Origin of the sequence: Kitasatospora sp. NPDC090308 (assembly GCF_044769485.1) — a bacterium.
In the GTDB taxonomy this organism is placed as follows: domain Bacteria; phylum Actinomycetota; class Actinomycetes; order Streptomycetales; family Streptomycetaceae; genus Kitasatospora; species Kitasatospora fiedleri.
The window spans coordinates 57,672-113,718 of record NZ_JBIVXY010000013.1 but is presented as its reverse complement, the minus strand read 5'-3'; the positions used below and the strand labels follow the sequence as shown (position 1 = coordinate 113,718).

Sequence of the window (56,047 nt, the reverse complement as noted above, 5' to 3'; positions counted from 1 at the left end):
GCTGGCCTGCCTGCTGTGCTGCATCGGCGCGGCCAACACCCTGGCCAACCCCAAGCGCGCCCTGCGCGTCCTGCCGGGCGCGCTGTACGAACTGGGCGTCGCCGTCACCGTCGCGCTCAGCGTCGCGCCCCAGCTGGTGCAGAGCGTGCAGCGCGTGGTGCGGGCCCGGCGGCTGCGGGCCGGGCGGAGCAAGGGAGTTCGCGCCCTGCGCGGCATCGTCGTCCCGGTGCTGGAGGACGCGCTGGAGCGCTCGCTGCGGCTGGCCGCCGCGATGGACTCGCGCGGCTACGGCCGTTCCGGCACCGCCACCAGGGCGTCCCGCCGCCTCACCGGGGCGCTGATGCTGCTCGGCATGGGCGGCCTGTGCACCGGCATGTACGGGCTGCTGGACGGGACGGCCCCGGCCTGGCTGGGCCTGCCCGCGCTGGCGGCCGGGTCGGCGCTCTGCGTGGCGGGCCTGGCGCTGGGCGGTCGCCGGGTGCGGCGCACCACCTACCGGCCGGACCCGTGGCGGGGTGCCGAGTGGGGCGTGGCCGGTTGCGGGGTGGCTGCTGCCGTCCTGCTGTGCGTCACGGTCGGCTACGACGCCACCGACCTCAACCCCTCGCTCTACCCGCTGAGTTGGCCCACCCTGCCGGCCGTTCCCGTGCTGGCCCTGCTGATCGCCGCCGCGGCCGGGGTGCTCTCCCCGCCGCCCGGTCGGCGTCCGGCCCCCGCCGCCCCGTCCGGGCCGCGCAGCGCCGATCCCTCCACCGACATCGACCGCACGCACCCCGAGGTGGCCAAGTGATCAGCTTCGACCGGGTCTCCGTGGTGTACCACGGCGCGTCCGAGCCGGTCCTGCGGGACGTCGAACTGACCATCCCGGAAGGCGAGTTGTGCCTGGTGGTGGGCCGGACGGGCGCCGGAAAGTCGACGCTGCTGGGCGCGGTGAACGGCCTGGTGCCGCACTTCACCGGCGGCACCCTGCACGGCCGGGTGACGGTCGGCGGCCGGGACACCGCGCACCACCCGCCGCGCGAACTCGCCGACGTGGTCGGCGTGGTGGGCCAGGACCCGCCGGCCGGGTTCACCACCGACACGGTGGAGGAGGAACTCGCCTACGCGATGGAGCAGTTGGCCGTCCCGCCGGAGGTGATGCGCAAGCGCGTCGAGGAGACGCTCGACCTGCTCGGCCTGGCCGAGCTGCGGCACCGGGCGCTGCACGAACTCTCCGGCGGCCAGCAGCAGCGGGTCGCGATCGGCGCGGTGCTCACCGCGCACCCGCGCGTCCTGGTGCTGGACGAGCCGACCTCGGCGCTCGACCCGACCGCCGCCGAGGAGGTGCTGGCCGCCGTCACCCGGCTGGTGCACGACCTCGGCGTCACCGTGCTGCTGGCCGAGCACCGGCTGGAGCGGGTCGTCCAGTACGCGGACCGGGTGGTGTACCTGCCCGGCGACGGCACCGTCCGCGACGGCCTCCCGGCCGAGGTCTTCCGGGACACCGCGATCGCCCCGCCGGTCGTCGACCTCGGGCGGCTGGCCGGTTGGCGCCCGCTGCCGCTCTCGGTGCGCGACGCCCGCCGGGCCGCCGCCCCGCTGCGCGGGGAACTGGCCGCGCACCCCGTCCCGCCGCCGCGTCGCACCGGAGCCGTGGGCGGGACGGTGCTCACCGCCGAGCGGATCGTCGTGCGCCACGGCCCGGTGGTCGCCGTCCGCGAGGTGAGCCTCGACCTGCGGGCGGGCGAGGTCACCGCGCTGATGGGACGCAACGGCTCCGGCAAGTCCTCGCTGCTGTGGGCGTTGCAGGGTTCGGGGCCGCGCCAGGCCGGCACCGTCGGCACGACCGGCGCGTCCGGCGGGAAGCCCGTCGACCCCCGGCGGGTCTCCGCCGCCGAGGCGCGACGGCTGGTCGGGCTCGTCCCGCAGACCCCGACCGACCTGCTCTACCTGGACACCGTGGGGGCCGAACTCGCCCAGAGCGACCGGGACGCCGCCCCCGGGCCGGGCACCCGCGCGATCCTGGACCGCCTCGCCCCCGGCGTCCCCGACGGCATCCACCCCCGCGACCTCTCCGAGGGCCAGAAGCTCGCCCTCGTGCTGGCGGTCCAACTCGCCGCCGCCCCCCGGGTCGTCCTGCTCGACGAGCCGACCCGGGGCCTGGACTACCGGGCGAAGGAGGCCCTGATCGGCGTGGTCGACCGGCTCGCGGCCGAGGGGCACGCCGTCGTGGTGTCCACCCACGACGTGGAGTTCGTCGCCGCGGCGGCCGACCGGGTGGTGGTCATGGCCGAGGGCGAGACCGTCGCCGACGGCCCCACCGCCGAGGTGATCACCGCCTCGCCCACCTTCGCCCCGCAGACCGCCAAGATCCTCGCCCCGCTGCCCTACCTGACCGTCCGCCAGGTCGGCCTGGCCCTCGACGCCGCGCGGGCCGCCCGGTGAGCGCCGCCCGGGTCGCCGTCCGGATGCCCGGCCGGGCCCGCCTCGTGGTCGCGCTGGCCGCCTTCGTCGGCCTGGTGGCCTTCACCTGGCCGTTCGTCGTCGCACCGGGACGGTTCGGGTCCGCGTACGCGCCGCCGCTGATCTTCGGCGCGCTCCTGGTCCTGGTCCTCGCCGTCGTGGTCTCCGAGATCGCCTCCGGCGGCATCGACGCCAAGGCGCTGGCCATGCTCGGCGTGCTGTCCGCCGTCAACGCGGGCCTGCGCCCGCTCGGGGCGGGCACGGCGGGCGTGGAGACCGTCTTCTTCCTGCTCGTCCTGGCCGGGCGGGTCTTCGGCCCCGGCTTCGGCTTCACCCTGGGCTGCACCTCGCTGTTCGCGTCCGCGCTGCTCACCGGCGGCGTCGGCCCGTGGATGCCCTACCAGATGTTCGGCTGCGCGTTCGTCGGCCTGCTCGCCGGTCTGCTGCCCCGGCTGCGCGGCCGGGCCGAGGTGCTGCTGCTCGCCGGGTACGGGGCGCTGTCCGGCTACCTGTTCGGCCTGCTGCTGAACCTCTCGTTCTGGCCCTTCTCCCTCGACCCGCACAGCTCGATCGCCTACCTGCCCGGCCTGCCGTTCACCGAGCAGTGGCACCGCTACCTGCTCTTCGACCTGGCCACCTCGCTCGGCTGGGACACCGGACGCGCCGTCACCACCGGCCTGGCCGTCCTGGTCGCCGGCCCGGCCGTCCTCGCCGTCCTCCGCCGGGCCGCCCGCCGCGCCGCCTTCGAAGCCCCGGTCTCGTTCGAAGCCCCGGTCCCGTCCACTGCCCCGTCCGCCCCGGCCGCGTCCGCCCCGGCGGAGCGGCCCCGCCGGTGACCGACCTCCCCCGCGACCGCGGTCCCGGCACCGGCGGGGCCCGCCGGGTCACCCCGCCGGGTGCGGGTGGAAGCCCCGGCCGCTCTTGCGGCCGAGCAGCCCGGCCTCGACCATCCGGGACAGCAGCGGGGGCGGGGCGTACAGCGGCTCCTTGTACTCGTCGTACAGGGAGCGGGCGATGGCCTCGACGGTGTCCAGGCCGATCAGGTCGGCCAGGGCGAGCGGGCCCATCGGGTGGGCGCAGCCGTGCACCATGGCGGTGTCGATGTCCGCGGCGTCCGCGTGGCCGGCCTCGGCCATCCGGATCGCCGAGAGCAGGTAGGGGACCAGCAGGGCGTTGACGACGAATCCGGCCCGGTCGCGGGAGCGGACGACGTGCTTGCCCAGCACGTCCCGGGCGAAGGTCTCCACCCGGTCCAGGACGGCCGGCGCGGTGTGCAGCGAGGGGACCAGCTCGACCAGTGGCATCACCGGCGCGGGGTTGAAGAAGTGCAGGCCCAGGACGTACGGGGCACGTCCGGTGGCGATGCCGAGCCGGGTGACCGGGATGGCCGAGGTGTTGGCGGCCAGCACGGCGTCCTCGGCGGCCAGCACCTTGTCCAGGACGCCCAGCACCCCGGCCTTGGCCCGCTCGTCCTCGACGACCGCCTCGACGACGAGCTGCCGGTCGGCCAGGGCGTCGAGGTCGTCGGCGAACAGCAGGTGCGCCCAGGCGTCGGTGCGCTGCTCCTCGCCGATCCGGCCGCGTTCGACGGCCCGGTGCAGCGAGCGGTCGATGCGGCGGCGGGCGGCCCGCAGCGCCTGCGGCCCGTGCTCGCAGACGACGGTGTCGAGTCCGGCGCGGGCGAAGACCTCGGCGATGCCGGAGCCCATCTGTCCGGCGCCGACGACGGCGACCCGGCGGATGTCGTTCATGCGGAGGGCCCTTCGGGTTCAGGCCGCCGGGGCGGCGGTGCGCACCAGGTGGCGGGCGTAGGCGGCGGTGGTGAGGAAGGCGGGCAGCTCGGTGCCCAGGGCGGTCTCCTCCAGGACCCGCACCGCGTCGTCGAGCCGGGCCGGGTCGGCGCCCTCGGCGAGCAGCGCGGCCCGTTCGAGGTCGATCAGGCGCCGGACGGTGTCCGGGGTGGCGAGCGAGCCGCCGGTGAGCCGGGTGCGGTGGTGCTGCCACTGCCAGAGCTGGCAGCGGGCGATCTCGGCGGTGGCGACGTCCTCCATCAGCCCGAACACCGCGACCGCGCCGGTGCCGCCCAGCCAGGCCGTCAGGTAGCGCAGCGCGACGGCGACGTTGGCGCGCAGGCCCTGCTCGGTCGGCAGGCCGGCGGTCAGGCGGTGGACGGCGAGCAGGTCGGCGGCGGTGACGTGGACGTCCTCGCGGGTGCGGTCGAGCTGGTGCGGGCGGGCGCCGAGGACGGCGTCGAAGGCGGTGCGGCAGGTGTCGACCAGCGCGGGGTGGGCGACCCAGGAGCCGTCGAAGCCGTCGCCGGCCTCGCGCTCCTTGTCGATCCGCACCCGGGTCAGCGCGGCCTCGTTGGCGGCGGGGTCGCGCTGCGGGATCGCCGCGGCCATCCCGCCGATCGCATGGGCGCCGCGCCGGTGGCAGGTGCGCACCAGCAGGTCGGTGTAGGCGCGCAGGAAGGGCTGGGTCATGGTGAGGGTGGCCCGGTCCGGCAGGACGAACCGGGGCCCGGCCTGGGCGAAGTTCTTGATCAGTGAGAACAGGTAGTCCCATCGCCCGGCGTTCAATCCGGCGGCGTGATCGCGCAGTTCGTAGAGGATCTCGTCCATCTCGAAGGCGGCGGTGACGGTCTCGATCAGCACGGTGGCGCGGATCGTGCCGTGCGGGATGCCGAGGGCGGCCTGGGCGTGGGTGAAGACCTCGTTCCAGAGCCGGGCCTCCAGGTGGTTCTCCAGCTTGGGGAGGTAGAAGTACGGGCCGTGGCCGCGGTCGATCTGCCGCCGCCCGCAGTGGAACAGGTGGAGGCCGAAGTCGACCAGCGCGCCGACGGCGGGGCGCCCGCCGATCAGCAGGTGGTGCTCGTCCAGGTGCCAGCCGCGCGGGCGGACCACGATGGTGGCGGGGGCGTCGCCGATCCGGTAGCGCTTGCCCTCCGGGGTGGTGTCGTCGATCCGCCGGTCGAGGGCGTCGATCAGGTTGAGCTGGCCGGTGACCAGGTTGTGCCAGGTGGGGGAGGTGGCGTCCTCGAAGTCCGCCAGCCACACCTTCGCGCCGGAGTTGAGCGCGTTGACGGCCATCCGGCGTTCGGGCGGGCCGGTGATCTCCACCCGGCGGTCGGTCAGGCCGGGCCCGGCGCCAGCCACCCGCCAGCTGTCGTCGGCCCGGACGGCGGCCGTCTCCGGGCGGAAGTCCAGTGTGCCGCCGTTCGCCAACTCGGCCGCGCGGCGGGCGCGTTCGGCGAGCAGGGCGGTGCGGCGGCCGGCGAAGAGCTCGTGCAGGCGGGCCACGAAGGCCAGGGCGGCGGGGGTGAGGACCTCCTCGAAGCGGTCCTCGTGCTCGCCGAGCACCTCGATCCCGGTCTCGGCGGCGGTCTCGGTGCGGCTGGTCGGGCTCATCCGGTACTCCAGGGGCAGTCGGCGGGAAGCGGGGGAGTGAGGGCCCGGGGCCTCGTCCCTCAACGAGGCCCCGGGCGGGGCGGGCGGCGGCCGTGGAGCCCCCGGGCCGGGCCGGGGCGACCGTCGCGGGGCGGCTCAGTGGAACTGCTCGGCCTCGGTGGAGCCGGTCAGCGCCAGCGTCTCGGCGTCCGGATTGAGCGCGGTGGAGACCAGGTCGAAGTAGCCGGTGCCGACCTCGCGCTGGTGCCGCACGGCCGTGTAGCCGTCCGGGGCGGCGGCGAACTCGGCCTCCTGGAGCTCGACGTAGGCGGTCATGCCGTGCTCGGCGTAGCCGCGGGCCAGCTGGAACATCGAGTGGTTCAGGGCGTGGAAGCCCGCCAGCGTGATGAACTGGAAGCGGTAGCCCATCGCCCCCAGTTCCCGCTGGAACGTGGCGATCTGGTCGTCGTCCAGCGCGGCCTTCCAGTTGAACGACGGCGAGCAGTTGTACGCCAGCATCTTGTCCGGGTACTGCGCCTTGACCGCCTCCGCGAACTCCCGCGCCTGGGCGAGGTCCGGGGTGCCGGTCTCCACCCAGAGCAGGTCCGCGTACGGGGCGAACGCCAGGCCGCGCGAGATGACCGGGGCCATGCCGGGCTCGACCCGGTAGAAGCCCTCTGCGGTGCGCTCCCCGGTGCAGAACCGGGCGTCGCGCTCGTCCACGTCACTGGTCAGCAGGTTCGCGGCCAGCGCGTCGGTGCGGGCCACGACCAAGGTCGGCACATCGGCGATGTCGGCGGCCAGCCGGGCCGCGTTCAGGGTGCGCACGTGCTGGGCGGTCGGCACGAGGACCTTGCCGCCCAGGTGGCCGCACTTCTTCTCGGACGCCAGCTGGTCCTCGAAGTGGACGCCTGCGGCGCCGGCCGCGATCATGCCCTTGGTCAGCTCGAATGCGTTCAGCGGGCCGCCGAAGCCCGCCTCGGCGTCCGCGACGATCGGCACCAGCCAGTCCGGGCCCCCGTTGCCCTCGGCGGTGTCGATCTGGTCGGCGCGCAGCAGCGCGTTGTTGATCCGGCGCACCACCTGCGGCACCGAGTTCGCCGGGTACAGGCTCTGGTCGGGGTAGGTCTGCCCGGCCTGGTTGGCGTCCGCCGCGACCTGCCAGCCCGACAGGTAGACCGCCTCCAGCCCGCCCTTGACCATCTGCACGGCCTGACCGCCCGTCAGCGCGCCCAACGCGTGCACGTAGTCGCGCTCGCGCAGCTGCCGCCACAGCCGCTCGGCCCCGCGCCGGGCCAGGGTGTGCTCCTCGCGCACCGAACCCGACAGGCGCACCACGTCCTCGGCGGTGTACGTGCGCTCGATGCCCGCCCAGCGGGGATCGGACGCCCACCGGGCTTCGAGCGCGGCCGCCTGGTGCTCCTGCTGCTGTCGAACCGACTGGGTCATGGTGATCCGGCTCCAGAGATGGGTTGCGAAGGATGTGAGACACCTCTCACCGCGAGGCGGGCGGGCGGCCGGCCGACGCCGGGCAGCGGCGTGGCACCGCGGGACGTGGTGGCCCGGACAGCCCGAACCACGGTGACTGACCTGGTGGTTCGCGACTGCTCACTGCGCCTTCCGGCCGCGGCACCGACTCTTCCACCGCGCTCCACCGCCGTCACCGGTGGACCGGTGCCACGTTCTGCGAAGCCTTCCGGGCGGATCGGCGAAGCCTGCGAAGACCGCCGGACGGCCCTCCCGGCTAGGCTCCCGCACCGAGGAGCCGACGAGCGGCCGACGGCGGCCGACGAGGAGCCGACGAGAAGCCGACGAGCGGCCGACGGACGGCCCGGCCGGGACGGGGGAGTGACCCATGGGAAAGGCGTTCGCCGGCGCCCGGTTGCGCCGGCTGCGCGAGGAGCGCGGCCTCAGCCAGGCCGCCCTCGCCCGACTCCTCGAACTCTCCCCCAGCTACCTCAACCAGCTGGAGCACGACGCCCGCCCGCTCACCGTCCCCGTCCTGCTGCGCCTCACCGAGGCGTTCGGCGTCGAGGCCGGCTACTTCGCCCCGCCCGACCGGGCCCGGCTCACCGCCGAACTGCGCGACGCCCTCGGCGAGGAGATCGCGGCCCGCCGGATCACCCCCGGCGAACTCGACGAGGTCGCCACCCGCCTGCCCGCCGTGGCCCGGCTGCTCACCGACCTGGCCCGGGGCCGCCGGGACACCGCCGAGCAGCTCGCCGTCCTGGCCGGCGACCGGGGCGCCCCGGCCGACGCCCGCACCCCGCACGAACAGGTCCGCGAGTTCTTCTACCGCCGGCAGAACTACCTGCACGCCCTCGACACCGCGGCCGAGCGGTCGGCCGAGCGGATCGGCGTGCGGCCCGGCCGGGTCCGGGAGGCCCTGGCCGCCCGCCTCGCCGACGGTCACCTGGTCCGGATCGCCACCGGCGGCGAGCAACTGCACCACTACGACGGGCGGACCCGCACCCTGCACCTGGCCGACCGGCTGCGCCCCGGCCAGCAGGCGTTCCGGATGGCCACCCAGCTCGCCTACCTGGAACACGACGCGCTGCTGTCCGAACTCGCCGCCCAGGACAGCCCCGAGGGTTCCACCGCCTTCGCGCTCACCCGGATCGGCCTCGCCAACCACTTCGCCGCCGCCCTCGTGCTGCCCTACCGGGCGTTCCACACCGAGGCCGAACGCTCCCGCTACGACATCGAGCACCTCGCCGACCACTTCGGCGTCGGCTACGAGACGGTCTGCCACCGCCTGTCCACCCTCCAGCGCCCCGGCCTGCGCGGGGTGCCGTTCTCCTTCGTCCGCGTCGACCGGGCCGGGAACGTCTCCAAACGGCAGTCCGCCACGCCGTTCCACTTCTCCCGCACCGGCGGCACCTGCCCGCTGTGGAACGTCTACGACGCCTTCGCCGCCCCCGGCCGGGTGCACGTCCAGGTCGCCGCGATGCCCGACGGCCGCCGCTACCTGTGGACCGCCCGCGCCGTCACCCGCTCACCCGGCGGCTGGGGACGCCCCGGCAAGACCTTCGCCGTCGGCCTGGGCTGCGAGGTCCGGCACGCCCACCGCCTGGTCTACTCCGCCGGGCTCGACCTCGCGGACGAGTCCGGCGCCACCCCCATCGGCCTCGGCTGCAAGGTCTGCGACCGCCCCGCCTGCCCGCAGCGCTCCGCCCCCGCCATCGGCCGCACCCTCGCCGCCGACGAGCACACCAGCACCTTCGTCCCGTACGCCGTGCGCGCCGACCCGGAGCCCTAGACCGCTGGACGCCGATCCCCGGGGCCCCGGCGGGCTACTCGGGCAGCCGGGTGTGCAGGCGGACGGTGGTGCCGGTCTCCGCGGTGGAGCGGATCTGGACGAGGTCGCAGAGCTGCTGGACCATCCAGAGCCCGCGGCCGCCGATCTGGTCGGCGGTCGGCCGGAGCCGGCCGACCAGCGGGTCCTGGAGGTGGCCGGAGTCGTGGAACTCGCAGATCAGGTCGGTGTCCTCCACCCAGGTGCGCAGGACGCCCCGGCCGCCGCCGTGCTTGATGCTGTTGGCGGCGATCTCGGAGGCGGCGATCAGCAGCTCGCGCAGCCGGGTGCCGCCCAGGCCGTGCGGGGTCGCGCAGGCCGTGATGTGGGCGCGGACCGCGGCGAGCCGGCCCCGCTGGTAGGGGAGTTCCTGGTGGGGGGAGGTTGCGGGGGTGAGTTCGGGGAAGGCGTAGGGCTCCTCGACGTAGGAGCCGTTGGGCCCGTGGGCCCCTTCGCTGAGGAGCATCGGGTGGCAGCGCCGGGCCGACTCCACCACGGCGGGCTCCAGCGCCGCGGTGTCGTACGGGCAGAGCAGCCACCAGGCGGGCGACTGGGCGAACGCCAGGTTCAGCAGCCACTCGTGGTACCCGAACTCGCCGCTCTCCGCCGGGGAGGGGTCGCTCCACGCGGATTCGCTGATGCCGCGGACCGGGCTGCCCTCGGCGGCCTTGGAGACCCAGTCGCGCCAGGCCGGGATCAGCCGCCCGGGGTTGCGGCCCAGCGCGGCGGCGTCGAGGAAGGTGACGCCGTCGGCGGCGTCCGTGCCCGCCAGCTCGGTGCGCAGCATGCGCTCCTTCGGCTCCGCGACCGCGACCAGCACCGGCTCGCTGCCCGCGCGGGCGTCCCGGATGAAGGACATGGCGCCGTCGAGGAACTGCGCGTCCCCGTCGTACGGGTACAGCTCGTGCCGGAAGGCCGAGTCCTGGGGGGAGGCGGCCGGGCGCGTCGTGCTGTTCTCGCTCACGGTGCCAGCTCCACGGGGATCTGCGGGACGTCGTAGCCGAGCAGCGACCAGCAGCGCCGGAACGTCTCGTCCGTGTTCTCGACCACGATCCGGCGGCCGGGGACCCCGCGCGCCGCGTCCGCCAGGGCGCGCATGCCCGCGACGTCCACCAGTTCGAGGTCCTGGCAGCGCAGGCGCACGGTGGCGGAACGGGCGACCAGGGCGTCCAAGGCGGTACGGAACGCCTCGGCGCCCTCGAAGTCCACCACGCCGCTCACGCTCCAGCAGTCCGTTCCCGCGCTGTACATCCGAAATCCCGGCACCTCCGCACGTGTGCCCAACTGCTGCGGATGTACTCCGACGGCCTGGTCGAGGGCCGCCGGGCGGAAACCGACCTGGTGGTAGGCGCAGACGACGACGGCCGCCCCGGCGAGCACCAGGTCGTCCAGGCCCAGCTCGTGCCGGGCGATCTCCCGCGGGCTCGCCCCGCCCGGCCACACCCGGTCCATCCGGGCCAGCACCCGCAGCGCGCGGAAGCCCTGCCGGCACGCGGCGTCCGCCTCCCGGCGCACCGTCTCCAGCAGCGCCGCCGCGTCCCACGCCGACCCGCCCGCCCGCTCGGCGACCGGGTCGAGGACCACGCCCTGGGCCGCGCCGCCCAGCGACCAGCGTGTGTCGGGGGTGCCGATGACCAGCACCTTGTCGCCGAAGAGCGCGCCGTCGGCGGCGAAGGCCCGCGCCGTCACGGCGAAGTCGTCGTCCGGGCCGACCAGCCAGCAGACGTGATCACCCGCTTCGACGGAGTCGAGGGTGGACACCGCACGTGCGCTCCTCACACGCCCTCCCTCCACCCCGACTCCACCCCGACCGGCTCCGGCGGCATCCTATCGTCACCGGCCCGGCACCCCGGGCACCGCGCGACCGGTGCCCCGGAGCGGCCGGAGCCGTCGAACGCGCATGCGGACGGGCCGGGCATGCGGACGGCCGGACCGGGCAGAAGGCCGCCGGGCGCGGACCGCACACGACCGCCGCGCGGAGACCGAGGGGAAGGACGGACGTCAGTGAAGGGTTTCCGGGGTTTCGTCCTACGGGGCAACGTCGTCGACCTGGCCGTGGGCGTGGTGATCGGAGCGGCCTTCTCGGGCGTCGTCACCGCCCTGGTCCGCGCCTTCCTCACCCCGCTGGTCGGCCTCGCCACCGGCGCGGTCGGCGACTTCAGCCGCCGGACCCTCCACGTCCACGGGGTGGAGTTCCCGTACGGCGCGTTCATCGACGCCGTGATCACCCTCCTGCTCACCGCGCTGGTGCTCTACTTCGTGGTCGTGCTCCCGTTCAACAAGCTGCACGAGCGCTTCGCCCCGCACCAGGACGTCCAGGCGCCCAAGCGGGACTGCCCCGAGTGCCTGTCCGCGATCCCCGCCCAGGCGAACCGGTGCGCCTTCTGCACGGCCGAACTCGTCCGGACGCCCGACCTTCCGTGACCGCCCCCGGCCCGGTGGCGGCGTGGCGCGGGAAGGCGGCGGACGGCTGGCGGGCCGTCCGGGACGCACTGCGCCACCCCGGGCGCGCCGTCCGGGCGCACCGCGAAGGGGTGGTGCGGACCGCCCGGGTGGCGGTGGCCTGCGCGCTGGCCTGGGAGGTCGCGGTCGTGCTGCTGGGCGAGGACGAGCAACCCGTCCTGGCGCCCCTGGCGGCGCTGCTGACCGTCCAGCTCACGGTGTTCCGGACGCTGGCGCAGGGCCTGCGGCAGTTCGGCGGCGTCATGCTCGGGGCCCTGGCCGCGCTCGGCCTGCTGCGCCTGGCCGGGGCGAACTTCGCCACCATCGGCCTCGCCGTCGGCGTCTGCCTGGGCCTGGGGAAGCTGCTGCGCCTGGGCGAGCAGGCCACCGAGGTGCCGGTCACCGTCCTGCTCGTGCTCAGCACCGGCGCGCCGTACGCCCCCGTCCGGATCTGGGACACCCTGGTCGGCGTCGCCTCCGGCGTCCTGGTCAACCTGGTCGCGGCGCCCCCCACCTACGTCGGCCACGCCGCGGACCGCTCCGCCCGGGTCGCCCACCGCCTCGCCGACATCGCCCACGACACCGCCCGCGGACTGCGCGAGGGCTGGGACGAACGGACCTCCGACGGCTGGCTGCGCCGGGTGGAGACGGCCGCCCGCGAACTCGACCGGGCCCGGGAGGCGGCCGTCCAGGCCGAGGAGGGCATCCGCCTCAACCCCCGGCGGCTGCGGCAGGGCACCGACCCGGCGGTCGCGCTCGGCCCGCTGGGCGAGGGCCTGACCTGCCTCGGCCACGTCTGCGACCAGCTCGGATCGGTGCTCCGCGGCCTGGACGACCTGGCCCGCGGCGAGCGCCAGTTCCCGCGCGAGGCCGAAGCGCTCAGCGACGCGCGCGAACGGGTCCGGCCGATCGGCGACGTCCTGGAGGCCGTCGGCGACGCGCTCGACGTCCTCGCCCGCATCCAGCGCGACCGCGTCCGCGAGGCCGGGCACACCGACGACCTGACGGCCGCCCTGGAACGGGGCCGCGAACACCACGCCGCCGCCGCCGAGACGCTCTGCCGCACCGACCAGGGCCCCGCCGTCTGGTCCCTGCACGGCTCGATCATGGACGAGACCCAGCAGATCCTCCACGAACTCGACCCCCGCCACGGCCCCCACCCGGCCGCCCTGCACCCCCAGCCGCTCCGCCTCGCGGCCCCGCGCCGGGAGAGCCCGGAGCACTCCGAGGAGCCGCGGTCCCCAGCAAGTTGAACGCGTTCAAAAAGTTCGGCATGATCGGTGCCACGAGGTCCGGACACCAGTCCGGGCCGGCGCCGCCGTGCCCTGCGCGCGGACGGCCGGGGGAGTGGGAGGGGGGATCGTGGCAGACCTCGGAAGGACCCGGTGGCCGGCCGTCGCGGTCGCATCGATGTGGTGGTACGAGGGCTTCTGGTGCAAGGTCCTCCCCGGGCGGGCCGACCAGCGGGCCATCGTCGAAGGACTGCCCCTGCTGCCGACCGGCGCGGTCACCCCGCTCCTGGTCGTCCTCGGCCTCGCCGAGGTCGCACTCGGAACGTGGGTGCTGCTGGGCCGCCGCCCGTACGCCGCCGCAGTCGTGCAGACGCTCCTGGTGATCGGCTTCAACACCGGCGGACTGCTCTTCGGCGCCCGACACATCCCGGAGCCCGGGCGGCTGGTGGTCCAGGACCTCTGCTTCCTCGCGCTGATCTGGCTCGTCGCGGCCCGGCGCCCTGCGGGCGAGGTGCGGCAGGGGGTCTGGGCGTGGTGACCGTCTCTGTCTCCTCCGCCGTCGGGCGCTCCGGAGCCGTACCGCGTCCGCCGGTTCCCGCTGCTGCCGGTGCGCCGTGGCAGGCGGGTCGGCTGTTCGCCGGGCCCGCCGGCCGTCCCCGGGTGCTCTTCGGCCGGATGTACGAGGACCCGACCGTCGAACTCGCGGTCTTCCCGCCGCCCGGTGCCCGGGTGCTCTGCATCGCCTCCGCCGGGGACACCGCCGCCGCCCTCGCCGCGGCCGGGTACGAGGTCACCGCCATCGACCTGAACCCCGCCCAACTCGCCTACGCCCGGGCCCGGCTGGAAGCCGGGGCACCCGCGGTCACCGGCACGGCCGAACGGCTGACCGGCCTCGGCCGCGCCACGGCCGCCGCCCTGCTGCCGGCCTGGCGGCCCGCGTCCGTCGCCGATTTCCTGCGCCTCGACGACCCCGGCGAGCAACGGCGCCGGTGGGCGGCCGAGTTCGACGGCCCCGGGCTGCGGCTGCTCGCCGCCGCCGCCCTGCGGCCCGCCGGGGCGCTCGCCGCCGCGCTGCGCCCGGGCTTCCGGTGCGCGCTCCCGCGCGGCTTCGACACCGTGCTGCTCCGGCGGATCGCCCGGACCGTCGCCCGGCACCCCAACGCGGCCAACGACTGGGCCTGGCGGCTGCTGCTCGGCCGCGAACGCCCCGGCGCAACCACGCCCGCCCCCGCCCTCGCCGCTGCCACGGCCGGTGGCGGGCGGGTGCGGCTGGTGCGGGGCGAGGTCGTCGGGCACCTGGAGCGGTCCGCCGCCGGGAGCTACGACGCGGTGACGCTCTCCAACGTGGTCGACGGGCCGGGGCCGCGGTTCGCCCGGCGGCTGCGCGCCGCCGTCGAACACGCGGTGCGACCGGGCGGCACCGCGGTGGTCCGCAGTCTGCGCGAACCGGGCCCCGGCGGACCGGGACTCGCCGCCGAGGACCGGTCGATGATCTGGGGCGTGGTGCGAGTCGTCCGCACCCGGACGGACGGAATCGAGACGGACGTAACCGGGACGGACGGAACCCAGACGGACGCCACCAGGACGAACGAGCCCGAGACGGCCGGGACCCGGGCGGACAGAACCAGGACGGACAGGACCAGGACGGACGGAGCCGAGACCCGATGAAACACCTGCTGCGCCGCCACCCCGTCCCGATGCGGACCCACTTCGCGCACTCGCTGGTCCTCACCTACGCCCTGCCCCCGCACGTCCTGGAACCGCTGCTGCCACCGGGACTCGCGCTCGACACCCACACCGACCCGACCGGCACCGAGCACGGGTTCGTCGCCGTCGCCCTGGTGGACACCCGGAGCCTGCGGCCCGCCTTCCTGCCCGCCCGGCTCGGCGCCGACCGGGTGCTCACCGGGTACCGGATCTTCACCTGCTTCCCCACCCCCCACGGGCGGGCCATGCGCGGGCTGAAGATCCTCCGCAGCGACACCGACAGCCGGGCCATGGCCCTCGGCGGCAACCTGCTCACGCGCTACCACTACCGGCCGGCCCGGCTCGGCAGCCGGGTCGTCGGCGACACCCTGGAGTTCCGGGTCGTCAGCCGCGACGGCCGGGCCGACCTGCACGTGCGGGCCGACCTCGGGTCCGTCCCCGCCGACCTGCCGGCCGGCAGCCCGTTCGCCCGCGCCAAGGACGCCCGACGGTTCGCCGGCCCGCTGCCCTACACCTTCGAACACGAGCCGGAGACCGGATCGATGATCGTGGTCAAGGCCACCCGGACCCGCTGGGAGCCGACCCCGGTCGCCGTCGAACTGCCGACCCCACCCACCTTCTTCGACCACGGCCCGTTCGCCGGGACGACTCCCGTGCTCGCCAACGCCTTCCACGTCGCCGACCTCGACTACGGCTGGCACGCCGGCCGGCGCCGCGCCGAGAACGGGGCCGAACGGTGAAGCCGCCCGCGGCGGCCCCGGGAGAGCCGGCCGCTTTCTCCGGCGTCCGGGAGGTCGTCCGCTACAACTGGCCGATGTACGCGGCGGGTTGCCTCACCGCGGCAGCCGGTCTCGCCCTCGCGCACCGCCTGCCCGGGCCCGCCGCCCCCCTCGCGCGGGCGGGCGCGGTCGCCGCCGTGGCCCTGCTGGCGACCGGCACGGCCGCCACCTGGTGGGTCTACGACCGCTCGGAGCTGCGCACCTTCGACTGGCTGGAGGAACTGCTGCCGACCGGCCCGGGCGAACACCTGGTGGTCTCCTCCGGCCTCGACGAGACCAGCCGACCGGTGGCGGCCCGCTGGCCCCGGCACCCGCAGACCGTGGTCGACCTCTACGACCCGGCCCTGATGACCGAGGGCTCGATCCGCCGGGCCCGCCGCCTGGTGCCGCCCGCCCCGGGCACCCTCCCCGGACGGCCGGACCGGCTGCCCGCGGCGACCGGTTCGGCGGACACCGTCCTCGCCGTCTTCGCCGCCCACGAACTGCGCCGACCCGACGACCGGCACGCGCTCTTCGCCGAGTTCGCCCGGGTCCTGCGCCCCGACGGCCGCCTCGTCCTGGTCGAGCACCTGCGGGACGCCGCCAACACCGCGGTCTACGGCCCCGGCGCCCGGCACTTCTTCCCCCGCCGGACCTGGCTCCGGGCCGCGGCCGCAGCGGGCCTGCGCCCCGTCGCGCAACGGCGGATCGGCGGACTCGTCACCGCCCTCTCCCTCACCCCCACCGTCACCCTGACCACTGCCTCCACCACCACCCCGACCACTGCCTCCACCACCACCCCCACCGTCACCCCGACCGGAAAGCGCCGCACACCGTGACCCACCTGCTCACCCTGGACGGCCAACTGCGCCTGGTGGGCGCGGCCCTGATCGCAATGGGCGCGCTCCACCTCGTCCTGCCGCGGCTCATCGGCTGGCCCGCCGACCTGGTCGGAACCACCCTGCTGACCCGCCAGGTCTCCTACGTGCACCTCTTCTTCATCGCCCTGACCTGCGTCCTGCTCGGCCTGCTGCCGCTGCTGCTCACCCGGGACCTGCTCGCCGGCGGCCGGCTCGGCACCGCGCTGCTGGCCGCGCAGACGCTCTTCTGGGGCATCCGCTGGATCTTCGAGTTCGCGGTGTTCTCCCCGGAGCTGTGGCGCGGCGACCGGCTGCGGACCGCCGCCCACGCGGCGCTGTCGGTGCTGTGGACGTGGGTGACGGCCGTGTTCACCTGCGCGCTCGTGACGGCGCTCGGCAGTTGAGCGGTGGCGGTGGCGGTGGCGGTAGCGGTAGCGGTACAGCGCCGCGGGACCCCCGCCGACCGGGGCGGCCGACGGGGGTCCGGTACGGGCGGACGGACAGGCGGGCAGGCGGGCGGGCGGGATCAGCCGACGGTCGCGAGGCCGTTCACCCAGAGGCTGTTGACCCGGTTCCGCTCGGTGGTGTTCGGGTACGGGTTGGTGCACGAGGTGCCGGGGCCGCCGCCGGACATCAGCTCGCTGCACGGGCCGGAGTAGTGGTCGGGCAGGCCGAGCACGTGGCCGGTCTCGTGGGCGATGACGCGCAGCGAGCTGTACTGCCGGTTCTGCGCGTAGTCGAGGAAGATGTAGCCGCTGCCGTGGCCGTCGGTGGAGGCGTAGGAGCCGCGGGAGTCGTTGCCCTCGTAGTAGCGGAAGTCGGCGTTGGTGCCGGAGCGGAGCTGGACGTTGGCGACCGAGGAGTTCCAGATCTGCGCGCTCTGCGAGATGACGCTGCGGAAGGTCGGGGCCTGGCTGGCGTCGTAGGTGACGGCCACGGTCAGCAGGTAGGGGTTGGCGGCCTGCTTGGCGCGGGCCGACTTCATCACGGCCTCGTAGAACGCCTTGTTGCCCGCCTCCTCGGCGGAGTTGACGGCGATGCCCGCGGACGGGGTGTAGCCCTGGGCGGTGGGGGCGCCGGGGGCGGTGACCGCGGCGGCGGGCACGGCGGCGGTGCCGACCGCGAGGACCAGCCCGAGGGCGGCGGCGAGCACGGTCATGGAGCGGTTCATGTGGGGACTCCATTTTTTTCGCGGGCCCCGGGGCCGTGGGGAGGCCGTCCGGGACGCGGTGACGGGTTGTTGCACCGAGCTTGGGGCAGGGCGGGCGGGGCGCGGAGATGGCAACCGGCGATAGCACCGGTCAATACCCGTGCCCGGAAAGCGGTTTGACGGGTCGTGGTCGGCTTTTGACATGCTCTTGGCAGATGAGGGGCGTCTGGCTATGCTCCCGTGATGGAGCTCGACGTCCGACACCTGCGGGTGCTGTGCGCGATCGCGGACACCGGCAGCGTCCGGAAGGCCGCCCGTCGACTCGGCATGACCCAGCCGTCGCTGACCACCCAACTGCACCGCATCGAACGCACCATCGGCGGACGGCTGTTCACCCGCGGACAGACCGGCAGCCGCCCCACCGCCCTCGGCCACTCGGTGCTCTCCCGCGCCCGCCCCGTGATCACCGAGATGGACGCCCTCCTCGCCGCCGCCCGCGCCGAGGCCGCCGGACCGGGCCGCCGCCGACTGCGGATCGGCAGCGTCGGCAGCCGTGCGGTCGCCGCCTGGCTGCGCCGCATCCACGACCGGCTCCCGGAGACCGACACCACCATCCACATCGACATCTCGGCGATCGCCCTGCTCCACCTGGTCGCCGCCGAACAGCTCGACACCGCCTTCGTCCACGAGAGCGAGGGCTTCCCGCTGCACGTGCCGGCCGGCACCGAACAGCGGGTGCTGGTCGCCCGCGAACCCCAGTTCGTCGCCCTCGCCGAGACCCACCCCGCCGCCGGCCGACCGGTCGTCAGCCTCGCCGACCTCGCCCACGACACCTGGATGGTCGACCCCACCGCCGACCACGAGTACGCCGCCCTGCGCCGGGTCTTCGCCGAAGCCGGACTCGACCCGCGCGTCGTCCAGGTCCGCGACAACGCCACCGCCGCCGAACTCGTCGCCTCCGGCGAAGCCGTCCGCCCCTGCCAACCCACCTCGCCACCCGGCCCCGGCACCGTCCTGCGCCCCGTCCACGGCGACCCGCTCGCCGTCCGCCTCCTGCTCACCTGGCGCCCCGACACCGTCGGCGGCCCCGCCCTCGACGGCCTCTGGGTCGACCTCTGCCACGCCTACCTCGCCCTGGCCGGCGCCAACCCCGCCTACCGCGCCTGGCTGCACCGCCACAACCGCCCCCTGCACACCCTCCTCGCCCCGGCCGGCCCACCGCCCTGACCCCGCCCGGCCGAGCCACTGAAGACCCCCACGGGGGACCTCAGCCTCCGCACGGGAAACCGGAACGCCCCGGGCCCACCCTCCGGAGCGCGGGTCGCCGCCCTACCGGAGGGAGCCCGGGGCGCCGGACGCCACCGCCGGTACGGCGACGGATCGCGCGGCGGCTGCCGGCAGTGGCACGCGGTCGCCGCCGCTCGGGGACGCCCCCGGGAATCCGCCTCCCGAGCCGGGCACTCCCGGTCGGCCGCACCGATCGGACGGCCCGCCGTGTCGGCGAGGTGGAAGCAGTGGCCGTTGGACCGCACCGCGACCGAATCCCGCCCGTGCACCACCCGGAAGGTGTCCGCCCAGGGCTCCACGGTCAACTCCAGCGGGGCCTCACCGTCGTTCGTGACCACAACCGCGCCGTGCCCCCGGCCGGACATCCCCAGCACTTCTCCCGGCCCCCTGAACGCCCAGGCACCCACCCGCCACCGGCGCGCACGGACTGATCCGCGCACCCCGGGTCCGACCCCCCGGTCCGCGAACCCACCGGTGCCGGGCCCGTCCGCAGTGCGCGACGGCCCCCGATCGGGCTAACGGCGTCAGGACCCCTGCTGCGGCGCGACGCCCCGCCGGTACAGCGGCCACGGGGGGTGCCGACCGCCGCTCGGCGGGTGGGGGCGGCCCGTTCCGGTGGCGCGCCGACCGGCCGTGGACACGATGGGTGGCAGTCCCGGTACTCGTTGTGAAGGAACGTGATGGCCATGCGTGTTCACGCCGTTCTCGCCGCTGCTGCCCTGGGTACGGCCGTCCTCGTGCCGGTCGCCTCGGCGACCTCCGCCCAAGCGCTGACCCCCGCGGCGGATCTGAACTGCTCGGACTTCACGACGCAGCCGCAGGCGCAGGCGGTGCTGGACGCGGACCCCTCCGACCCGAACCACCTCGACACCGACAACGACGGCATCGCGTGCGAGGACCTGCCGGCCGGCACCACCTCCGGCGGCACGGCCTCCGCGAGCGCCGCGCCCTCCGCTTCGGCGAGCGCGTCCACGGCGACCGGCACCACCGCCTCGGCCTCCGCCTCCGCCTCGACTTTCGCTTCGAGCGCCGCCTCGGCCTCCGCCTCGCCGAGCGCCGTCTCCTCCGCCTCGCCGAGTGCCGCTGCCTCTGTCTCCGCCTCCGCCGCGGTGCCGCGCGGCGCGGTCGCGGCCGGCTACGGGCCGTCCGACCACACCCGGGCCGCCGCGGTCCTCGGTGCGCTGGCCCTCGCCGCCGGCGGCGGTGCCGTGGTGGTCCGCCGCCGCACCCGTACCGGCCGGCACTGACCCCGGCTCCCCACGGCCCGGTTTCGCCGGTCCCGCCGTCCAGGGCCGTATCCCGCAGCCCTGGACGGCCTCCCGGACGGTCCGGAGCGATGGCGACGAGGAGAGCGGTGAACGAAGTGGGCGGCACAGCAGCCGGCACACCCGACGGCGACCGGCGCGGACCCGGAGGTGCCCGGGGCAACGGCCTTGCCGCCGCCCTGGTGGCCGCCGCGATCGGACTCGCCGGCACCGCCACCGTGCTCGCCACCACCGGCACCCCCGCGCCACCCCCGCCCGCGCCGGCCGCCACCACCCCGGCCCCGGACGACCCCGCCACCACCGGCGCGCCGGGGATGCCGAGGGCCGACCCGATCCGCCTGCGCATCCCCTCACTGGGCATCGACACCCCCCTGATCCCGCTCACGCTCGGCCCGGACGGCGCCCTGCAACCCCCGCCCCTCGACCAGGGCGCCACCGCAGGCTGGTACGCGGCCGGCACCAGCCCCGGCGAGACGGGCACCGCCATCGTCACCGGCCACGTCGACACCCCCACCGGCCCCGCCGTCTTCCACCCCCTCTCCCTCCTCACCCCCGGCGCCACCCTCACCGTCGACCGCGCCGACCGCACCACCGCGACCTTCACCGTCGACCGCGTCACCAACTACCCCAAGACCAACGTCCCCGACGAGGTGTACGCGCCCGCCACCCACCCCGAACTCCGCCTGATCACCTGCGGCGGCACCTTCGACCGCGCCCACGGCGGCTACCAGGACAACACCGTCGCCTACGCCCACCTCGTCGGCTGACCACCGCCAACGACCGGCCGCCCCTTCCGGTGGACCGCCGACCCCCGACCTCCCTCATCCATCTCCTCCAGGGGACGACGGCCAGGCGCTCGACCACTTCCACCGACTGTCGGGCCCCGACCTGCGAGGGCGGCGGCGGTGCCGCCTGCGGCAGTCGACGAGTCAGGGCACCGTGCGCCCGGCGAACCGCCGGTGCCAACCCGGGCGTTGGGGCGATTCGACGCCGCGACAGGCGAGGTCGACCCGGTGCGGCCGGGCCCGGACCCGCTCCCGGCTCCGCCGCGCGAAGCGCCGGTGGATCGTCCGCCGACAGGCCCCCGAGATCGACGGGAGTCGGCACCGGGTGCGGCCCGGGGCCGCTACGCATGCGACCGCGACGACCGCCGCCCGGCCGACGGGCCGCGGACCCCTGCGGAACCCCGACGTCCACACGATCCGCGCCTCACGGGCGGGGGATGCCCTCGGGCTGGTCGGCGGTGTTTCCGGCCCTCGGCCCAACATCCCGCCGACGCGGGGTGGGTGGGGTTCGGGTCCGGCTGTGCGGCCTCGACCGCTGCCGAAAGGGGCATGGACAAAAGCGACATTCCCGCCCGGCTTTTGCCCGCGTTTGCACGGGGGGCTTTTCCGCGTGGTTCGCTCGAGGCGCGGGGGTAGCGTTGCGTGTCAAGGCCGCAACTCACTGTACCGGTGATGTTGTCGTGGCCGGTGGGCCAACACCGACCACGACGAAGGGCCGATCCAAGCAAGGACAACGACATGCTTGAACGACCCGCTCGGGATCGAGCGATCATGCCCTCGATGAGCTTCCACGCTAGCAGGATGTGGAGGTTGGGTGACGGAACGCCCCGGCCGGGTGCGGTCGGGTTCTCGGTGAAGCTCGGCAGAGCGTTGGTGGTGTCGGCGCTGCGGTGGGCCGTGGTGGCCGACGGGCCGAACTGCCGGGAGCGTGCGGCGCTGGTGTTGGCGCTGCTGTGGATGGCGAAGGACGTCCAGGTCGGCGCGGTCGCGGCCGGCCGGCTCTGACGTTCCCGGCGGCCGACCGGATGTGGTGTCCGGCCGGTCGCGCGCCCCGGCGCGCCCCGCACGCGCCGGGTCGCCTCCCCCGCCCGGGCCTCCTGCCCGGAACGGGTGTCACCGTTCCGTCGAGTTGACGTCGAAGGAGTCACGGTGTCCGGTCACCGGCCCGCGATAGCACTCGGGTACGCGGCCTTCGTCCAGCTGCGCCACGGCCCCTACGAGCAGTACGCCTGCGCCCGGTTGGGCGACGCGGAGGTGAGCCGCCAGGTGGTCCGGCACGCGTTGCGGCGCACCGAGTTGAGCTGGGACGCGGTGCTGGCGGCCGATCCGGCGGCGTTCGCCTGGCGGGTGCTGGGCGAGGTGGTGGCGGAGGCCCTGGCGGCCGTCCCGCGGCCCGGCGCCGACGCGCTCCACCGCGAACTGCCCACCCGGGCCGCCGACGCGGCGCTCCTGTACGAGCACCTCGGCATGCCGGCCTGCGCGGCGGCGGAGCTGATGGGGCTCGCCGAACCCGAACTGCACGTCGAACTGCTGGTGGCCCGCCGCCTGCTGGCCGAACGAAGGAGGAACGCCCCCGCCTAGAACCGGACACCGCCCAAGGACCGGACGCCGAAGCCCGCCGCCCGGCGGTCGCTCCGGCGCACTTCCTCCCCCTCGGAACGCGCCGGAGCGGGCCCGCACCAGGGGTCGCGCCAGGGCTCGCCATGCTTGCGCCATGCACCACCCGCACGGGTGATGCCGCTTCGCCATGCCCGCGCTATAGCATGACGGGCCGTCACATTGACTGGTGCAGAAGTTACTTGGCGACGCGAGGGGGAACGCGTGAGCGATTCACTGTCGGACGAGATCGACGTCAGCAAGCCGACCGCCGCGAGAATGTACGACTACCTGCTCGACGGCCGGTTCAACCACGCCTCCGACCGGGCCGCCGTCGCGCAGCTGCTGGAGATCGCGCCCAGCACCAAGGAGCTGGCGCTGAACAACCGCGCCTTCCTGCGCCGGGTCGTCGAGATCATCGTCCGCGACTACGGCATCCGGCAGTTCGTCGACCACGGCTCCGGACTGCCGACCCAGGACAACGTCCACCAGGTCGCCCAGCGGATCGACCCGGACTGCCGCGTCGTCTACATCGACAACGACCCCCACGTCCGGGCCTACAGCGGCCTCCTGCTCGACGAGAACCCGCGGGTCGCGCTGATAGCGTCCGACATGACGCTGACCGGGCGGATCTTCGCGCACGAGGACTTCCGCTCCAGGATCGACCTCCGGGAGCCGGTCGCGGCCCTGTTCGTGTCGGTGGCCCACTGCCTCACCGACGAGCAGGATCCTTTCGGCATGATCCGGCGCACCGTCGACGCCCTGCCCGCCGGGAGCGTCGTGGTGGTGTGCCAGCTCGTCAGCGAGGACGAGAAGGTCCGCGACGGGGTCACCCGCCTCATGCAGGAGGGCACCGGCGGACGCTGGGGCCGGGTGCGCACCGAGGCCGAGGTGCGGGCCTTCTTCGACATCGACCGGCTGCGGATCGAGGAGCCGGGCCTGCGCGACGTGACCTACTGGCGCCCCGACCGGGAGGTCTTCCCCCGGCAGCGCAGCGACGAGTGGATCGAGTTCGGCGGCCTCGCCGTCGTGCGGTGACCGGGCGGGCGCGGGCCGCCGTGCGGTGACCTGGTGGACGGGTGCGTCTTCCGGTGACCTGGCGGACGTGGGGCCGTCGTCCGGTGGGCGCGGTCCCGCGGCGGCGGTCCCGCGCCCGTCACCCGGTCGACCCGCCCCGCATCCGGGCCCGGTGCCACGCGACGGCCTTCCGGATCAGCTTCCGGCTCGGCTCGCGGTGCAGGGCCCTGGCCACGACCGTGTTCAGGACCTCCTTGTAGTCCTCGAAGGCCGCCGCGTCCCCCTCGCCGGGGTAGTAGTAGTGCCCCTCCCGCTCGCCGGTCTCCACGTAGATCAGCTCCGGCATGGCGTCGGGCGTGTCGAAGTGCAGCAGGGTCAGGTTCATGACCTGCAGCGCCAGCGGCAGCTCCACCGGGATGATCCGCACCCCGATGTTCGGGGTCTCGGTGTACTCCAGCAGCTTCTCCAACTGCTCGACCATGAGCTCGTGGCTGCCCATCACCCGGTACAGCGCCGACTGGTGCATGCAGAACACCGCCCGGACCCCGGACTCGCGCACCACCCGCCGACGCACCTTGCGCGCCTCGATCGCCGCCGGCGCCTCGTGCAGACGACTGCGCAGCACGGTCTCCTCGGTGACCGCCGCCATGTACCGGTCGGTCTGCAGCGCGCCCGAGACGACGTTCACGTCCACGGCGATCAGCAGCGTCGCCCGCCACACCATCCCGGAGAGCCGCTGCTGCGCCCCGGCGCCGGAGTCCCGGTGGAAGCCCGGCGGGTTCTTCTGCGACGCGGCGACCGCGAGCTCCATCAGCGCCGCCCGGTCGGGGCCGTGCAGCAGCCCGACGGCGTTCAGGATCGTGGCGACGTCCTGCGGGTTGTTCAGGCGGCGCTGCCCGTTCTCGATCCGGCTCAGCTTCGACGCCGAGAAGTGGGTCCGGGTCTTCAACCACTGCAGCGTCCGACCACCGCGCAGGGCCCGCAGTTTGCGGCCGAGGTGCGCGGCGGGAATGGACCACTCCGGCGCCCCCTGGTCGGCGGCGCGGGAAATCGGCCCCGGGTTTTCGTTCGAATCAGCGCTGTCGAACGGGTCAGCGGACACGAGGCCCCCCTTGCGAAAAACCGAATGATCGCGGCCAGCTTGACACAGGGAGGGCTTCGGCGTCACGCCGGATTTCCCGCGAAAACGGGAAACCCCGTGTGATCAGGTCAGAAGGTTGTCGAACTCTTCCTTCTTCGCGCCGTCCAGCCAGGCGTCGATCTCGGGCCGGGTGAAGACCAGGGCCGGGCCGCCCGGGTCCTTGCTGTTGAACACCGCCACCCGGCCGTCGGGCAGGCGCCGCATGGTCACGCACTCCCCGAGCCCCTGGCTCTTCACGGCCTTCTGCGCCGGGTACGGCGACTCGATGGCATCCGCCGGCATCCCATTGTAGTGCTCGCCACTACGGTCCATGACTCATCTCCTCTTGTACGAAAAGCGCCGACCACACCCTCCGGTCATACTTTTCCTGGATTTCGCAGGTCAACGAACCGTGCAATCCCACGTGCAATTGCCCGGAGGGGGCAGAGAGAATCATTGCGCCCAAAAATCGAACAGCGCCACTCCCTGATCGGGTGATTCGAGAGCGAAAACGATAAATTCCGATCAGACTTTGATCTGCCCGCCACGCCCGCCTCGCGGCACCCGGGAGCTCCGGGGCGGGCGGGCGGGCCAGCGGTCACCGGGGTGGCCCCGCACCGCCCCGAACCGGACCTCCTTCCCCCGGTCGAGCCGTGCCCGTGCGACCTCCCGACCGGGCCGGCCGACGCTCCTCCGGCCGGAGGATAATCGGGTGACAGCGGGTCGAGGGCGGTCTACGTTGTGCACCGACGCCCCCCGATGCGCTGGGTCTTCCGGTTACTTCTCTGACGACCTCACACCGGCACCCGCTTCCGATCACGGGGGGCGTCTCTCGACGCGCCGTCACCCGGCCTCCTCCACGTGCCCGCCAGGGAGACTTCCTGCATGACCCGGTTCAATCGCCAGCGCGTCAAAGCCGCCACCAGGGTGGAGATCCGCACCGAGACACCGGAACTCTTCGCGGCCGGCGCCAGTGGGCAGTTGGCGCTCCACGGCAGGTGGCCGGTCACTCCGCGGTCGGCGCACACGCCCCCGGCCGTCCTCAGGTCCTCGGCCCTGTCCGTGGCGCTGCTCACCAACCACCAGGGCGGAGCCGGCTGGCAGCGCGACCCGCGCACCGACCTGTTCGTGCTCGCCGTGACGCACTTCTCCGGCCAGCACAGCTTCTACGAGAACGCCGCCGATCGGGAGGAGCGCTTCACCTCGCTGGTCCGCCGCCTCGCCCTGGAAGACCCGCGCTGGACGCTCGGTCTACTGCGCTGGCTGCGCGGCCAGGCGCAGATCCGCTCCGCGGCCGTGGTCGGCGCCGTCGAGTTCGCGCGGGCCCGGGCGGAGGCGAAGGCCCCCGGCTACTCGCGGCAGGCCGTCGACGCGGTGCTCCAACGCCCCGACGAGCCGGGTGAGTTCCTCGCACTCTGGACGGCCCGGTACGGTCGTCGGCTGCCCCAGCCGGTCCGCCGCGGCCTGGGCGACGCCGTCCGCCGGCTCTACACCTCGCGGGCCGTGCTGAAGTACGACACCCCGTCACACGCCTTCCGGTTCGCCGACGTGCTGGAGCTCACCCACCCCGCCCCCGCCGCCGACCACCCGTGGCAGGGCGAGCTGTTCCGGTACGTCCTGGACCGTCGACACCGCCCGCACCAGGCCGTACCGCCCCGCACCGAAACCCTGCTGACGGAGCGACAGCGACTGGCCGAGCTCCCGGTCACCGAACGCCGGGCCGTCCTCGCCGCCCCCGACGCGGCCCACAGACTGGCCGCCGCCGGAATGACCTGGGAGGCGCTCGCGGGCTGGCTGCAGGGTCCGATGGACGCGGCGGCCTGGGAGGCGGTGATCCCGTCCATGGGGGCGATGGCCCTGGTGCGCAACTTGCGCAACTTCGACCAGGCCGGGATCGGCGACGCGGCGGCGACGCTGGTCGCGGCCCGGATCGCCGATCCGGCCCAGGTCGCCCGCTCCCGCCAGTTCCCGTTCCGCTTCCTCGCCGCCCACCGCGCCGCCCCCGGCCTGCGCTGGGCGGCCGCACTGGAGACGGCGCTCAGCCACTCGCTCGCCAACGTCCCCCACCTGCCCGGCCGGACGCTGGTCCTGGTGGACCGCTCGGGCTCGATGTTCGGCGTGCCGGAGAGCCGCACCGAACTGACCCGGGCCGACGCCGCCGCGGTGTTCGGCGGCGCGCTGGCACTGCGCGCCGAGCAGGCCGACCTGGTCGAGTTCGGCACCGGCAGCCGACCGGTCCGGCTGGCGCCGGACGATTCGCTGCTCGCCGTCGTGGAGCGCTTCCACGACCTGGGCGGCACCGACACGGCCGGTGCCGTCGCCCGGCACTTCGACGGCCACCACCGCGTCGTGGTGATCACCGACGAACAGCCCGGCCTCTTCGGGCCGCTCGACCCGTTCGCACCCGTCCCGTCCGGCATCCCGGTCTACACCTGGAACCTCTGCGGCCACCGCACCGGCCACGCCTCGCCCGCCCCGAACCGGCACGTCTTCGGCGGCCTGTCCGACGCCGCGTTCCGGCTGGTGCCACTGCTCGAGGCGGGCGGAGCCGAGCAGTGGCCCTGGGAGCCCCCGCCCGCCGCTTCCGGCTGACCCCCGTGCGGGCGGAGCGGAACGTCGACCGGTCCGGTTCGCCGGCACTGCCGGGATCCTCCCCGCGGCTACGGGAACGGCAGTTGATCCTCCCGGCCGATAGCCGCGGCTGCGGAGTCCAGGATCCTCCGCAGGTGCAAGGCGGTGCCGACCTCACGCCCCGCTCCGGAAGCCAGGCCGCCCGGAGGGCGGAACCCCTCGCCTTCGGCCCGGCCCTGGCCCGGTTGTCGCGCCATCGTGGCCGCGCCCCGACGGAATTCGTGGCCGCCGCCGGAGTCCCCGCCGCGGCAGAAGAACTCACGCTCGCCCGGCTGGCGGACCTCGCCATGTTGCTGGAGACGGACCCCGCGGACCTGTCCGTACTGACCGGCACCCCACTTCCATCCGGCCGGTGTTCGCGACCAACCCGCTGACCGCCGCCCGCTACCGCGACCGGCGCGCCACCTCCCGCAAGGAGCCCGACCCGCGCGACGTCCTGGTTCTGCCGAACATCCCGCGCACCGACACACGCGTCCACCGGGCCCTGCCCGACGGCAGCGACCCGGTCCCGCACCATCGCCGTCCTCGTCCGCGTCCAGCAGGGCGCGGTATGAAACCGGCAGCAGACCGCCGACCAGCCCCACTCCCTGCTGTGCGAGTACCACCCTGCGGCTCTGGAGGCGTTCGACAAGTGGGGCAACCGCCTCTGGCGACCCGAAACCCGGCAACTGCTCACACTCGCCTCGGTGCCCCCGGCCGCCTGCCTGACTTCTGCTCAGATCACCCCGCGCTCAAGCGAGCAGGTCGCAGGCGAAGCATCGAGACGGAGGCCGAGCGGCTGCACGACGTCTTCCACCTGCTAAGCAGGAAATCGACTGGGTCGCCGGTGAGCAGGTCAGTAGGCTGCGGCCATGTTCGAGTACCACGGCTGGATCAACGTCCAGGAGAGCGCCGGCACCGACGATGATGACTGTGACGACGGCCGTTTGCAGGAGATCGTCGAGGGCATCAAGCGGCGAATCAGGGGGATCGACAGCCCGTACCTGCTTGACCTGCGGTGGATGAACGGGCAAGCGTTCGTCCACTTCGGAGGCTTTCCCAGCCACCTTGACGTGGAGGTCCTGGAGTTCTTCGGGGAGATCGGCGAGCGGGCACCGGGTTCGTACGGCCTGTTGCACGTCCGCGATGACGAGGACCTCGCCCGGGAGAACGAGGTCCTCGTCATCAGGATGGTCCGAGGGCGGGTGACTGAGCACGCGGAGCCACTGCTGTCGCCCTGTATCCCCGTGCTGGAAGACCCGTTCGAGGAATAGCGGCCCGAGCGCCGACTTGTTGGGCGTTTCATCCCTGCGTTCAGAGATCATGTTCCGTGCCAGGTGGGGGTGTTCTCTCCGGTGAGTCAGCGGGTCATGAGGTTGATCATTGCGAGGTGGACTATGGCTTCGGAGCGGGCCGGGAGGACTTCGTAGTCGTGGTCGAGTCGGCGGTGGTTCATGAGCCAGCCGAAGGTGCGTCGATGACCCAGCGGCGGGGCTGGACGATGAATCCCCTGGTGGCGGGGGCGCGGCGGACGATCTCGACGTCGATACCGAGTGTGGCGCCGTATTCGATGACGGCGTCCTTGTAGCCCGTGTCGGTCCAGGCCTTGCGGACGGCGGGGTGCTCGGCGCCCACTGAGGTCGGCAGGTGTCTGCCGGCGGTGCCGTCGGGCACGCTCGCGGCGGTGACCAGGACGACCAGCAGCAGGCCGATCGTGTCGGTGGCGATGTTCCGCTTCCGGCCTACGATCTTCTTGCCGACGTCGACGCCCTGCGATGCGGTGGGGACGTTCGTGGAGGTCTTCATGCTCTGGGAGTCGGCGGTGCATGCCATCGGTTCCGGGCCGCGGCCTTCAGCGGCGCGGATCAGACGGCGCAGAAGGCCGTTGAGCTGCTCGAACACCCCCTCCTTCTGCCACCGGGCGAAGTAGGCGTGGACGGTCCCCAGAGCGGGTGGTCATGCGGGAGGCAGCGCCAGGGGATGCCGGTGCGGCCGACGTGGAGGGTCACGTCCAGCAGATCGCGCAGCTCGCGCCCGGGCGGCCGGCCGAACGCGAGGGCCCGCTCGGTGCTGGCCCTACGCCAGGCGGTGACGATCGGTTCGACCAGGGCCCAGCGGACGTCGGACCGGTCGCTCGGATACGGTCGGCGGTTCGTCATGGCAGCGGCATGCTGCGGGATTCCGGTTCCGCCCGAGGCTCGCGGCACTCGAGGGACAAAAGCCAGTGAGCTCGGCTTCTTGGGATGAGAGAGGAGGAACCGCACAGTTCAGGCGGACATAGGCGTAACAGCAGCACTCCTGTCACCAGCACCCCGGATGCTACTGACCGTCAGGAACTGAGTCAGCCTCAAAACCGTTACCAGCCAGACCATCCATGGACGAAACGCCCAGTTACTGACTCCGGCTTGTCAGGGTGAGGTTGGGATGTCGAGGGTCAGGCCGGTGCCGGTTATGAAGCCGTCGAGGGTGTCGGGCCGGTACGGCAGGCGCTTGAGCCGGTTGCGGACGAGTGCTTCGAGCCGGTCGAGGGCCATGACGGCGATGTCGGCGAGGCTGTGCTTGACGTGTGCCCAGACCCATTCGACGGGGTTGAGGTCGGGCGAGTAGGCGGGAAGGAGGAAGACCGTCAGGCAGGTGCGTCGGGCGATCAACTCGCGCATGGCGTACGAGACGTGGGTGTTCAGCCGGTCCCAGACCAGCACGATCGGCGCCATGACGAGCTGGTGGACGCCGTCGACCAGGGCGATGAAATCGCGCTCGCCCACACTGCGGCGCTTGCCCTTGCCCGCAGGATGCGCGAGCACGCGGTGGCACAGCCGGGTGCGGGAGCCGGGCCGCATGGCGATCAGCCCTGCCACGGACAGGCGTCCCGCGCGGCGGCCGCTGACCGTCACGACCGGGGCGCGGCCGCGTCCGCCCCAGGTCCGGCCTCTGGGCGGACGGCGGGTGAAGCCTGCCTCGCCTTCGAAGCAGATGTAGCCCCCGCAGGCCGCCCGGGCTCTTTTACCTCCGCCCAGATCACCTCCTCCCATACGGTGACGGCCTGCTCGTCACGTTCGGCCACCCGCCGCGCGGGGACCTGAGGGCTGAAGCCGAGCCGGTGCATCAACCTCGTCGCCCCCGAGAGGCTGTGGGAGACGTGGAACTTCCGCCCGATCAGCGTGGCCACCCGCGAGGTGGTCCACACCTGGTCCTCCATCCAGCCGTGCGCGGCCGGCCCCTGCTCCAGGTAGGCGGCGAGCTTGGCCGGGCAGCGCAGAGACAGCCGGCACCGCGATCCGCCCGGGCCGCGTGACGCGAGCGCCTCGACCCCGTTCTCGCGCCACAACTGGTGCCACTGGTAAGCCGGCTTCGGACTCACCCGCAGACGCCGGGCCACCTCCGTCGGCCTGACCCCTGCTCGAAAAGCTCGGCGGCCTGCATCCGCACCGCCTCCCGGCGCAGCCGTCCCACGGCGGTCAGCCCGCCACCATCCGCATATCTCACACACCATCGAATACAGCTGCCGCAACAAGCCCGTCAGGCGAACCGGGACAGTTCACCCGGACGAGCCAAGGTCAGTAACTCACACAACACGAGATGCACCAGTCGCTGGACAGACCCCGCCCGGGGCAGGCGGGCCGTCCAGGCACAGGTGCTCGAACGGCTGCGGTGGCTGGAGCGGGTCCTGGAGCACTCGGTGGCCACGGTGGTCATGTCCGCGGGCGCCGGCGCGCTGTGATCCAAAAGTTGCTTCCCCTGCGTAACCCGGCGGGCTGCCAGTGCGTAGTACTGGCGACATCGGTACGGCACGGGCACGGGGGCGACGGCATGGAGCAGGGGCTCGAGTTCGAGCAGTTCGCGAGCAGCCGGGCCCACCGACTCTTCCAGGTCGCCTATCTGATGTGCGGAGACTGGCACCAGGCCCAGGACCTGGTGCAGACCACGCTGGCGAAGATGTTCTCGGTCTGGGGTCGGCTGCGGCGTGGTGGTGACGACGGTTCCACGATCGACGCCTACGCCCGGAAGGTGCTGCTGCGCAACTACCTCTCGCAGAAGCGGCTGCGGAAGTCGTCCGAGATCGTCACCGCCGATCTGCCGGAGCGGGCGTCTGCGCCGGGTGACGGCGGCGAGCTGCGACTGGTCATGGTGGCTGCCTTGAACCAACTTCCGCCCCGCAACCGGGCGGTGGTGGTGTTGCGCTACCTGGAAGATCACAGCATCGAGGCCGTGGCCGACATGCTCGGCATGTCCCCCGGGGCTGTGAAGAGCCTCAACTTCCGTTCGCTGGCCAAGCTGCGGGAGATCCTGGGCGAGGACCGCGAGGCCCTCTTCCGGCCCTGACCACCTGACCGACCATTTCCCCCCGAGCCGACAACGAGGAACCTGGCCATGGACCTTGAGCACGATCTGAGCCGCCTGCTCGGCGAGAGCGTCGACGGCCTCGCCTCGCCAGTCGGCGCCATCGTCGCCGAGGCGAGAGCACAGGGCCACAGGATTCGCCGCCGTCGTCGGCGCCTGCGGATCGCCGGTGCCGCCGCGGTGGTGGTCGCCCTGGCCACCGCGGGCGCGGTGGTGATGCCCCGTCCGGTCGCCGGCCCGACGGTCACCGGCACGCCGCCTGCCGCCACCACGACCGGCACGCCGCCTGCCGCCACCACGACCGTCGCGACGCCTGCCGCCACCACGACCGGCACGCCGCCCGGTCCGGTGATGGTCCCGGTCACCGCCGAAGCGATGCTCAAGATCCTGGCCGACCTGCTGCCCTCCGGCGGAAAGCTCAGCAAGTTCCAGCTGGGCCCGTTCGAGTGGACCCGAGCTGTCGCGACCGACTTCACGGTGGAGTACGACGACGGCCGGGGCGCCGCCCACATCTACGTCGTGGTGAGCCCCCCCGACCCGAAGGCCATGTCCTGGAACTGCGACCAGGTGGACCTGACCGACCACGCCACCCGCCCCGGGGGGGCCGAACCGACCGGCTGCACCAGCACCACCGATGCCACGGGAACCGTGTTCAGCGCCGTCACCGGTGTGGGCCCCGAGGGGGGCTACTACTTCCGGAAGGTCCGCCTGGAGCGGGCCGACGGGTCGTCCGTCGACCTCATCGTGGGCAACGGCCCGGCCCCGTCGCCGGAGCACCCGTTCGGCCTGGCCGACCGCCCCGCCCCTCCGCTCACCATGGCTGCCTGGCAGGCCATCGTCCGCGACCCCGCCTGGCGGACCGAAGTCCCCGCCACCACCGCCGAAGCCGGCGCTGCCCTGGCCGCCACCCTGCGCTGACCGGGCGTCGATCCACCGATTCGGAAGGTGCTCGGCCAGGAGACCCTGCAGCTCACGGGGGCATTACCGGATGCTGTCGGCGCGCTGCGCGTCCCGGCCTCAGCGCGCCCATCGCGGTCGTGCTCGCCTGGCCCCGAGCGGGTGCGGCGCCCGGTCGCGGCGGCCGCGGTTCGCGATCGACAACCGGGCCGGGGCCACGAGCGTCGCGCCTGGTCGAGATCCGGCGGTGAGCGAGGTCTGCGGGTCGCCCGACCACGACGGAGATCATCGAGAGGAGGCCGGCCTGCCGGACGGTCCTCGCAGAGGCGTCATGCAACCTGCCGGCCGGTTCGGCAGGTGCGAGGGGCCGACTTCGCGTCAGGGGTGGACGGTGGCGTCGTGTGCCAGCCGGGTGCGCAGGGTGTGGGCGAAGTCCTCGGCAGGAGCGAGCCGGACGCGCGGCTTCTCCACCTGTTCGATGGCGGCCTGTTCGTAGCCGCGCACGCGCTGGAGGGGCGCCTGCCGCTCGTGGACGTCGAGGGTGTCGTCGGCGTCGAGGCGGCCCCGGGCGGGGCGCTTGGGGTTGAGCGGGGTCAGGCGGACGGCGACGTGGTCGAGCAGGAGGCCGTGACGGGCGCTGTAGTAATTCCGCAGTAACGGTCGTTGTCTAGCTTCGGGGCATCCTGCTCGCTCCCTGAAGGACTGCCCCTCATGCACCTGCCCCGACAGAACCGGCGCAGAACGGCTCTCTGGGCCACTGCCGCACTGACCGTGACGGTCGGCCTGACCGCTTCGTCGCTGCCCGCGGCGGTGGCCGCCGCCCCCGCCCCGTCCGGCTCCGCCACCGTCCAGGTGGACCCGGCCCTGACCGGCGCGGTGGCGCAGGGTCAGGACGCGACCTTCTTCGTGGTGTTGAAGGACCGCGCCGACCTGGGCAAGGCCAAGGGCAAGGGCTCGCACGCCGAGCAGGCGAAGGCCGCCTACCGGGAGCTGCAGGACACCGCGCGGCGCAGCCAGGGCGCGCTGAAGAAGTTCCTGGACGAGCAGAAGGTCGGCCACCAGGACTACTGGATCGCCAACGCCGTCCAGGTCACCGGCGACGCGAAGCTGGTCGCCGAGCTGGCCGGGCGCGACGACGTGCAGAAGATCGTCAAGGCGCAGAGGTACCACATAGACGACACCCAGGTCTCGGCCGCGACCACCGCCGAGACGAGCAGCGACGGCGCGCCCGAGTGGGGCGTGAAGGACATCGAGGCCGACCAGGTGTGGTCGCAGTACGACGCGCGCGGCGAGGGCATCGTGATCGCCAACGTCGACTCCGGCGTGCAGTACGACCACCCGGACCTGGTCGCCGACTACCGCGGCAACAACGGCGACGGCACCTTCACCAACGACTACAACTTCTACGACCCGACCGGGCTGTGCGCCACGGCCAGCACCCCGTGCGACAACAACGGCCACGGCACCCACACCATGGGCACCATGGTCGCCAAGAACGGCATCGGCGTCGCCCCGAACGCGAAGTGGATCGCCGCGAAGGGCTGCGAGTCCTCGCAGTGCTCGGACGAGTACCTGTTGAAGGCCGGCCAGTGGCTGCTGGCGCCGACCGACCACAACGGCAACAACCCGCGGCCCGACCTGGCGCCGAACATCGTCAACAACTCCTGGGGCGGCGGCGACACCACCTTCTACCAGGACATCGTGGAGGCGTGGAACTCCGCGGGCATCTTCGAGGCGTTCGCGGCCGGCAACGACGGCGACGGCACCACCTGCTCCACCTCGCACGCCCCCGGCTCGCAGGCCCCCTCCTACGGGGTGGGCGCGTACGACGCGAACGGCAAGATCGCCTCCTTCTCCGGCTTCGGCCCGTCCCTGGTCGACGGCTCGGCCAAGCCGAACATCTCCGCCCCGGGCGTCAACGTCCGCTCCACCTGGCCGGGTTCGGCCTACACGGCGGAGTCCGGCACCTCGATGGCCACCCCGCACGTGGCCGGCGCGGTCGCACTGCTGTGGTCGGCCGCGCCCGGCCTGATCGGCGACATCGACGCCACCCGCGCGCTGCTCGACCAGGGCGCCCGGGACGTCGACGACACCCACTGCGGCGGCACCGCGGGCGTGAACGACGTCTGGGGCGAGGGCAAGCTCGACATCCTCAAGTCCGTCGACCTGGCCCCGCACACCGCCGTCAGCATCACCGGCAAGGCCACCGACAAGGCGACCGGCGCCGCGCTGCCCGGCATCGTGGTGCGGATCACCGACGCCGCGGGCGACACCCGCACCGTCACCACCGCCCCCGACGGCTCCTACCGCCTCGCGCTGGCCCCCGGCACCTACAGCATCGCCGCCTCCGGCTACGGCTACGCCAACTTCGCGCTGAACGCCCTGACCGTCGCTGCCGGGCAGCCGCAGACCGTCCCGCTGGGGATGACCGCCGTCCCGACGCACGCCGTCACCGGCACCGTCCTCGACGTCACCGGCAAGCCGCTGGCGGGCGCGACCGTCGAACTCACCGGCACCCCCGTCAAGTCCGCGGTCTCCGGCCAGGACGGCTCGTACACCCTGGGCAAGGTCGCCGAGGGCAGCTACACGCTGACCGTCAAGCCCGCCCAACCCGTGCTGTGCAACGGCGTCTTCACCGGCCCGCTGGCCGTCGCCGCCGACCTGAAGGAGACCGTGCGGACCCCGGCCCGCACCGACGGCTCCGGCACCAGCTGCGCCCCGACCGCGTACTCCTGGGTCAAGGGCGCCGACAAGGTCGCGCTCAGCGGCGACGAGGACGCCAAGACGGTCGCCCTGCCGTTCCCGGTGACGTACTACGGCGTGACGTACACCAGCGCCGCCGTCACCACCAACGGCCTGGTCGACTTCCTGGAGCCGCGGATCGGCGACTACGCGAACACCGCGCTTCCCGCCGCCACCAAGCCGAACGGCGTCGTCGCCCCGTTCTGGGACGACCTGACGCTCGACAAGAAGGCCACCGTCCGGACCGCCACCACCGGCAAGGCCGGCAAGCGCACCTTCGCCGTGGTCTGGGACGACGTCCCGCTGGTCTCCGACAAGTCGAAGCGGGTCAGCTTCGAGGTGCTGTTCGACGAGGCCACCGGCGCCATCACCTTCCAGTACCAGAACGTGCCCGGGGCGGGCTCCGGCGCCACCGTCGGCATCGAGAACCAGGCCGGCACCGACGCCCTCCAGTACTCCTTCGACCAGGCCGTCCTGACCGACGGCTCGGCGATCCGCTTCACCCAGGGAGCCAAGTGATGACCACCCACCGCAGAGCCCTCCGGCTCGCCTCCGGCCTGATCGCCACGGGCCTGGCCCTCACCGCCGCCCCGTACGCGCTGGCCGCCGACGCCACCACCGGCACCGACGCCGTCATCAAGCTGACCGACCGCCAGGCCCAGGACCTCGACGCCCGGCTCAACGCCGACGCCTACCCGCAGGCCACCGCCACCGAGAGCGCCGACACCACCGGCCACGGCGGGACCGACACCACCGGCCAAGGCGGGACCGGGACCACCGGCAGCCGCCTGGACGCCCACGCGCCCGTCACCTTCACCGCCACCTCCGCGCTGGAGGGCGTGCGCGGCATCGCCGTCACCGTCCCCGCGGGCTCCGACGGCAGCTACTTCACCCTGCACAGCCTCGGCAACGTCCAGCTGCACAAGGCCGACGGCTCCACCTCCTGGGCCCGCACCAACACCTCGCTGTACGCCGACTGGCAGCTCAAGCCGCTGCGCCCCTGGGACACCGAGCCCTACCCGGTGCGGATCCCGGTCGCGTACAACATGTTCACCCCGTTCAGCTCCAGCGCCCCGCAGGGCTACGACAGCGCCGACCTCACCGGCGACGGCGTGCCCGACCTGGTGATCGCCGCCGGGGTCGGTGAGAACCCGTACCGGCCGTTCTACCCGGCGGCCGACTCGACCCTCACCTACGGCACCTTCGTCACCGTGCTCGACGGCGCCACCGGCAAGACCCTGTGGACCGAGCTGTACGCCTCCACCACCATCGTCCGGATCGTCGACGGCACCCTGCTGGTCTCCGACGCCCCCCGACAGAACACCAGCGCCGCCAAGACCGCCACCGCCACCCTGACCGGCATCCGCTTCGGCTACGCCGACGGCAAGCTCACCCCCGCCAGGACCTGGACGTACGACACCGGCGAAACCGGGATCGCCGCCTGGGGCGACCTGGTCGGTCTCGGCGGCGGCAAGGTCGCGGTCTCCTTCGACCGGCGGATGACCACCACCGCCCCCGCCCACGGGACGACCTTGGTGCTGAACACCGCCGACGGCTCGCTCGGCTGGCGGAGCGACGGCGACCTGTACGGCCGCCGCCTGCGCCTGGACGCCGGACGCAAGCGCCTCGTCGCCCTCGAACAGCCTGACCACACCGAGCGGGTGGCGTACTCGGTGGTCGGCTACGACCTGGCCACCGGCGCCCGCACCGTGCTCGACACCCGGCTCAACGTGCTGCCCACCGCCTTCACCACCGGCGACCTCGGCAAGAACGCGGGCGACGAGTACGCCGTCGCCGAGGACACCTTCGACCCCAGCCTGTACGTCGACTCCAGCACCGTCCGGGTGCTCGACGGCAACGACGGCTCCACCGTCCGCTGGACCGACACCACCAAGCCCAGCGTCACCACCGGCGACGGCCCCAGCACCTGGGCCCTCGACACCGTCGACGGCTCGCTGATCGCCAGCTCCCAGGACGGCCGGGCCACCGACACCGCCGAGAACGTCTCCGGCCTGCGCTACGGCGTGCTCACCTCGTACAAGGGCGACAACGGCAAGGTCCGCTGGCGGGTCAACGGCACCGCCGCCTCGCCGCGCCTGCACCAGGTCGACGGCGGCGTCGTGCGCACCGTCGACCAGCAGCAGAACATCCACACCTACAGGCTCGGCAACGGCAAGCAGCAGAGCCTCGTCCCGCTGCAGGGCGACCTCGACTACGCCGCCGCCGCCGACCTGGACGGCGACGGCAGCCAGGACGTCGTCGCGGGCGGCAGCTCCGACGGCGTCTGGGCCTTCTCCGGCCCCTCGCTGCTCACCGGCACCCCCGAGCAGCTGTGGCGGGCCACCGTCCCCGGCGAGGTGCACGCCGTCGCCACCGGCGACGTCAACGGCGACGGCAAACCCGAGGTGGTGGTCGCCGCCGACACCGCCACCGTCGTCCTGAACGGCCGCACCGGCAAGGTGCTCGCCACCATCGACGGCGGCGGCACGTTCGTCCGCTCGGTCACACTGGCCGACCTGGACGGCGACGGCAGGCAGGAGATCCTCGTCCCGACCGACGCGCTGCGCGCCTACAAGGGCGACGGCAAGCCGCTGTGGACGTACGCCGCCCCGAAGGGCTCGGGCGACGTGGTCTTCTCCGATGCGGTGGTCGCCGGGGGCCAGGTGTACGCCCAGTACTCGGGCATCGCCGCCATGAACCAGGTCGACTCGGTGCAGAACGGCGTCGCCCTGGGCGCCGCCAAGGGCACCCTGCTCTGGCAGGCCGACCCCAAGGCGCCCGCCGAGGCCGTCGACGGCAAGATCCACGGCGCGCTGCTCGACCACGCGGTCTACGCCTCGCCGAAGATCCCGTACGCCGACGGCCACGCCGTGGTCTACACCTGGCTGATCTCGGCCGTCCCCGGCGGCATCAGCGGCGGCGGCACCGACCTGGTCAGCCCGATGTCGGTCACCGAGATCCGCGACGGCCGCACCGGCGAGGTGCTGCACCAGAAGGTGGCCGGCGGCCCCTGGTCGCACGGCAACTTCTTCACCGGCGAGGACGGCGACGGCCTCCAGGAGATGGGCTTCGGCGTGCTGCGCCAGTACCTGGCGAACGGCGACGACCGCTGGACCTCCACCACCGCGCCGCTGCGCACCGCCCAGTACATCACCGGCCCCGACGGGAGGAAGCTCCTGGTCGGCGGCGTCGAGGGCGGCCTGGCCGCCTACGACCCGGCGATCGTCGGCGACGGGAACTCCTTCCACTCGGCCATCGGCTCCGCCACCCTGCGCGGCGGCCGCAACTACCTCGCGGTCGACCTGGACGGCGACGGCAAGGAGGAGATGGTCTCGCTCAACTCCGACGCCCTCGGCGTCAACCGGGCCGCCGAACTGCTCGGCGGCGGGGTGCTGTCGATCGACAACAGCATCCACCAGATGACGACGTACAAGCTCTCCTGAACCACTCGGAAGACCCCAGCGCCACCCGGATGAAGTGGGGGCGAGTACCCCGCGGGCGCCGGCCCGCGGGGTACTCGCCTTGTTCGTGTACCGTTGTCGGCCTTATGGGCGCAACGAAGGCAGACAGGACGGATACCGCACCACCCATGCTGCGCCTCCACCTCTTCGGGGGATTCCGGGCCGAACGCGACTCCGGGCCACCGCTGGCCGAACGCTGGCCGCGTCCCAGTGCCCGCACCCTGGTCAAGGTCCTCGCCCTCGCGCCCGGTCACTGCCTGCACCGCGAGGAGGTGATGGAGCTGTGCTGGCCCGACGCGGAACCGCAGTCCGCCGCGGGCAGCCTCCGGGTCGCCCTGCACGCCGCCCGGCACGCCCTCGAACCCGAGCTCGCCCCGCGCGCCGCCTCCTCCTACCTCAAGACCGACGGCGCACTGCTGCTGCTCGACCCCGCCGTGTGGATCGACGCCGACCACGCCGAACAGGCCGCCCAGGACGCCCTCGCCGACGGGCGCGTCGAGCAACTCGCCGACGCGATAAGCCAGTTCACCGGCGAACTGCTCCCCGAGGACCGCTACGCGCACTGGATGGAAGCCCGGCGTACCCGGCTCGCGCAACTGCGCGAACAGCTCCTGCTGCGGCTCGCCGCCGCCCACCTCGACCAAGGGAAGCACACGGACGCCGCCGCCTGCGCCGAACAGGTCCTCGCCACCAGCCCCGCCGAGGAACTCGCCCACCGCCTGCTCATCGACGCCTGCCTGCGCCAGGGACAGCGCCGCCGCGCCCTGCGCCAGTACCACCGGTGCCGCGAGGCGCTCGACACCGAACTCGGCATCCGCCCCGGCCCCGAGACCGAGCGCCTGCACCGCGCCGCCCTCGCTCCCGCTCCTGCTTTCGTGCCCGCCGCCACCACCCTCCCGGCCCGGCTGCGCAGCGCCGCCCCCGCCCGGCTGCACGGCCGCGAAAGCGAGTTGAGCCGACTGCTGGCCCCCGCCGGGCCGCCCGTGCGGCTGCTCACCGGCGAAGCCGGCATCGGCAAGACCCGCCTCGCCGCCGAAGCCGCCCGCCGGGCCGCCGCCGACGGCACCGCCGTCCTGTGGGGCAGCGGCCAGGACGCCGAGGACCACACCCCCTACGGCGTCTTCGCCGCCGCCCTCGACGGCTGGCTCGCCGAGCACGACCCCGCCGAACGGGCCAGGGTCGGCGCCGAGTACCCCGAACTCGCCGCCTTCCTGCCCTCGCTCGGCCAGGTGCCGACCGGTGCCGACCGCAGCCCCGAGGAGGAGCGCGACCGCCTGTTCCGGGCCGGCGCCGCCCTGCTCGGCGACCTCGCGGCCACCCGTCCCGTCCTGGTCGTCCTCGACGACCTGCACGCCGCCGACACCGGCTCCCACCAGCTCCTCGGCCACCTCGCCCGGCGCGCCCACGACCGCCGCACCCCGCTGCGCTTCCTCGCCACCTACCGGGAGGAGGAGCTCACCGACGGAGACGCCCGCCGCCGCGCCGTCGCCGCCCTACTGCGCCAGCAACTAGCCGTGAAGGAGGAACTGGGACGCCTGGGGGAGGCCGCCGTGCTGGCCGCCGTCCGCGACGCCACCGGCCGCGCCCCCCGCCCCGAGGTGTGGGAACTCTCGCTCGGCAATCCGCTGTTCGCCCTCGAACTCGCCCGCGGAACGGACCCCGGCAGCGACCAGGACCGACCTCCGGCCGGAGTGCGCGACCTGGTCGGCGAACGCCTCGTCCGGCTCGACCCGCACGCCCGCCGCTTCGTCGAAGCGCTCTCCGTCGCCGGCGGCGAGGCCGCCCTCGCCGAACTCCTCGACGTCGCCGAACACGGCCTGCACCCGCCCGTCACCGGCGCCGCCGCCGCCGACGCCGTCGAACACGCCATCGCCGCCGCCCTCGTCGAGGAACGCCAGGTCGTCATCGCCGGACGCGCCGAACCCGGACTCGCCTTCCGCCACCCCCTCGTCCGGCTCACCTGCTACGAGCAGCTCTCCGCCGTCCGCCGCCGCCAACTGCACGCCTCCTACGCCCAGGCCGTCCAGCGCCGCCGCCCCGACGCCGTCGACGCCCTCGCCTCCCACTTCACCCGCGCCGACGACCCGCGCGCCGCCGAGTACCTGCGCCGCGCCGCCGAACGCGCCGCCGCGCTCCACGCCAACGACACCGCCGACCGCTACTACCGCGACCTGGTCGCCCGGCTCGACGCAGACGCCGCCCGCGCCCGCCTCGCCCACAGCCAGGTCCTGCGCCGGATGGGCGAACCCGGCCGCGCCGCCGAGGTGCTGCGCACCGCGCTCGCCGAGTTCCGCTCCCGCGGCGACCACGACGACACCGTCGCCACCGCCGCCCACCTCGCCGAAGCGCTCTTCCGAGCCGGAGAACTCGACGAGGCGCTCACCGTCCTGGCCGCCCACCCGCCCGTCGACGGCACCGGCCCCGAAGCCCGCGCCCTGCACCACCTCGCCCGCTCCAACCTCGACAAGACCCAGGGCCGCTACCAGCAGGCGTACGAAGCCGCCCGCCGCGCCCAGCACCCCGCCGAACTCGTCCCCGGCCCCACCGGCCAGCTCCTGCAAGCCCGTTCGCACGCCATGCAGGCCATCAACCTCGGCCTGGCCGGCCGCTTCGGCGAGGCCCGGGAGGCCGGGGACCGCGCCCTCGCCCCCGCCCAGGCCTACGGCGACCCCGTCCTGCTCGGCTCCGTCCTGTCCACCCTCCGCGAGAACGCCCGCCGCCACGGCCGCCTGCACGACGCCGTCCGCTTCGGCCGCCGGGCCCTCGACCACGCCCGGCAGTCCGGCGACCCCGTCGCCACCGCCTTCGAACAGCTCAACCTCGCCGAACTCCACCTCCTGCTGGAGGAGAACGACACCGCCGCCCAGTACGCCGAAGCCGCCGTCACCGCTGCCGACTGGGACGACGCCTGGTCACTGCCCTACGCCCTCGCCGTCCTCGCCCGCGTCCTGCTGCGCACCGGCGACCGCCCGCGCGCCGCCGCCCTCCTCGAACGGGCCGGCACCCCCCACGACGAACAGGCCCGCCACGAAGTGCGGCGCGCCCGCGCCCTGTTCGCGCTGCGCGCCGACGACCCCGCCGCCGCCCTGGCCGCCCTCGGCGACGGCGCCGCCGTCCAGGCCCCCGAACTCGCCGCCTACGCCCACCTCGCCGCCGGCCGCCCCGCCGAAGCCGCCCGGATCGCCGCCGCCGAAGCCACCCGCGCCCACGCCACCGGCGAACGCCTCGCCGAAGCCGAGGCCCTCATCGCCCACGCCACCGCCGCCACCCGCCTCGGCGACGCCGCCACCGCCCGCACCGCCCTCGCCCGCGCCGACCACCTCACCCGCACCCTCCCGTACCCGTCCGGCCACACCCGGGTCCTCGGCCTGCGCGCCGAGTTGGAGGACTGACGGCGGCCGCCGAAGCCTGCGCCCCGGTGCCGTCGAGGGCTTCGGGGCGGGACCGGTAAGTGCTGGGTGGAAGGGCGAAGCACCCGTCGAGGGTGAGCCGCCAGTCGGGCGGTCGGCCTCAACGGTGGCCGGCCGGGCTCCGGTGCGCGGGATGACGGAGCTGTCGTCGGCGTGTCGCAGGCCGACGCTCTTACGAGCCGGTGCGTGATTGCGGCGAGTCGGACATGGTTGCCCCGGGGGCATGATCTTCGTCGTGTCGATCATGGTGAACCCTGCGGTCCTCGGGCATCGAATGCCGCCCGGGCTCTCGTCGGCGGCCTCCGCCGATCCCGCCGACTGTGTCGCGGTCGGCCGCGGAGCGCCCTTCCGGCTCCGGTGCCCACGGCCGCCGCGACATGGCGTTTCGGCAGGTCAGTGGCGGTTTCCGCGCGCCTTGAGGGCGACGTTCGGCAGCTCCGGGGCGGGCAGCCGGTCGCCCGGGTAGCCCTGGACCTCGCCGAACCGGACCCCCTTCTGCCAGTCGAGCCGTGCCTGTGCGATCTCCTCGCCGGACCGGCCGATGAAGTTCCACCACATGACGATGTCCTCGCCGAAGGGCGGGCCGCCGAGCAGGATCAGGCGGGCGGGGGTGGGGGAGGTGTTGGTGAGGGTGAGGGTGGTGCGGCCGGGCGGGAGGTGGCCGAGGTCGGCGGGGTGGAGGGGGGTGCCGGCGAAGAGGACGTCGCCCTGGTCGACGAGGAGGCCGTGCTCGAAGGCGGGGTCGACGTCGAGGGTGGTGGTGGCGCCGGCGGGGAGGGTGAGTTCGGCGCCGAGGAGCGGGGTGAAGGTGGGGACGGGGGAGGTGTCGCCGGCCAGGGTGCCGAGGAAGACGCGGGCCTCGCCGCCGCCGGGGAGCGGGACGGGGGCGGGGGCGTGGTGGTGGAAGTCGCGGTCGGTGTGCCGGTGGGCGTCGGGGAGGGCGACCCAGAGTTGGACGCCGTGCAGGACGGTGGTGGCGGCGGTGGAGGTCTCGGAGTGCGCGATGCCCCGGCCGGCCGTCATCAGGTTGAGCTCGCCGGGCCGGACGAAGGCGTGCACGCCGAGGCTGTCGCGGTGCTCGATCTCGCCGCTGAACAGCCAGCTGACGGTCTGCAGGCCGATGTGTGGGTGCGGGGCGACGTCCATGCCGCCGGTGGTGGCGACGTCGTCGGGGCCGTAGTGGTCGATGAAGCACCAGGCGCCGATCAGGGTGCGGTCGCGCTGGGGGAGGGTGCGGCGGACGGTCATCGCGCGCGGTCCGCCGAGCGGGACGTCCCGCGGGGGCAGGACTTCGGCGGTGCCGTGGTCGGTGGTGCTCATCGGGGTGCTCCCTCCCGTGCCGCCGTCGGTCGGCGAACACGTCCAGCAAATCGTTACATCTTCAACTATCATGGACCGCACCAGCCGACGAACGCCAGTGCGCGATGGAGGAGAGTCCAGGTGACCGAGGTGACCACCCCGACGGGTCGGGTCTATGTCGACAAGCAGACCCCGCAGGCGTTCCGCGCCCTGCTGGGCACCGCCGAGGCCGTCCGGCAGGCGGCCGCCGACGCCGGACTCGACCGCCGCCTGGTCGAACTCGTCAACCTGCGGGTCTCCCAACTCAACGGCTGCGCCTACTGCCTGGACGTGCACACCAAGGCCGCGCTCAAGGAGGGCGAGAGCGCGCAGCGGCTCGGCGTGCTGGCCGCCTGGCGGGACGCCGCCGTGTTCGACGAGCGCGAGCGCGCCGCCCTCGCGCTGGCCGAGGCGACCACCCGCCCGTCCGACGCGGACGCGCAGGAGACGGCGTACGCGCGGGCCCGGCAGGTCTTCGGCGACCAGGAGATATCCGCGGTGATCTGGGTGGCGATAGCCATCAACGCGTTCAACCGGGTGTCGATCCTCAGCAAGCACCCGGTCCGTCCGGCCCGCTGACGCATCGCCCGGCCTGCTGACGGCCCGTCCGGTCTGCTGACGGCCCGTCGGCCGAGCCGGTCCCGGTCGGCGGTCCGGCGGTGGAGGGCCCGGCCGGCCGTGTTCGGTGACGCCCTGCCGGTAGGCGGAGCGGACGACCGCCGCACGGGTGGAATCCTCGCGTCCCGGCGGCCGGGCGGGGCCGTCGGGCGCGTCCGGGTGGTGACCTGTGCGGAACAGGTCCGCACCCTCCCGGAAGAGATGCCCCCCATGCGCCGTCCCCGCGCCCGGCGACTCGCCGTCGCCCTGCTCGCCCTGAGCACCCTCGTCCCCGCCGCCCCGGCCGCGGCCGACTCCGGTGCCACGTTCACCCGCCCGACCGTGCAGCCCGCTCACCGACCCGTGCACCAATTCGACGACGAGGACTGCCCGTTCGACCCGGCCCTCGCGGCCCGGCTGGACGAGGCGATCGCCGGTGTGCGCCAGGAGACCGGCACGCCCGGTGTGATCGTCGGACTGTGGCTGCCCGGGCGCGGCACGTACGTCCGCGCCGACGGCGTCGCCGACCGGGCCACCGGACAGCCGATGACGCCCGACCTCAACATGCGGATCGGCAGCGAGACCAAGACCTTCACCGTCACCGCCGTGCTCGAACTCGTCGACCGCGGCCTGGTCGGCCTCGACGACCCGATCGCCGAGTACCTCGACGGCGTCCCCGACGGGGAGCACATCACGATCCGCCAACTCGCCGAGATGCGCAGCGGACTGTACTCCTACACCTTCGACGACGACTTCGTGCACGCGCTGCTCAGCGACCCCGAGCGGCCGTTCACCCCGCAGGAACTGCTCGGGTACGCGTTCAAGCACGACAACGTGTTCCCGCCCGGCAGCGACTACCAGTACTCGAACACCAACACCGTGCTGCTCGGCCTGCTGGTCGAGAAGCTCGGCGGGATGCCGCTGCGCGACTTCATCCACCACAACGTCACCGAGCCCGCGCACCTCCAGCGCACCCTGTTCCCGCGCGGCGCCGAACTGCCCCGCCCCTACGCGCACGGCTACACCGACCAGACCCTGGACGGCCAGGTCGCCGACGCCACCCACTGGAACCCGTCCTGGGGCTGGGCGGCCGGGGCGATGATCTCCGACCTGCACGACCTGCACGACTGGGCGAAGACCCTGGCCACCGGCACCCTGCTCAGCCCCGCCACCCAGGCCGAACGCGAGAAGTTCATCCCCGTCCCGGGCTTCGGCGACGGTGCCGGGTACGGGCTCGGCCTGTTCCGGATCGGCGGCTGGGTCGGCCACAACGGCTCGCTGCCCGGCTACGAGAGCGTCACCCTCTACCTGCCCGAGCAGGACGCCACCCTGGTGATCCTGCTCAACACCGACATCATCCACGAGGGCAGCGAGCCCTCCACCCTCTTCGCGAAGGCCGTCACCTCGATCGCCACCCCCGGCCACGTCTACGAGCTGCCCACCGAGAAGTAGCCCCGGCCCTGCCTCGGTCCCGTCCCGCCTTGGTCCCGCCCCGCCCCGGTCCCGCCCCGGACCGGCCCCGCCCCGGACCGGCCTGTACCGGTCGGCCGGGCGCGGGAGGCGGGGGGCGGGGGCGAGAGGGCGCAGGAGGCGGGGTGCCGACGGGTCAGAACTGGTCGCCGGGCAGGTCGGCTGGGCGGATCCGGTAGACCTGGAGGTTCAGGCCGTAGTACTTGGTGGTCTCGCCGACCCAGCGCATGCCCAGCCGCTTCGCCACCGCGTGCGCCCGGTCGTTCTTGGGCCGGGCCACCGCGAAGACCTCCTCGATGTCCTGGGTGAACACCCAGCGCAACAGCGCCAGGCCCGCCTCCGTCGCGTAGCCCTGCCCCCAGTCCTGCGGGGAGAGCTGCCAGGTGATCTCCAGGTCCTCGTCGTACGGCGGCAGCGGACGGATGCCCAGGCCGCCGACCACCTTCCCGTCCTCGCGCCGCTCCACCGCCCACCGCCCGCGCGGCGGCAGCAGCCCGGCCTGTTCCTGCTCCCAGCCGCGCAGCACCGAACGCATCGCCTCGGCATCGACGACCTGGTCCATCACGGGCGTCAGCCAGCGGGCGACATCCGTGGAGCCGTACACGGCCAGCGCGTCCTCGGCGTCGTCCGGTGTCCACTCCCGGACGACGAGCCGATCAGTGGTCAGGCTGATCCCCATGGGCGGGTCCTCCCTCAGTCGATTGGCGGACGTCTCCCTCCACCGGAGTGTGCGCTCCCTACCCGCCCGAGTCGAGCCGGAAGCCTGATCCGCACCACCTGTCACCGGACGGTCACCCGCCCGTCGCCCCAGCACCGCAGCCCCCGGGACCGCAGCCCTGGAGACCGCAGGCCCCGGGGCCCGGGATCAGCGGCGGCCGGGGAGGGCGAGGTGCAGGCCCCCCGGGTCCTGGCCACGCAGCGCGAGGGCGGAGTCGACCTCCTCGGGCAGCGCCTCCAGGCCGAGCAGGCCCAGCGCGAGCCCGGCGGCGGCACGGTGCCAGTCGCCGGCCCGCCGCAGCAGGGTGTGGCCACTGCCCAGCACCCGGTAACCGGCCACCCGCGCGCCGTCGGCCCGGGCCCGCAGCGCGAACAGATCGGTGTCGCCGGGTGGGGTGATCCTGTCCCGGTCGCCGTGCAGCAGCAGCACCGAACGGTCCCGCAGGTGCGCGGTCGGCTCGCCCCGCGGGCACCACGGCGCCAGCGCGACCACGCCCCGCACGCACGGGTGGGCCGCCGCCCGCAGCGCCGCCCGGCCGCCCATCGAGTGCCCGATCAGCACCGTCGGCACCGGCCCCAGCCGCTCCACCAGGTCGGCCAGCGCCGCCTCCGCGTCCCGGGCCGCGTCCGCCCGGTCGCCGTTCCAGCCCCGGTACCGGTAGCGCACCATGCCCACCGCCAGCGACCGGCCCGCCGTCGTCCTTCCCGCCGCGCGCTGCACCGCCCCGGCGAACGGCCGCATCCGCAACCCGGGCAGGTTCAGCGCCGTGGGCGGCTCCGCCCCGTGCTCCCGGCCGCCGTGCAGCACCAGCACCGCCGCGTCCGGCGAGGGCGGCAGCGCCCGCCAGGAGAGCAGCCGGTGCGCCTCCACCGCCGCGCCGTCGGAGCGCACCGCCACCCGCCCGTCCATCGCACCGTCCCTGCCGTAGCCGTCCGCTGTCGTGCACCGTCGTTCACCGCCGTGCACCGTCGTTCGCCGCCGTCCGCAGCCACCCGGAGGGGCCCGCAGCCGCCCGGAACCGTCCACCGACGTTCGCACGCGTCCGCCAGGCCCCGGATCTGCCACTGTACGCGGGCAACGCCTCCGGACGGCCCGGCCCAGGAGAAGGACGGCCCCGGAGAAGGACGGGAGGGCCGGCGGTGGACGGAGGCTTCCTGCCGCGGTACGGCCGGGGGCGTCGCTTTCCACCGCATCGGGCCAACTGCCGGGTGGACCCGTGGGCGTTGTCCGCGTGGGGGACGCGGTGGGTGGTGGGGGCGCGCGGTGGCGGACCGTACCGCCCCACCCCCCGTTGCCCGTTACTCGTTCCGCGTGCGCTGTTCCTCCTGACGGTCTGCTGATCCACGGAGCTGCCGACCCGCCGACCCGGTCAGCCAGGCCGGTTGTGGCGGGAGGGGCTACCGGATTCGCCCTCGGCGGCGCAGGTGCGTCACCACCACCATCAGCATCGCCAACGCGGCGGCCCAACCGACCACCACGGCCAGGAGCAGGACCGGTTGGTCCCGCACCACTGCCAGCGCCAGCAGTGCGAACGAGACGGCCAGACAGCACGAGATCACCGTGACCACGATCCACGGCCGGGCCACCACCGTCCGTCGTAGCCGGGCCATCCTCGCTGTCCGCATCGTGCGCAGCTCGCGCTCCAGCTCCTGATCGCTCCCCAGCTCTGCCTCGATCTGTTGGAGGATCAGTAGCTCACGGGGGGAGAGTGCGGGTCCGTCCATCAACCACCTCCGCGCCGCAAGGCAGGCACGCCCCGGCCTTCCCCGCCGACGCGACCCTGCTCCCAGGTAGCAACACATGTGCCCGCTGGACGCCGGTTCTAACACCCGAACGCGCGCTCGACGTCCCGGTGTCCGTTGGTACTCCTCCCAGTTGACGTCTTGTCGGCTCCCGCTCGTCACCGGGAACGGGTGGGGCGGCCCGGCGCTGTCGCCGCGACCGGTCGCCGGAACCGGCCGTGGCGGGTGGTGGGAAGCGCGGGACGCGGAAGGCGGGTGGACGGGAACGATCCGCTGCCGCACCCGGCTCCACCTGGCCCGCCGCCGTACCGGGTGGGGCCGGGCCGGCGGTGGCGGGGTGGCGGCCGGTCAGCCCTCGGTGGGCGGCTCGGCGATCAGGGCGGTGGCTATTCGGCGGAAGCCGACGCTCTCGTAGAGCCGCGCCACGGCGTCGTCGCTCGCGGAGAGGAACACCGTCCGGACCCCGGTGGCGCGGGCGTGCTCGACCAGGTGCGAGGTGAGCCGGCGGGCCAGGCCCCGGCGGCGCAGGGCCGGCAGGGTGGCCACCGCGACGATCTCGCTGACCTCGCCGACCGGCTGGTGGCAGCCGGAGGCGGTGGGGGCGCCGTCCGGCCCGACGGTCGCGGCGAGGACCGTCCGCCCGGCCGTTATCCGACCGGCCATGCGGGCGGCTGCGGCCTCCGTGTCGGGGCCCCGCACCGCCTCGGCGAGCTGCTCGGGCCCGGCGGTGCCGACCCGGGTGCCGGCCTCGGCGAAGGCCAGGTGCGGCAGCATGACGGCGGCGGGCAGCAGCGGGTCGTCCGGGGCGAGCACCCGGACCTCCGGCTCGTCGACCGCCGCCTCCGCCCCGGCGTCGGCGGTGGTGGCCTGGGCGGGGGACGGCTCGTCGAGGTCGAGCACCAGCAGCGGGTGCTCGTGCACCTCCAGCCCGGTGGCCTCGACGGCGGCGCGCAGACCCGGTGTGGTCTCGTGCACCCACTCGAAGCTCTCGGGCGCCCCGATCTCCCGCTGCCTGGCCCGGACCCGCTCGACGTCCGCGGCGGTGAAGACGCCCGGGCCGCCCGGCGTGGGCCGCCCGTAGTAGTGCCAGCCCTGCCCGGTGCGGACGAACAGGGTGAACGGGCCGTGCTCCTCGGTCGTCGCGGAGAACCGGGGGACCGCGTCGTAATAGGTTTCGAGCCGGGCCAGGACGTCCTTCGACCCGGGGGTGGGGGTGTCGTTCGCGTCGCGCATCGTGCTGCCGTCCAAGGGTGCGGTGCTTCCTCTCGTGGAGGTTGATCAGGCGGCATCACATCAGAGCGGTCGATCGGGTGCACGGGTTTTTTCGAACCACGCGCACTGCCTGTTCGAAAAAAGGCCGGTGACGACCCCTCAGGGACGAACCGTTTCTCCGCACCGCCCGAAGGTCCGCACGGGCCGAAAACGGGGCCGGTCGGCCGGGAGTCCCGTGCGCGCGGCGTCCCGGTCGACCGGCCGGATTCACCCGGTGGAGTGAATGCGGGGAACGGCCCGGAAGGCGGTCCGCAGGACGGATCGCCCGGGCCCGGACCCGGCCTGCACCCTCAGCGCCGGCCGACCTCGGCGAGCCGGGCGAGCAGCAGCTCGGCGACCTCCGCGGGGCGCTCCAGCGCGGGCAGGTGCCCGGCCCAGGGGAGTTCGCGGTGCTCGGCGTCCGGCAGCAGGGCCGCCAGGTCGGCGGCGATCCGGCGGAAGTCGTCCAGGTCGTGCGCGCCGGAGTACACCAGGGTGGGCGCGACGACCGCCCGCAGGTCGACCTCGACCGGCGTCGGGGAGATCTCCTGCTCGGGCTCCAACTGCACCTCGTACGCGTTGCGCTGCATCACCCGGAGCTTCGCCCGGGCCGCCTCGTCCGCGTCCGGCCCGAGCCAGGTGTCCGCCATCAGCTCGACCGCCTCGTCCAGGCGGCCGGACTCGACCAGGCCGACCTCGAGGTCGTCCAGCGCGAGCAGTTCGGCGCTCGGCTCGTGGTCCGGGCTGCCCGGACAGAGCAGGGTCAGCGAGCCGACCCGGTCGGGGTGGCGGGCCGCGAACTGGAGGGCGAGCCGACCGCCGAAGGAGGAGCCGACCAGGGCCGCCCGTTCGATGTCGAGTCCGTCCAGCAGCTCCGCCAGGTCGGTCAGGTTGTCGTACGGCCGGTCCGCGCAGGGGGTCTCCCCGAAACCGCGGAAGTCGCACCGCAGAACGCGGTACCCGGCCGCGCGCAAGGCGTCCCACTGCCCGTCCCACATCCGCCGGTCGCAGAGGGAGGAGTGCAGCAGAACCACCGCGGGGCCGTTTCCGGCCACCTCGTGAGTGATCGTCATTCCGCCGACCGTAGGGCAGGGTCGGGCCGCTGACCAGCGATTTCCGCTACGGGCAGAGCGCGGGACCGCGGACGGCGCCGGCGGCGGTGTCGGTGACGGGCGGCATGATGGGGGAGTGCCCGAAGGAGACACCATCTACCACGTCGCCGCCCAGCTCGACCAGGCGCTCGCCGGTCACCTGCTGACGGTGACGGACTTCCGCGTCCCCGCCCACGCCACCGCCGACCTGACGGGACGCCGGGTGCTGGGGACGGTGCCGCGCGGCAAGCACCTGCTGACCAGGTTCGAGGGCGGCGTGACGCTCCACAGCCACCTGCGGATGGACGGCCGCTGGCAGACCTTCCGGCCCGGCGAGCGCTGGCGCGGCGGCCCGGCGTTCCAGGTCCGGGCGGTGCTCGGCACCGAGCACGGCACCGCCGTCGGCTACCGGCTGCCGGTGGTCCAACTGCTGCGCACCGAGGAGGAGCACCGGGTGGTCGGCCACCTCGGCCCCGACCTGCTCGGCCCGGACTGGGACGCCGCCGAAGCCCGCCGTCGCCTGCTCGCCGACCCGCGGCGTCCGGTCGGCGCGGCCCTGCTCGACCAGCGCAACCTGGCCGGCATCGGCAACGTGTACGCCAACGAGCTGGCTTTCCTGGCCGGTGTCACGCCCTGGCTGCCGGTCGGCGAACTGCCCGACCCGGAGCGGCTGCTGCACCGCGCCCACCAGGTGCTGGAAGCCAACAAGCTGCGGCCCGACCACGTCACCACCGGCGACACCCGGCCCGGTCACCAGCACTGGGTGTACGGCCGGGGCCGCCGGAACTGCGTGCGCTGCGGCACCCCGATCCGCACCGCCAAGCACGACCGGGACCGCGTCGCCTACTGGTGCCCGCGCTGCCAGCGCGGCCCGGTGCCGACCTCCTGACGCCCAGGCGGCCCCCCGAAGTCCCCGGTCAGTCCTGCTCCACCAGCGCCGGGTGCCGCGGGTCCTCGACCCGCACCGTCAGGTCGGCCAGCTCCTCCGGGACGGTCTCGGTGCGGTAGCGCTCGAACGCGGGCAGCGTCCAGCGCTCGGCCTCCGGGGTGCGGCGGGCCAGCGCGGCGGCGGACTGGGTCAGGTGCACGGTCAGCTCGAACGGCAGCCAGCGGCCGAGCAGGAACGGTCCGTCCAGCAGCAGCACGCCGCGCGGCGGGAGTTCCACGTACCCCGCCCGGGTGGCGCGGTCGCTGACCGGGTTCCAGTACGTGGGCAGGACGCGGCCGTCACCGTCCGGTTCGAGCGGGTCGAGGACTTCGCGGAGCAGCGCGCCCTGGTCCAGCCAGAGGTCGTGGAAGGCGTCCGGGTCCTCCTTGCCGTACTCGAAGCGCACCGACGCCGGGCGCAGGAAGTCGCCCGCCGACACCCGCCGCACCGGTCGCCCGAGCAGGCGCAGCGGCTCCGCCAGCGCGTCCGCCAACTCGCCCGGCCGGGTCGCCGCCGCGCCGTCGACCGCGACCCGCAGCCGCCGGTCGTCGTCGGCCAGTTCGTGGATCCGCCCCGCGAGCAGCCCGGCCAGCCGCTCCGGGGAGATCGGGGTCACCCGCACCGGACGATCACTCCCTTCGGTCAACCGGACTATACGTCGCGGCGGCCGAGGGCCCGTCCACCCGCCGCTCCGCCGACGGGCGGCGCGTGGAACACTCCGGGCGTGGTGCTCCGCGCGGAGCACGACGGCCGGAGCACGACAGGCAGAGCGCACCAGCCGGAGCACGACGGCCGGAGCCACGACAGGCAGGGCACTCCGGACGGAGTGCAGGAGGCAGAACAGAAGGGGAGACACCATGACCGCCGCACCGCCGCTGACCCTCGACGAGGTCGACGCCCTGGCCGCCCGCGCGCACGCCGGCCAGTACGACCGGACCGGGGTCCCGTACGTGGAGCACGTGCGGGCGGTGGCCGCGGGCGTCGCCCCGTTCGGGACGGGGGTGCGGATGGCGGCGCTGCTGCACGACGTCCTGGAGGACACCCCGCTCACCGCCGGGGAGTTGCTCGCCGCAGGTGTCCCCGCCGCCGTGGTGGCGACCGTCCGGCGGGTGACCCGGACGGCCGGGACGGACTACCGGACGATGCTGCTGGACGTCGTCACCGACCACGCCGCCACCCTGGTCAAGATCGCCGACAACGCGCACAACTCCCGCGCCGACCGCGCCGCGCTGCTCCCGGCGGCGGACCGGGCCCGGCTGGCCGAGCGCTACCGGGACGCCCGCGCGGTGCTGTGGCCCGCCGTCGCGGAGGCCGACGTCCGGACGATCGTCGGGGCGGTCAACCCGGACCTGCTGGCCGAACTCGACTGAGGCCGCCCGCGGAGGCACGCTGGAAGGAGCAGCGGGGGTGCCAGAGCGAGGAGCCCGAGATGTCACAGATGAACGACAGGCTCGACCAGAAGGACCGGCGGGACGAGGAGGACGTCCGGGCCGCCGACCCGGAGGAGGGCATCACCTCCTACCAGACCATGCACGCGGGGGAGGAGTCCCGGGCCGAGGGCGACCCGACCGCGGACCCGTCCCAGCAGCAGGAGGAGCGGCGGTGAGCGGACACGTGGCGGCGTCCGGGCCGCACAGCACCGAGTGGTCGGTCCGGCTGCGGGTGGTCGAGGCCGGCGACCTCACCCAGGCGCACGCCGTCCTCGACACCGGCGTCAACCTGATCGAGGTCGAGGCCGAGGCGCACCGCAGCCGGACCGACCCCGCCGACCCGGAGATCGGCGACGAACTCGCCGTCGGACGGGCGCTGACCGCCCTCGGCCAGCAGCTGATCCACCACGGCTCCACCGCCGCCGAGGCCGCCGATTCCGCCCGCCGCCGCGACCCGTCACCCCCGGACAGCGCCTGGTGACGGGCCGAACACCGGCGTGCGGAACGTCGGTGTGCGAAACAGTCGAATCGTGACCTTCCCCCGCCCCCGGACCGGAACTCCTCCGGCCGGGGGCGCGTCACTCCCGGTGGCCGCGCACCCGCGCCGGCCCGCAGGCGACGGACGGGACGCCCCCGCACAGCACGGGGGCGCCGGGGGTGGACAAGGTGAGCGACGATCAGCACCCGGAGGACGGACCGGCGGACCGGCCCCCGCGGGACGCCCGCTGGGAACTCCCCGACTACGCGCACGGACGTGAACTGGGCGCCGGCGCGTCCGGCCGCGTCGTCCTCGCCCGGCACCGGGCCACCGGCACCCCCGTCGCCGTCAAGTACCTGCTCGGCGACCACCCCGACCAGGCCGCGTTCCGGGTCGAGGCCGAACTGCTCGCCGCCCTCGACAGCCCGCACGTCACCCGCCTGTACGAGTACGTCGAGGGCCCGCGCGGCGCGGCCATCGTGATGGAGCTCGTCGAGGGCGTCTCGCTGCGCGACCTGCTGCGCGCCGAGGGCGGCACCGGACCGGAGGCCGCCCTCGTCGTGCTCAAGGGCTCCCTGCTCGGCCTGGCCGCCGCGCACCGGGCCGGTGTCGTGCACCGCGACTACAAGCCGGGCAACGTCCTGGTCACCGCGGACGGCGAGTCGAAACTCGTCGACTTCGGCATCGCCGTCCGCACGGGCTCCGGCGGCACCGTCGCCGGGACGCCCGCCTACATGGCCCCCGAGCAGTGGGCCGGCCGCCCCGCCTCCCCGGCCACCGACGTGTACGCCGCCACCGCGACCTTCTTCGAGTGCCTCACCGGCGCCAAGCCCTACGCGGGCACCACACTGATGGAACTCGCCGTCCAGCACACCGAGGCCGAGATCCCCGACGTCCAGGCCCCCGAAGCGCTCCGCCCGCTCATCCGGGCCGGACTCGCCAAGACCCCCGAACAGCGCCCCGCCGGCGCGGAGGCCCTGGTCGGCGAGCTGGAGGCCGCCGCCGGGGCCGCCTACGGCGCGGACTGGGAGGACCGCGGACGCAAACGGCTCGCCGCGCTGGTCGCCCTGCTGCCGCTGCTGCTGCCCTCCGCCCCGGGCGAGGGCGCGCTGCCCGGCGCGACCTCGTACGCGACGACGGTGCTCGCCCCGCCGCCACCGGCCCCGCGCCCGCGCGTTCCGTTCCGGGGACGGCTGATTGCCACCGTCGGCGCGATCGTCCTGGTCACGGGCGCGCTCGCGGCGGTCGCCTCCGCGGACGGGAACGGCACCACCGCCGACCCGCGGCCGGTCGCCGCCCCGCTCGCCACCACCAGCGTCCGGCCCCCCGAGCCACCGACGGCCGAGCCCCCGCCGACCCCCGGCGACAGCCCGAGCCCCGGCGCCTCGCCCACCTCCACGCCGACCGAGGAGACCGGCCCGAGCACGTCGCCGAGCCCGACGACGAAGCCCAGCACCTCCCCGAAGCCGAGCCTGAGCACGAGCCCGAGCCCGACCGCGCCCGGTTCGACGCCCAGCGTGACGGCGAGCAGTGCGCCGCCGGTCACTGTGACGGTGCGGAGGCTCTCCGGCCGTGTGGAGGGGACGACGCTGACGGCCGGGTTCCTGGTGTCGGTGGAACCGGCCGGGAGCACTGCGGGGAGAGTGACGCTGACCTGGTACGACGACGGAGTTCCTTCCGCAGCCGAGTCCGTCGACGTCCCGGCGAAGGGGACGGTGACCCGGCCGCACACCTTCGCCTGCAACCAGCGGGCCAAGAACGTGGGCGTGAGCGTCACCACCCCGGCGGGGGACACCACCGCCTCGCCCTCGTACCTCATGATCTGCCCGCCGAGGTAGGAGGAGCACGACGATGACCGACAACGCCCCCGACCCCGGCTTCCGGCTCGGGCCGGTCCGCAGGCGCAACGACCCGGACCGGACGGTCCGGTTGCGATCCGCCGCCGCCCCGCAGGACGACCTGCGCACCGTCCAGCTCCGCCCGTCCGTCCCGCCGCCACCGCCACCGCCACCGCCGTCCGACGCCGAGCGGACCGTCCGGCTGGACGACGCGGCCCAGACCGTTCGGCTGGGTCCGGTGGCGCCGCCTCCCGTGGACCTCGCCGCGATCCTTCCCGAGCCCGGTGGGCCCGCGCCGGAGGGCGAGTTGCGGCGGTACGGCCCCGGGGTGCCGCCCGGGGCCGTCGCGGTGTGGCGCGGGGAGGCCGTGGCGGCGGCGCCGTCGCCGCGGCGGTGGGACAGGTGGCTGCTGGTGCCGCTGGTGCTCCTGCTCGCGCTGCTCGGGTACCTGCTCTGGGAGCGGTACGGGCGCCCCGTCGAGGTGGTGGGCGTGACGGCGGGGACCGCGTCCGCCGGGCCCGGGTGCGACGGCACCGCCGTGGTCACCGGGACGCTGGAGACCGACGGCGGCGCGGGCCGGGTGACCTACCGGTGGCTGCGCAACGACGGCACCGTCTCCGGGCCGTTCGTCCAGCACGTGGCGGCCGGGCACCGGCGCACCGACGTCACGCTGGAGTGGAGCTTCCGGGGACACGGCGAGTTCGCCGCCGGCGCGCGGCTGGAGGTCCTGGAGGGGGCCGACGGCAGCGGGCACTACGCCGAGGCCGCGTTCACCTACGCCTGCCCGTGACCCGACGGCCGGGCGGCACGGCAGCCCGACGGACCGTGCCCCGGACGCCGACGCCGGGCCGGGACGCACGAAACCCGGGCCGCGGCCGACGGCGGGTCGGCGGCGGCCCGGGCCGGGCCTCCGGTCAGGACCGTGGGGCGGTGGCACCTCCGCCCGTCTTCACGGCCTCGACCATGTGCTGGTGCACCTCGCGCGCCGTCGCCTCGTCCGCGGCGGCCACGGGGCTGCCCTCCACGGTGAACCAGTCGAGCGCGCCGCTGTACTGCACGGTCAGCCGCGCCTCGCCCTCGATCCACATGGTGTGCACCGTCAGGTCCCCGGTGATGACGCCGATCTCGACGGTCCGCACGCCGCCGTGGCCGGACAGAATGCCCTGAGTGGTCCAGGTTGCCCAGGTGTTCACAAGCCAGCTCCCATCCGCCGCCCAACGGGACGCTCGGTCCCGACCCCACAGGTACCCGATCCGGGGCGGCCGCTTCCCACTGTCACCCGAAGGGCTGAAAACCGCCCCCCGGGCGGGTGCTCACCGCGCGGTCTAGCATCGAGCTATGGGAGAGCGAGAGGGTGCGCTCA

Annotated in this window: 52 protein-coding genes and 1 pseudogene (2 of these 53 only partly in view); 33 read left to right on the top strand and 20 right to left on the bottom strand. The window is 74.2% G+C overall.

Annotated features, from left to right (window positions below):
* The 3 genes in view from ACIQVD_RS26015 to ACIQVD_RS26005 are tightly spaced (at most 23 nt apart) and all read left to right on the top strand, a layout consistent with a single transcriptional unit that may run on beyond the window.
* Positions 1-790: the 3' portion of an energy-coupling factor transporter transmembrane component T gene (locus ACIQVD_RS26015; protein ID WP_400681555.1), read on the top strand. It extends 377 nt beyond the left edge of the window; the window shows 790 of its 1,167 coding nt (coding positions 378-1,167); its start codon lies beyond the left edge, outside the window; it ends in the stop codon at positions 788-790.
* Positions 787-2,424: an ABC transporter ATP-binding protein gene (locus ACIQVD_RS26010; protein ID WP_402291874.1), complete on the top strand. Its 1,638-nt coding sequence runs from the start codon at positions 787-789 to the stop codon at positions 2,422-2,424. The genes ACIQVD_RS26015 and ACIQVD_RS26010 overlap by 4 nt, the downstream gene beginning before the upstream one ends.
* 23 nt (positions 2,425-2,447) lie before the next feature.
* Positions 2,448-3,278, top strand: a complete 831-nt coding sequence (locus ACIQVD_RS26005) for an ECF transporter S component (RefSeq protein ID WP_400681558.1) — start codon at positions 2,448-2,450, stop codon at positions 3,276-3,278.
* A gap of 48 nt (positions 3,279-3,326) precedes the next feature.
* On the opposite strand, the gene ACIQVD_RS26000 is transcribed toward ACIQVD_RS26005, so the two are convergent.
* From ACIQVD_RS26000 to aceA, 3 genes are all read right to left on the bottom strand, one after another.
* A complete protein-coding gene (locus ACIQVD_RS26000; protein WP_402291873.1) occupies positions 3,327-4,193 on the bottom strand; it encodes a 3-hydroxybutyryl-CoA dehydrogenase in 867 nt (288 codons plus the stop codon).
* 18 nt (positions 4,194-4,211) lie between these two features.
* Positions 4,212-5,849: a malate synthase A gene (aceB, locus tag ACIQVD_RS25995; RefSeq protein WP_402291872.1), complete on the bottom strand. Its 1,638-nt coding sequence runs from the start codon at positions 5,847-5,849 to the stop codon at positions 4,212-4,214.
* A gap of 135 nt (positions 5,850-5,984) precedes the next feature.
* Positions 5,985-7,277 (bottom strand): isocitrate lyase, encoded by a 1,293-nt coding sequence (gene aceA / locus ACIQVD_RS25990; RefSeq protein ID WP_402291871.1) that lies wholly within the window; start codon positions 7,275-7,277, stop codon positions 5,985-5,987.
* Positions 7,278-7,683: 406 nt separating this feature from the next.
* Here aceA and ACIQVD_RS25985 point away from each other — a divergent pair, with 406 nt between their 5' ends.
* Positions 7,684-9,087, top strand: a complete 1,404-nt coding sequence (locus ACIQVD_RS25985) for a short-chain fatty acyl-CoA regulator family protein (protein ID WP_400680729.1) — start codon at positions 7,684-7,686, stop codon at positions 9,085-9,087.
* Positions 9,088-9,121: 34 nt separating this feature from the next.
* On the opposite strand, the gene ACIQVD_RS25980 is transcribed toward ACIQVD_RS25985, so the two are convergent.
* Together ACIQVD_RS25980 and ACIQVD_RS25975 are read right to left on the bottom strand one after the other, a co-directional pair.
* On the bottom strand, positions 9,122-10,087 hold the full coding sequence (locus tag ACIQVD_RS25980) for an anti-sigma factor RsbA family regulatory protein (protein WP_400680732.1): 966 nt from the start codon (positions 10,085-10,087) through the stop codon (positions 9,122-9,124).
* Positions 10,084-10,884 carry an MEDS domain-containing protein gene (locus tag ACIQVD_RS25975; protein WP_400680735.1) on the bottom strand — a complete coding sequence of 267 codons (801 nt, stop codon included), beginning with the start codon at positions 10,882-10,884 and terminating at the stop codon, positions 10,084-10,086. The genes ACIQVD_RS25980 and ACIQVD_RS25975 overlap by 4 nt, the downstream gene beginning before the upstream one ends.
* A 243-nt stretch (positions 10,885-11,127) precedes the next feature.
* Between ACIQVD_RS25975 and mscL the strand changes: the two genes are divergently transcribed.
* The 7 genes from mscL (at position 11,128) to ACIQVD_RS25940 (ending at position 16,526) form a co-directional block, all read left to right on the top strand.
* A complete protein-coding gene (gene mscL, locus ACIQVD_RS25970) occupies positions 11,128-11,547 on the top strand; it encodes a large conductance mechanosensitive channel protein MscL (RefSeq protein ID WP_400680738.1) in 420 nt (139 codons plus the stop codon).
* A complete protein-coding gene (locus tag ACIQVD_RS25965; protein ID WP_402291870.1) occupies positions 11,544-12,818 on the top strand; it encodes an aromatic acid exporter family protein in 1,275 nt (424 codons plus the stop codon). Before mscL ends, ACIQVD_RS25965 begins: the two co-directional genes overlap by 4 nt.
* A 109-nt stretch (positions 12,819-12,927) precedes the next feature.
* Positions 12,928-13,335, top strand: a complete 408-nt coding sequence (locus ACIQVD_RS25960; protein ID WP_402291869.1) for a DoxX-like family protein — start codon at positions 12,928-12,930, stop codon at positions 13,333-13,335.
* Between the two features lie 137 nt (positions 13,336-13,472).
* Complete coding sequence (locus ACIQVD_RS25955; protein WP_402291868.1) at positions 13,473-14,465, top strand: DUF3419 family protein; 993 nt, start codon at positions 13,473-13,475, stop codon at positions 14,463-14,465.
* Positions 14,462-15,244 (top strand): DUF2071 domain-containing protein, encoded by a 783-nt coding sequence (locus tag ACIQVD_RS25950; protein WP_402291867.1) that lies wholly within the window; start codon positions 14,462-14,464, stop codon positions 15,242-15,244. The genes ACIQVD_RS25955 and ACIQVD_RS25950 overlap by 4 nt, the downstream gene beginning before the upstream one ends.
* Positions 15,245-15,318: 74 nt before the next feature.
* On the top strand, positions 15,319-16,101 hold the full coding sequence (locus ACIQVD_RS25945; RefSeq protein WP_402291866.1) for a class I SAM-dependent methyltransferase: 783 nt from the start codon (positions 15,319-15,321) through the stop codon (positions 16,099-16,101).
* Positions 16,098-16,526, top strand: coding sequence for a hypothetical protein (locus ACIQVD_RS25940; RefSeq protein WP_400680751.1), 429 nt, complete (start codon positions 16,098-16,100; stop codon positions 16,524-16,526). The genes ACIQVD_RS25945 and ACIQVD_RS25940 overlap by 4 nt, the downstream gene beginning before the upstream one ends.
* A gap of 122 nt (positions 16,527-16,648) precedes the next feature.
* Here the strand turns inward: ACIQVD_RS25940 and snpA are convergent, their stop codons facing one another.
* Entirely contained in the window at positions 16,649-17,293 is a 645-nt protein-coding gene (gene snpA, locus ACIQVD_RS25935) for a snapalysin (RefSeq protein WP_400680753.1), read from the bottom strand.
* Between the two features lie 222 nt (positions 17,294-17,515).
* Here snpA and ACIQVD_RS25930 point away from each other — a divergent pair, with 222 nt between their 5' ends.
* From ACIQVD_RS25930 to ACIQVD_RS25905, 6 genes are all read left to right on the top strand, one after another.
* Positions 17,516-18,499, top strand: coding sequence for a LysR family transcriptional regulator (locus tag ACIQVD_RS25930; protein ID WP_199527980.1), 984 nt, complete (start codon positions 17,516-17,518; stop codon positions 18,497-18,499).
* 740 nt (positions 18,500-19,239) lie between these two features.
* Positions 19,240-19,806, top strand: a complete 567-nt coding sequence (locus tag ACIQVD_RS25925; RefSeq protein ID WP_400680756.1) for an excalibur calcium-binding domain-containing protein — start codon at positions 19,240-19,242, stop codon at positions 19,804-19,806.
* Positions 19,807-19,913: 107 nt separating this feature from the next.
* Positions 19,914-20,591, top strand: coding sequence for a class F sortase (locus ACIQVD_RS25920; protein ID WP_400680759.1), 678 nt, complete (start codon positions 19,914-19,916; stop codon positions 20,589-20,591).
* Between the two features lie 798 nt (positions 20,592-21,389).
* Entirely contained in the window at positions 21,390-21,614 is a 225-nt protein-coding gene (locus ACIQVD_RS25915; protein ID WP_402291865.1) for a hypothetical protein, read from the top strand.
* A gap of 144 nt (positions 21,615-21,758) precedes the next feature.
* Positions 21,759-22,190, top strand: a complete 432-nt coding sequence (locus ACIQVD_RS25910) for a hypothetical protein (protein ID WP_402291864.1) — start codon at positions 21,759-21,761, stop codon at positions 22,188-22,190.
* A 240-nt stretch (positions 22,191-22,430) separates the two neighbouring features.
* Entirely contained in the window at positions 22,431-23,243 is an 813-nt protein-coding gene (locus tag ACIQVD_RS25905) for an SAM-dependent methyltransferase (protein ID WP_402291863.1), read from the top strand.
* 118 nt (positions 23,244-23,361) lie between these two features.
* On the opposite strand, the gene ACIQVD_RS25900 is transcribed toward ACIQVD_RS25905, so the two are convergent.
* The gene (locus tag ACIQVD_RS25900) at positions 23,362-24,324 is read right to left on the bottom strand and encodes a Scr1 family TA system antitoxin-like transcriptional regulator (protein WP_400680769.1); all 963 of its coding nucleotides are present in this window, start codon (positions 24,322-24,324) and stop codon (positions 23,362-23,364) included.
* A 102-nt stretch (positions 24,325-24,426) separates the two neighbouring features.
* Entirely contained in the window at positions 24,427-24,675 is a 249-nt protein-coding gene (locus ACIQVD_RS25895) for a DUF397 domain-containing protein (protein WP_400680771.1), read from the bottom strand.
* Between the two features lie 552 nt (positions 24,676-25,227).
* Between ACIQVD_RS25895 and ACIQVD_RS25890 the strand changes: the two genes are divergently transcribed.
* Complete coding sequence (locus ACIQVD_RS25890) at positions 25,228-26,934, top strand: TROVE domain-containing protein (RefSeq protein ID WP_402291862.1); 1,707 nt, start codon at positions 25,228-25,230, stop codon at positions 26,932-26,934.
* An 890-nt stretch (positions 26,935-27,824) separates the two neighbouring features.
* Positions 27,825-28,226: an Imm7 family immunity protein gene (locus ACIQVD_RS25885; RefSeq protein ID WP_402291861.1), complete on the top strand. Its 402-nt coding sequence runs from the start codon at positions 27,825-27,827 to the stop codon at positions 28,224-28,226.
* 86 nt (positions 28,227-28,312) lie between these two features.
* On the opposite strand, the pseudogene ACIQVD_RS25880 reads toward ACIQVD_RS25885, so the two are convergent.
* The 3 genes and pseudogenes from ACIQVD_RS25880 to ACIQVD_RS25870 form a co-directional block, all read right to left on the bottom strand.
* Positions 28,313-29,111: pseudogene (locus ACIQVD_RS25880) on the bottom strand (IS5 family transposase).
* Positions 29,112-29,360: 249 nt separating this feature from the next.
* Entirely contained in the window at positions 29,361-29,927 is a 567-nt protein-coding gene (locus tag ACIQVD_RS25875) for a transposase (RefSeq protein WP_402291925.1), read from the bottom strand.
* Positions 29,843-30,445, bottom strand: coding sequence for a winged helix-turn-helix domain-containing protein (locus ACIQVD_RS25870; protein WP_402291924.1), 603 nt, complete (start codon positions 30,443-30,445; stop codon positions 29,843-29,845). The genes ACIQVD_RS25875 and ACIQVD_RS25870 overlap by 85 nt, the downstream gene beginning before the upstream one ends.
* Positions 30,446-30,762: 317 nt before the next feature.
* Here ACIQVD_RS25870 and ACIQVD_RS25865 point away from each other — a divergent pair, with 317 nt between their 5' ends.
* Together ACIQVD_RS25865 and ACIQVD_RS25860 are read left to right on the top strand one after the other, a co-directional pair.
* Positions 30,763-31,275, top strand: a complete 513-nt coding sequence (locus ACIQVD_RS25865; protein ID WP_402291860.1) for a SigE family RNA polymerase sigma factor — start codon at positions 30,763-30,765, stop codon at positions 31,273-31,275.
* A gap of 48 nt (positions 31,276-31,323) precedes the next feature.
* The gene (locus tag ACIQVD_RS25860; RefSeq protein ID WP_402291859.1) at positions 31,324-32,211 is read left to right on the top strand and encodes a hypothetical protein; all 888 of its coding nucleotides are present in this window, start codon (positions 31,324-31,326) and stop codon (positions 32,209-32,211) included.
* A 357-nt stretch (positions 32,212-32,568) separates the two neighbouring features.
* Here ACIQVD_RS25860 and ACIQVD_RS25855 read toward each other — a convergent pair whose 3' ends face one another.
* The gene (locus ACIQVD_RS25855; RefSeq protein ID WP_400680780.1) at positions 32,569-32,694 is read right to left on the bottom strand and encodes a hypothetical protein; all 126 of its coding nucleotides are present in this window, start codon (positions 32,692-32,694) and stop codon (positions 32,569-32,571) included.
* A 207-nt stretch (positions 32,695-32,901) separates the two neighbouring features.
* Between ACIQVD_RS25855 and ACIQVD_RS25850 the strand changes: the two genes are divergently transcribed.
* From ACIQVD_RS25850 to ACIQVD_RS25840, 3 genes are all read left to right on the top strand, one after another.
* A complete protein-coding gene (locus ACIQVD_RS25850; protein WP_402291858.1) occupies positions 32,902-35,451 on the top strand; it encodes a S8 family serine peptidase in 2,550 nt (849 codons plus the stop codon).
* Positions 35,451-38,375, top strand: a complete 2,925-nt coding sequence (locus ACIQVD_RS25845) for an FG-GAP-like repeat-containing protein (protein ID WP_402291857.1) — start codon at positions 35,451-35,453, stop codon at positions 38,373-38,375. The genes ACIQVD_RS25850 and ACIQVD_RS25845 overlap by 1 nt, the downstream gene beginning before the upstream one ends.
* A 146-nt stretch (positions 38,376-38,521) precedes the next feature.
* Positions 38,522-41,785, top strand: coding sequence for an ATP-binding protein (locus tag ACIQVD_RS25840; RefSeq protein WP_402291856.1), 3,264 nt, complete (start codon positions 38,522-38,524; stop codon positions 41,783-41,785).
* Between the two features lie 411 nt (positions 41,786-42,196).
* Here the strand turns inward: ACIQVD_RS25840 and ACIQVD_RS25835 are convergent, their stop codons facing one another.
* Entirely contained in the window at positions 42,197-43,123 is a 927-nt protein-coding gene (locus ACIQVD_RS25835; RefSeq protein WP_402291855.1) for a pirin family protein, read from the bottom strand.
* Between the two features lie 129 nt (positions 43,124-43,252).
* On the opposite strand from ACIQVD_RS25835, the gene ACIQVD_RS25830 reads away from it, so the two are divergent.
* Both ACIQVD_RS25830 and ACIQVD_RS25825 read left to right on the top strand, forming a co-directional pair.
* Entirely contained in the window at positions 43,253-43,720 is a 468-nt protein-coding gene (locus ACIQVD_RS25830) for a carboxymuconolactone decarboxylase family protein (protein WP_402291923.1), read from the top strand.
* Between the two features lie 240 nt (positions 43,721-43,960).
* On the top strand, positions 43,961-45,190 hold the full coding sequence (locus tag ACIQVD_RS25825; protein WP_402291854.1) for a serine hydrolase domain-containing protein: 1,230 nt from the start codon (positions 43,961-43,963) through the stop codon (positions 45,188-45,190).
* A gap of 154 nt (positions 45,191-45,344) precedes the next feature.
* Here ACIQVD_RS25825 and ACIQVD_RS25820 read toward each other — a convergent pair whose 3' ends face one another.
* The 5 genes from ACIQVD_RS25820 to ACIQVD_RS25800 all read right to left on the bottom strand — a co-directional run bounded on the left by ACIQVD_RS25820 (position 45,345) and on the right by ACIQVD_RS25800 (position 49,992).
* Entirely contained in the window at positions 45,345-45,887 is a 543-nt protein-coding gene (locus ACIQVD_RS25820) for a GNAT family N-acetyltransferase (RefSeq protein ID WP_400680789.1), read from the bottom strand.
* A gap of 186 nt (positions 45,888-46,073) precedes the next feature.
* Positions 46,074-46,835: an alpha/beta fold hydrolase gene (locus ACIQVD_RS25815; RefSeq protein WP_400680791.1), complete on the bottom strand. Its 762-nt coding sequence runs from the start codon at positions 46,833-46,835 to the stop codon at positions 46,074-46,076.
* 488 nt (positions 46,836-47,323) lie between these two features.
* Positions 47,324-47,650: a hypothetical protein gene (locus ACIQVD_RS25810; RefSeq protein WP_402291853.1), complete on the bottom strand. Its 327-nt coding sequence runs from the start codon at positions 47,648-47,650 to the stop codon at positions 47,324-47,326.
* Positions 47,651-48,016: 366 nt separating this feature from the next.
* Positions 48,017-48,916: a GNAT family N-acetyltransferase gene (locus tag ACIQVD_RS25805; RefSeq protein WP_402291852.1), complete on the bottom strand. Its 900-nt coding sequence runs from the start codon at positions 48,914-48,916 to the stop codon at positions 48,017-48,019.
* 314 nt (positions 48,917-49,230) lie between these two features.
* Positions 49,231-49,992 (bottom strand): alpha/beta fold hydrolase, encoded by a 762-nt coding sequence (locus ACIQVD_RS25800; protein WP_402291851.1) that lies wholly within the window; start codon positions 49,990-49,992, stop codon positions 49,231-49,233.
* A 115-nt stretch (positions 49,993-50,107) separates the two neighbouring features.
* Here ACIQVD_RS25800 and ACIQVD_RS25795 point away from each other — a divergent pair, with 115 nt between their 5' ends.
* Positions 50,108-50,899 (top strand): DNA-formamidopyrimidine glycosylase family protein, encoded by a 792-nt coding sequence (locus tag ACIQVD_RS25795; protein ID WP_400680796.1) that lies wholly within the window; start codon positions 50,108-50,110, stop codon positions 50,897-50,899.
* Between the two features lie 28 nt (positions 50,900-50,927).
* On the opposite strand, the gene ACIQVD_RS25790 is transcribed toward ACIQVD_RS25795, so the two are convergent.
* Positions 50,928-51,560 (bottom strand): uridine kinase, encoded by a 633-nt coding sequence (locus ACIQVD_RS25790; protein ID WP_400680798.1) that lies wholly within the window; start codon positions 51,558-51,560, stop codon positions 50,928-50,930.
* A 235-nt stretch (positions 51,561-51,795) separates the two neighbouring features.
* Here ACIQVD_RS25790 and ACIQVD_RS25785 point away from each other — a divergent pair, with 235 nt between their 5' ends.
* The 5 genes from ACIQVD_RS25785 (at position 51,796) to ACIQVD_RS25765 (ending at position 55,474) form a co-directional block, all read left to right on the top strand.
* Positions 51,796-52,308: an HD domain-containing protein gene (locus tag ACIQVD_RS25785; protein ID WP_282204458.1), complete on the top strand. Its 513-nt coding sequence runs from the start codon at positions 51,796-51,798 to the stop codon at positions 52,306-52,308.
* A 59-nt stretch (positions 52,309-52,367) separates the two neighbouring features.
* A complete protein-coding gene (locus ACIQVD_RS25780) occupies positions 52,368-52,544 on the top strand; it encodes a hypothetical protein (protein WP_402291850.1) in 177 nt (58 codons plus the stop codon).
* A complete protein-coding gene (locus ACIQVD_RS25775; protein ID WP_400680804.1) occupies positions 52,541-52,849 on the top strand; it encodes a dsRBD fold-containing protein in 309 nt (102 codons plus the stop codon). Before ACIQVD_RS25780 ends, ACIQVD_RS25775 begins: the two co-directional genes overlap by 4 nt.
* Before the next feature lie 185 nt (positions 52,850-53,034).
* On the top strand, positions 53,035-54,684 hold the full coding sequence (locus ACIQVD_RS25770) for a protein kinase (RefSeq protein WP_402291849.1): 1,650 nt from the start codon (positions 53,035-53,037) through the stop codon (positions 54,682-54,684).
* 13 nt (positions 54,685-54,697) lie between these two features.
* Positions 54,698-55,474, top strand: coding sequence for a hypothetical protein (locus ACIQVD_RS25765; RefSeq protein ID WP_402291848.1), 777 nt, complete (start codon positions 54,698-54,700; stop codon positions 55,472-55,474).
* A gap of 124 nt (positions 55,475-55,598) precedes the next feature.
* Here the strand turns inward: ACIQVD_RS25765 and ACIQVD_RS25760 are convergent, their stop codons facing one another.
* Positions 55,599-55,877 carry a hypothetical protein gene (locus ACIQVD_RS25760; protein ID WP_100834612.1) on the bottom strand — a complete coding sequence of 93 codons (279 nt, stop codon included), beginning with the start codon at positions 55,875-55,877 and terminating at the stop codon, positions 55,599-55,601.
* Positions 55,878-56,022: 145 nt separating this feature from the next.
* Between ACIQVD_RS25760 and ACIQVD_RS25755 the strand changes: the two genes are divergently transcribed.
* Positions 56,023-56,047 carry the beginning of an FHA domain-containing protein gene (locus ACIQVD_RS25755; protein WP_402291847.1) on the top strand. 2,360 nt of this gene lie beyond the right edge of the window, so the window shows 25 of its 2,385 coding nt (coding positions 1-25); it begins with the start codon at positions 56,023-56,025; the stop codon falls past the right edge of the window.

Bases quoted from the DNA above. Each gene is read 5' to 3' on its own strand.
- ACIQVD_RS26005 (WP_400681558.1), top strand. From the start codon at position 2,448: ATGCCCGGCCGGGCCCGCCTCGTGGTCGCGCTGGCCGCCTTCGTCGGC.
- ACIQVD_RS26000 (WP_402291873.1), bottom strand. From the start codon at position 4,193: ATGAACGACATCCGCCGGGTCGCCGTCGTCGGCGCCGGACAGATGGGC.
- aceB (WP_402291872.1), bottom strand. From the start codon at position 5,849: ATGAGCCCGACCAGCCGCACCGAGACCGCCGCCGAGACCGGGATCGAG.
- aceA (WP_402291871.1), bottom strand. From the start codon at position 7,277: ATGACCCAGTCGGTTCGACAGCAGCAGGAGCACCAGGCGGCCGCGCTC.
- ACIQVD_RS25985 (WP_400680729.1), top strand. From the start codon at position 7,684: ATGGGAAAGGCGTTCGCCGGCGCCCGGTTGCGCCGGCTGCGCGAGGAG.
- ACIQVD_RS25955 (WP_402291868.1), top strand. From the start codon at position 13,473: ATGTACGAGGACCCGACCGTCGAACTCGCGGTCTTCCCGCCGCCCGGT.
- ACIQVD_RS25950 (WP_402291867.1), top strand. From the start codon at position 14,462: ATGAAACACCTGCTGCGCCGCCACCCCGTCCCGATGCGGACCCACTTC.
- ACIQVD_RS25945 (WP_402291866.1), top strand. From the start codon at position 15,319: ATGTACGCGGCGGGTTGCCTCACCGCGGCAGCCGGTCTCGCCCTCGCG.
- snpA (WP_400680753.1), bottom strand. From the start codon at position 17,293: ATGAACCGCTCCATGACCGTGCTCGCCGCCGCCCTCGGGCTGGTCCTC.
- ACIQVD_RS25930 (WP_199527980.1), top strand. From the start codon at position 17,516: ATGGAGCTCGACGTCCGACACCTGCGGGTGCTGTGCGCGATCGCGGAC.
- ACIQVD_RS25925 (WP_400680756.1), top strand. From the start codon at position 19,240: ATGGCCATGCGTGTTCACGCCGTTCTCGCCGCTGCTGCCCTGGGTACG.
- ACIQVD_RS25915 (WP_402291865.1), top strand. From the start codon at position 21,390: ATGAGCTTCCACGCTAGCAGGATGTGGAGGTTGGGTGACGGAACGCCC.
- ACIQVD_RS25895 (WP_400680771.1), bottom strand. From the start codon at position 24,675: ATGGACCGTAGTGGCGAGCACTACAATGGGATGCCGGCGGATGCCATC.
- ACIQVD_RS25890 (WP_402291862.1), top strand. From the start codon at position 25,228: ATGACCCGGTTCAATCGCCAGCGCGTCAAAGCCGCCACCAGGGTGGAG.
- ACIQVD_RS25885 (WP_402291861.1), top strand. From the start codon at position 27,825: ATGTTCGAGTACCACGGCTGGATCAACGTCCAGGAGAGCGCCGGCACC.
- ACIQVD_RS25870 (WP_402291924.1), bottom strand. From the start codon at position 30,445: ATGGTGTGTGAGATATGCGGATGGTGGCGGGCTGACCGCCGTGGGACG.
- ACIQVD_RS25865 (WP_402291860.1), top strand. From the start codon at position 30,763: ATGGAGCAGGGGCTCGAGTTCGAGCAGTTCGCGAGCAGCCGGGCCCAC.
- ACIQVD_RS25860 (WP_402291859.1), top strand. From the start codon at position 31,324: ATGGACCTTGAGCACGATCTGAGCCGCCTGCTCGGCGAGAGCGTCGAC.
- ACIQVD_RS25850 (WP_402291858.1), top strand. From the start codon at position 32,902: ATGCACCTGCCCCGACAGAACCGGCGCAGAACGGCTCTCTGGGCCACT.
- ACIQVD_RS25845 (WP_402291857.1), top strand. From the start codon at position 35,451: ATGACCACCCACCGCAGAGCCCTCCGGCTCGCCTCCGGCCTGATCGCC.
- ACIQVD_RS25840 (WP_402291856.1), top strand. From the start codon at position 38,522: ATGCTGCGCCTCCACCTCTTCGGGGGATTCCGGGCCGAACGCGACTCC.
- ACIQVD_RS25835 (WP_402291855.1), bottom strand. From the start codon at position 43,123: ATGAGCACCACCGACCACGGCACCGCCGAAGTCCTGCCCCCGCGGGAC.
- ACIQVD_RS25825 (WP_402291854.1), top strand. From the start codon at position 43,961: ATGCCCCCCATGCGCCGTCCCCGCGCCCGGCGACTCGCCGTCGCCCTG.
- ACIQVD_RS25820 (WP_400680789.1), bottom strand. From the start codon at position 45,887: ATGGGGATCAGCCTGACCACTGATCGGCTCGTCGTCCGGGAGTGGACA.
- ACIQVD_RS25815 (WP_400680791.1), bottom strand. From the start codon at position 46,835: ATGGACGGGCGGGTGGCGGTGCGCTCCGACGGCGCGGCGGTGGAGGCG.
- ACIQVD_RS25810 (WP_402291853.1), bottom strand. From the start codon at position 47,650: ATGGACGGACCCGCACTCTCCCCCCGTGAGCTACTGATCCTCCAACAG.
- ACIQVD_RS25800 (WP_402291851.1), bottom strand. From the start codon at position 49,992: ATGACGATCACTCACGAGGTGGCCGGAAACGGCCCCGCGGTGGTTCTG.
- ACIQVD_RS25785 (WP_282204458.1), top strand. From the start codon at position 51,796: ATGACCGCCGCACCGCCGCTGACCCTCGACGAGGTCGACGCCCTGGCC.
- ACIQVD_RS25780 (WP_402291850.1), top strand. From the start codon at position 52,368: ATGTCACAGATGAACGACAGGCTCGACCAGAAGGACCGGCGGGACGAG.
- ACIQVD_RS25765 (WP_402291848.1), top strand. From the start codon at position 54,698: ATGACCGACAACGCCCCCGACCCCGGCTTCCGGCTCGGGCCGGTCCGC.